Genomic DNA, 53,736 nt, shown 5'->3' on the forward strand with positions numbered 1-53,736 from the left:
GCAGATGCCATTTTAGATAGACTGGTTCACACCGCACATAGAATCAATATAAAGGGAGAATCAATGCGTAAAAAACAAATAAATAAATAGTAAATTTAACCACAATGGAATCGATTTTGAGCACTTAGTTTGCTATGCTCACTTTAATCCGTTTTTAGTGGTTCACTTTGACCGTCCTTTCCAATTGATTGAAAGTTACAGAAAATAAATATTTGTATATAAACAGATAAGATTTATTTCATGACCAAATCAGGCAAGGTATAAATTCAGTTATAGGTCCAACGGCCTAAGAGAATTTTAGCCAAACAATAGGCAAGGGGAGCGGCCATATTCTAGAGGGCTGGTTATAGGGTTTGTTGACCATCTCAATGTTTCAAATTGTTCAAAGCGGTCTTAAGAGTTAGAATGCTTTCTAGAATATAGCGACTGAGCCGTACATTGTTTCTAAAATTATCTGTAAGCCTTGATTTTTTTGTTTCTTTTTTTATCAAGAAAAAAAAGATAAAAGAAACGCTTACTGGTTACCATTTTGAAAGTCTATTTTACATAATGTTAGAAGTGCCTAAAGATAAGATTCAATCAGAGTGAGAGGTTAGCAAGTGCTCAGAAATTTATTTTTCTTAAATTTTGAGCTGTTGCGGCAAGCTGACGAGAATGCTGTAGAAAAAAATCTTGCAGACATTTCATCGAATATGATAATTTTAAATTAATCTAAAAGGTTAGCTTTTAAATGGCGTTGGCTATGCGGCTGGAGATTGTGTTTAAAATAAATTGCCAGAGCAATTTGATTTTAAAAAGCAATGAGCGCATAGGCAGCGGCTATTTTACATAACGACAAATTATGAGTACAGACGAAAGGTTCGTTGATAGGGTTGACGAATTTCGAAGTTTGGAATAAATTTTATTCTGTGTGGAAAATGTTCTCGTAGCGTAAATTAAACAGGTTGATGACCCCGTTGCTACTCCGAATAAAATCTACGAATTTGAGGGATATTTGACATAAAAGAATTATGACTTACAGAAGGTAAGTTACATTCCAGTAAAACGGCTTTTACATAATGGCTGACGATATGATTCGCTGACGCGAAGGTCATATCTGCAATTATGTAAAATGCAAGCATGCGCCGTTTTACACATTGAACGAATCTGTATCATAATTTATATTATGTAAAATAGAATATTTCCATATCAATAATTACAATGCTACCCCACCTTAATCCCATACCCCTTTCACCCATCATCAGGAATCTTTCGCTCGTACGTGGTTGCTGAAATTCCGGTGTATTATTCTGATTAATTTTTATCTGATTAATTTTTACATGACCATCAGGGTTCTTCAAATTTCATCGTGTATAAAATAATTGATTTACAAGATGATTTTCCAATTCTTACTCCTGTATTCATAAATTCCAAACAATTTATCGCGGCCTATATTTTAATAGTTTTACTATTAAAAAGTAATGTATATTTATTCCACCAATTACCAAACGATATGACATCCGACCCAATTAAACGATTCCTACTAGGCGTCGTATTGCTTTGTTGTGCTGCTGGCTTTTCACAAACCACACCAAAAAACCAACAATTTAGCCGTCCGTTTTACCAAGCGACCTTTTTTTGGAAACCGAGCCTGTCGTAGATGGTGAAATTCGCAATGAGGCCCTTTGGGAGTCGGTTCCCCTCGCCCCGGACCTTATCCAAATAAAACCCTCCTTTGGCGAGCCCGTGTCCGAGAAAACGGAAATTCGGGTTGCTTACAGCAATACCACTTTTTACGTGGCCGTGGTCTGCTACGATACCGAACCTAAGAAGATTGTGGTGTCCGACTCCCGCCGTGATGCCGATTTGAATGATGAGGATAGTTTTTTGTTCATCATCGATACCTATAACGACCAACAAAATGGTTTCCTCTTTGGCACCAACGCCCAAGGCATGGAGTATGACGCACAGATCAACAACGAAGGCAAGGGAAACAACAATGCCAATCGCCAACAAGGTGGCGTAATTGGCGGTACCAACCTAAACTGGGACGCCACCTGGTACGTAAAGACCCAATTGGGCAACTATGGCTGGAGTGCAGAGTTCGCCATTCCCCTACGTTCCCTACGCTTTGCTTCCGGGGAAGCAAAAACATGGGGCCTTAATTTTCAACGGAATATCAGCAAGAATACTGAAATCGCCTACTGGACCTCCCTCCCATTGGGTTTCGATCTCAAACGGCTGGCCTTGGCAGGTAAATTGACCGGACTCAATCTAAAAAATCCGGGGAACTTAAAGTTGATACCCTATGCCTTGGTACAGGGTATCAATGACCAGTCCGTCTCCCCCAGCGAACAGCAACTGGACGCGGAAGTGGGAATGGACGTCAAATACAGCATTACCCCCAGCGTGACCCTCGACCTTACCTATAACACGGATTTTGCCCAGGTGGAAGTGGACGATGAACAGGTAAACCTGGACCGATTCAACCTCTTCTTCCCCGAAAAAAGGGCCTTTTTCCTGGAAAATGCGGGTCAGTTTTCGGTCGGAAGTCCTGGGGAGGTGGATTTGTTCTTTAGTCGGCGTATAGGTTTGGGTCAGGATGGTAGTATCGTCCCCATTATTGGCGGTGCCCGGGTGTCCGGAAAAGTGGGTCAGACCAATGTGGGCTTGCTCAGCATGTTCACGGAGGATGTAGCATCGGCAGGTATAACGGAAAACAATTTCTCCGTGGCGCGTGTCAACCACAACTTTGGGAATTCCAGGAGTTCCTTGGGCGGTATTTTCGTAAACCGACAAGGCTTGGCAGGTTTGGACGATGATTTTAACCGGGTGTATGCGGTGGATGGGAAATGGGGCATTGGCAACAAGGCGGAAGTAAACGGTTTTTTTGCGAAGAGCGTTACCCCTAGTATCAACGGGCAGGACCATGCTTTTAAACTTTTGGCGAATTACGAATGGGACGGTTGGAACCTGAACGCGGGCTACACCGAGGTGGCCCCGGGATTCAATCCGGAAGTCGGCTTCCTACAGCGAACCGCCTTCAAAAAGCCTGAGTTATTGATCTTTAAGGCACATCGGATGAAAGGTAATGGAAGTTTCCTTGAAATGCGTCCGCACCTCTCCTACCGCGGGTATTGGAACTTTGATAACGAGCAGGTTACGGGTTTTTTACATGTGGACAACCATTGGGTATGGCGTAGCGGCTTTGAGATCCATACCGGTATCAATTTCACCCAGGAACGGGTATTTGCCCCGTTCAATATCTCCAATGTGACGGTTCCGGTAGGCGAATACAAAAATGAGGAATTGCAATTTGTGTTGATTTCTAACCCGAATAATGCTTTTTCCGCCAGCACCCGTACCTTTATCGGCGGTTATTTCAATGGAATGCGCTATTCCAACAGCGGTACGGCCAACTTTAGGGTCGGGAACAAATTTGTGTCCTCCCTGACCATGAGCCATAACGATATTCAGCTGGAAACCGGAAATACCACGGCTTTGGTGGGCGGACTACGGTTGGCCTATAGTTTTACCCCGCGTATCTTTTTGCAAAGTTTAATCCAGCGTAATAATGTATCCGAGATAACCTCTGTAAATGCCCGGTTTGGATGGCTTCAAAGTGCCAATACCGGACTCTTCGTCGTATTCAATATTGTGAAGGACGATAACCCTTTGGACTTTTTAGACAACCAGACCCTCACGATAAAATACACGCATCGGTTTGATGTATTGCAGTAGTTAAGGATACAGGTACATTCCAAACCAAACAACTGAGGCTTTTCATTAAAAATGAAAATATCCTTGAAGGATTACATGGGCAAAAAATACAAGCTTTAAATTCCAAATTCCAATGTTACTCTTGAATACATTGGGATTTTAGCCAAGCCGAAGATGTCATCAGTAAGGACCTAAAATTTTAGTGCAACTGGATTGAATGTATTTTTTTACCTATTCATATTAAAGCGACACTTATGGTTTAGGCCAATACAATTGGGGTAGCCCTTCCTGTTGTAACCTTGCATTTAATTGGGGTACTTCTTTTTGTTTGATGTCCGATAATTGTGCTTTCAATGCCGCCCATTGCTCTAGATAATCCTTGCTCACATCTCGCACCCCTGGTGTCATGGGCAAATTGCCCTTATCGATGCTATTGAGGAAATCCTTGAACTTAATAAGCAAACGCGCCTCGAACATATAGTTGCTCTGAAAGGTACGCATCTCCTTTTGTAGAATGGCTTCGATCCAGGTCTCGATGAGGGTGTCCAGCTCCTTCCCTTCCTGTTTCAACGTTTCATCCGTGGTCATTTTTAAAATTAGGTGCAGCTGCTCTTGTACCATGCGTACATCGCGCACCCCTTTGGCCATTTCGGTGGCTCCTTGGTAGATGGTTTTTGAAATGGCATCCCGTTCTTCATAGGCTTCCTCCACATTGGGAATGCTATTCTTCAATCTGGGGTCTATATCGATGTTAAAATCCTGACTGTGGACCTTGTCCCCTACGGTCAACCGTACCGTATAGGCTCCTGGCGGGGCATTATAGGCCGTGAGGTCCCTATTCGTGGTATAGAGTTCAGTAAGACAATCGAACCTGCCAATTTTCATGTTCCATTGGTATCGGTGGGTTCCCACCTGCTTTTTCAATTGGGGTTTAACAAGGGTATCACAGTCAACGGGTGTGGTATTGGTACTTTCCGAGTGGACCACTACTCCATCTTTGTCCATGATTTCCAAGGACATAGTCGTTTCCTTTGGTACTTCCTTGTTCAATAAATAATGGATTTGAAGACCTGGTGGCGGATTTTTACCATACCCACCATCCGTACTATAGGCAACGGATAATTCAGTATACACATCCCTAGGATCGTACAAATAGGAATCCGCTTGCGCTACCGACTCCGAAATTTGGTGCAACGGGGTCAAATCGTCCAAAATCCAGAGGGCGCGCCCCTGTGTGGCCACCACTAGATCCTTACGCTGTACCCTAAGATCTGTGATGGGTACTTCGGGCAAATTATTCTGTAGGGGCAACCAATTGCCACCATCATTAAAGGAGACAAAGACGCCCGTTTCGGTACCGGCATACAATAGACCCCTACGGTCTGGATCTTCACGTACGGTACGTGCAAAGGTATCCCCCGGTATTCCGGTAACGATTTTCTCCCAAGTGGCACCATAATCATTCGTCTTAAAGATATACGGGGTAAAATCATTTAGCTTGTATCCCGTTACGGCAATGTAGGCCGTAGCGGGATCATGTGGCGAAGGCTCTACCACGTTGATGATGCTTTCCTTTAAACCCTTTGGAGTTACATTGGTCCAGGTTTCCCCACCATCTCGGGTCAGGTGCACAAGCCCATCGTCCGAGCCTACCCAAATAACGCCTTCTACCAAAGGGGATTCCTCTATATTGAATAAATTATTGTAACTCTCTGCCGTTATCTGTTCGTTACTGATGGGCTCTCCTCCCTTTCCCTGATGTTCCTTGTCATTTCGGGTAAGGTCATCGCTCATGACTTTCCAGGTTACCCCACGATCGGTAGATTTCATAACGTATTGTGAACCATAGTAAATAACGGAAGGATCATGGGGCGATACGATAACTGGCCCGTTCCAATTGGCGCGATACTTTAAATTTTTTGGCTGTTCCCCTGTAACCCTAGTCGGGTATGGCATTATCATCCGTGTATTATCGATATCCCTGTCCCACTCTACGAAATTGCTTGCAAAATAGGTGGAGTATACATATCGAGGGTTATTGGGGTCCACCGCAACCGTGGAGGATTCCCCAGCGCGCATCACGTCCCAATGCATTTCCCCAATGCCATCATCCATGACCCTGCTATCAATGGCAATGGTGCTATTGTCCTGCTGCCCCGAGTAAACGCGGTAAGGATACCCATTATCCGTAATGACCCTATAAAACTGGCCGGTAGGCTGATTGTAAAGTGTAGACCATGTCTTTCCACCATTATAAGTCACAGATGCTCCCCCATCATTGGCATTGATCATAATTTCGCTATTATTAGGATTGATCCAAAGATCATGATGGTCCACATGACTCCAAGGATAACCTTCAAAAGTTTTCCCGCTATCAACGTACTTCATGGCAGAGCTGTTCATCACCCAAACTTCGTCTTCATCATTTGGATCGGCAATGATATGCATATAGTACCATGAACGGGCATATGTGCCGGCATCATTTGTGGTCTGTTTGAAGGATTCCCCTCCATCCTCTGAGCGGTAGACCCCGGCCTTATTACCCAATGCGTCTATGGCTATGTAAACAATATTGGGGTTTGCGGGTGAAATGGCTACGCCCATCTTTCCTTTTAGTTCAGGCAGTCCTTTCGTAATCTCTTTCCAGTTTTTGCCTCCATCCGTAGTTTTGTAAATTCGGCTACCTGGACCCCCACTGTGCACTATCCAAGGTTTGCGATGGAAATCCCAGGAAGCCACCATCATAATATCAGGGTTAGAGGCATCCACCGTCATATCCACAATTCCCGAATTCTCGTTCACAAAGAGTATTTTTTCCCAAGTGTTTCCTCCATTCTCGGACAGGTATACCCCTCTTTCTGGATTGGGACCCCAGGGATTACCCTGTGCGGCCACATATACTTTATTGGGATTGGTGGGATGGACATATACATCGCTAATGTGTCGTGTCTTTTCGAGTCCCATGTGTTTCCAGGTCTTTCCGGCGTCGGTCGACTTATATAGACCGTCCCCATGGGAAGTCTTGACGCCGCGTACGGGAGATTCGCCCGTACCCACGTAGATGATATTGGGGTCCGATGGAGCAACTGTAATGTCACCGATACCCGTAGTGTTAAAAAATCCATCCGAAATATTGTTCCAGGTCGTGCCCCCATCGGTGGTTTTCCAGACGCCACCCCCAGTGGCGCCCATGTAATACGTAAAAATATCATCCGGTATGCCCGTTACCGTAGTGGACCTGCCTCCCCGAAACGGACCAATGTTCCTGTATGCCATGGATTCGTACAAAACTTCTGAAATTTGGGGCGTAGTATTTTGTCGGCGTTGTGCATGGACGTTACCTAAAAGGGCTATAATAGCTAGAAAGGCATAGAATCATTTTTTCATTGGAACAAAGTGTAAGGTTATAGGTTATTTAGATTTTGACAATCTGGCGCATAGACTTTGAATCTTCTTGAGCTCCCGATGCCTATCAAATATAAAGGATATTTCTACAAAGCCCATAAACCACTGACTATAAACCATAAAAAAACCGCCCTCTTTAGGACGGTTCTTCAATTCCAATGATCAGAAAATATTACTTTATCTCTACCAGTTCCAATTCAAAGGTCAAGTCCTCTCCAGCTAACGGATGGTTGCCATCTACGATAATATCGTTTTCATTCACCTCTGCAACCCGCAGTTGTCGCTCCGTGCCATCGGCATTCGTCGCTACCAAGCCCATGTTTACTTCAGGTTCCATATCCTCCGGTAAATTTGATTTGGGCACACTTTGAAAAAGTTCCTGCCTCTTTTCACCATAGGCCTCTTCCTTAGGGATGACGATTGTTTTCTTTTCTTTGGGTTCCATGTCCATCAATCCTTTCTCAAAACCTGGAATCAAGCTGCCCTGTCCTAACTTCACCTCCAAAGGTTCCCTGTTCAAGGAGCTATCAAATACCTGTCCGTTTTCCAATTTACCCGTGTAATGTACGCGTACGACATCACCTTCTTTTACTTTGCTCATTTTAAGAGTTTCTATATTAGTATTTCAATGAACGGCAAAGGTAGGATTCTCAATAGTGAATGACGAAGATTTGGTAAAAACTAGGTTTATTTCACGCTATTTTAACGAAATAGCAGCAAAATCGTTTTAAATTCTCCCATTTTTAAACCTTTTATAGTCGGTTTTTATTCTTTTTGCCCAAGATGCGAATTCTGATTTAAGTAAACTACCTCGGGGTAAGCCAACGAGGCATTCGCAGGAAACAAATTTTTAATTTCGAGGCAAGCCTCGGAGTATTAAACCCTTTGGCGGTGCCAATAAAGCGATAATACGTATATTTAACGGGTATACTATCCTTTGATAGCCCTTAAACAGCGTTATGAAAACAGCTATCCTCCTACCTATTTTTATATTATTTTTCCAGTCCGGTAAAGTGTCGGCACAGAACATGGGTATTTTTGATGGTACTACCGCCATAGGCAATCCAAAAATAAAGGGAACGGCCACCTTCGATACAGAAAACCAAACCTATACACTTTCCGGTGCCGGGACCAATATGTGGTTCGGTCAGGATGAGTTCCAATACCTTTGGACGACCCTTCAGGGAGATTTTATCTTAAGGGCCACGGTCCATTTTATAGGTAAGGGTAAAGATCCCCACCGAAAAGCCGGTTGGATAGTCAGGAATAATTTGGACGCCAACTCCAAACATGTGAATGCAAGTACCCATGGAGATGGACTCACCTCACTGCAATATAGGGCTTCCCTCGGTGGACTTACAGAGGAAGTAAAATCTGCCAACACCTCGCCTACCATTATTCAATTGGAAAGGCGTGGTACCACTTATATCATGTCTACCGCAGTTGTTGGAGAGGAGTTCACCCAAGTAGAACTTACGGACATGGACATGGACAACGAGGTATATGTGGGACTCTATATATGTTCCCATAATCCATCGGTCCTAGAGAGTGCCACATTTAGCAATGTTCGTATTATCAAGCCGGTTGATCCGGAATTTACGCCGTATCGGGATTATATAGGCAGTAATCTGGAGGTTATGGATGTGGAAACGGGACATCGGGAAATACTGTACCAATCGGCACATTCCATTCAGGCCCCCAATTGGACCCCAGATGGGAAACGACTGATATACAACTCCAAAGGACATCTCTACAATTATGACTTGGCAACGCATGGCATTACACCCTTAAATACGGGTTTTGCCGTGAACAACAACAATGACCATGTCCTTACCTTTGATGGGTCCCTCTTAGGTATCAGTAATCACAATCAAGAGGACAATCGCACCTCTGCACTATATTACTTACCAAGTGAGGGCGATTCCCTTCCCAAAATGGTAACAAAGCCAGGGGTGGGTGCCTCCTACTTTCATGGATGGTCACCGGACAATAAGAAAATGCTCTTTACCGGAAACAGAAACGGGGCCTACAATATTTTTTCCGTTGATTTAAAAAGTGGGAAGGAAACACAGCTAACGGATTTGCCCACATTGGACGATGGACCGTAATATAGTCCGGATGGAAAGTACATCTTTTTTAACTCGGTGCGCACGGGAAATATGCAATTGTTCAGAATGAAGAAAAATGGAAAAGATCCGGAGCAATTGACCTTTGATGGATATAATAACTGGTTTCCCCATGTAAGCCCAGACCAAAAGTGGATTGTCTTTATTTCTTTTCCCAAAGATATCGACCCCAGTGATCATCCTTTTTACAAGCATTGCATGCTTCGCATTATGCCCTTTAAAGGTGGAAAACCAAAAGTGTTGGCCCATATATATGGAGGTCAAGGAAGCATTAATGTACCCAGTTGGTCGCCCGATAGTAAACGAATAGCCTTTGTAACCAATACAGGGAGCTATTAGGGCATTATCTTGAGTAACTTATGTTCTTGTTAGGATGATTTATCGGAATCTTCAATTTCCGTTATTTCCCCCAAATAACGTATGGGAAATCGTTGGGCACTATTAATGATAACCGTTGCCCTTTTATTAGGAAAGGCAGAGAGTGTAACACGATAGCTTTCCAAGTTTTCGGTAATGGTAAAGGTAATCCGCATTTCGTTTTTGGAGGCATCGTATTCCTCTTTATAGTGCGATGGGATACCCTTGAAGGAAATTCCTGTATTACTATCATACCCCCCTCCCATCTGGCGCTCCCCAAAATAGGGCAGATCGGCTGAAATACTATCCCCATGTACCTCAAGGTAATCGTTGTTGCCCTGAAGCATTATGTTTGAAACAGTACTGCCCGGGGGCCAAAGACCTGCGTTTGCTAGGGCGTTCATTCCATTGGTCATGGTGGGGTTTGCCGTTTCGGCTATAAACTTAAAGGATTTTTTATCGATCAAATCCCTAAAGGAAGCTATACCCTCTGGTGTATAGGCTACTTTTGAAGTACTCTTGCAACCTATTAGCAACAACAGGGTGATAATCCATAAAAAGTGGTACGGGATTTTCATAGCTAAACTATACACTTGTTTGTAACATACCCATGTATTCCTGTACCCTACCTTCCAGTTGGCGGGTTTCCACGAGATAGCTTTTTATCATTTCAACTTGCTTTCCCAGTAACGTTTTTTCGTTTAGGGCCAGCTTTGATAATTCCTTATATCTACGCACCAAGGCATCCAGTTTGTCAGACAATTGTTGTTTGATTTCAAACTGCCGAAGGGTTGTGGGCTCAAAGAGATAGGATTCCAGCGTTCGCTTCCATTGTAACAAATCCTTATAGCTCCTGTCCAACCAGACCAAACAAGAATTGCCATCCAGTACGCTCATAGGTGTTTTGGTGTTTTCCGTAGTCATATCGTTTCAATTTTAAGGATTTTTCATACAATAAGTTACGAAATTAATTCCAAGTCCTTATATGATAATCATCAGTATTTACGTTTTAACCTTTATTTAATTTAGCATTCATATTTAATTAAATACAGCACCGGAAACATCTGGGAATTTTGTAATTTGAACGAAACAATTAATTTGAAGCTTATGAACATCAATTTTGAGTACGACGACGTAAAGGCCAGCAACCGATTGGAGATAATGGCCGCCAAAAAACTGGAGAAACTGTTGGACAAATTTGATTTTATAGTACGGGCCGATGTCTTCTTTAAAAAAGAGAATACCAGCTCCCCGGATACCGGGAAAATATGCAATATACGTTTGAGCGCCCCCGGTCCCAGGCTGTTTGCCGATGCCAGCACCGGAAGCTTTGAAGCCTCGATTTCAAAATCCGTAGAAGAACTACAAAGACAATTGCAGAAGCGAAAGGATAAAATGCAAACGCATCACTGATTTTTGCTACTGATTCCTTTCAGTTTTAATGGCCGGATCCTCAAAGTGGGTTTCGGCCATTATTATTTTATCTATATGTTCAGAAAATGGACTACGCTTTAATTCCTTAAGCAATCTGCGCCGCTTCCGGTTGGAAATATCCAAGGTATCCAAAATTCTGCGGGTGTGATTTTGGTGGGCAATACGTTGCTGCTTCAATTCAAAGCGTTCAGAAACCGGCTTTACCAAATCGGGCTCAAATTGGTCCAAAATCGTATGCTTCTGTATCAAAATTGATAGTGTGTCCTTGTCTTGGGCGGAAACTATTAAAATACCGAACAGTGTGAATGCCAAGAGGCATTTTTTGTGTGATAGGAATTTCATTTTCATATAGTGTTCTAACCTAAAACTAAACACATTTGCCGGGATATTTTCCGACTATGCGTCCAGTTTCAATTATTATCGACCAAGGACCTTATCCTTTATTATTTCCAGCTTCCTTCAAAGGCAAAATCCTCTTGGGGTATTCTAGTTCTCTCGGCCTTCTCCTGCTCTTGTAAATCTTTTGGCAATTCATTCAAATCACCGCCATAATAACCAACCGCAATTGCCGTGGCTATGTGAAATCCTTCTGGAACATCAAATACCTTTTGTGCCTTTTTCCAGTCTACACCGGCCATATGGTGCAAACCTATCCCCATATATTCTGCTTGAACGGTCAGGTTACCCAAAGACAGTCCCAAATCGTGCAATGCGTGAAAATTTTCATCACCTTCAGGCGTATTTTTTTTGTAGGCCGCCAACATGAGAAACGGTGCATTCCTGGCCCATTTCTGGTTGAATTCACTCAAGCATTCCATGATACTAGTATACCCATCAGAACCTTTGTGCGCATAGATAAATCGCCAAGGTTGCCAATTATAACAACTTGCGGACCATCGTATGGACTCAAATAGACGGTTCACATCCTTTTCGGTTAGTTTTTGGGTACTGAATATCCTTGGACTATAACGTTGTTTTAGTAAAGGATAGATCTGATAATCGTTCTTTGCAATGTTGTCCAATTGTAATTGTTCTACTGTCGTCATATATTAATTTTAGGGTTTTATTACGTAAGTAAAGTACGTATGCCGTACCAAATCACTTTGTCCTTTTGCATTAAATGTTGACTTGTATCCATCCCCATTTATTATGGCCTCATATGACTTTAATCAATTGAGAAAACCGCATAATTTAGTATCTTCGACCGCTTTAAATATATCTATATGCTAGTCTGGATTATTTTTCTTGCCTGTATTCTTGTATTCCTGGCCTTAGATCTAGGCGTTTTCCATAAACACGATCACGTTATAAAATCAAAGGAAGCGGGTATATGGATCGCCATTTGGGTAACCATAGCCTTGGCCTTTAGTGGCGTGGTTTATTGGCTTTTCTCCAACGATATGATGGATAACCCCACCGGACTTACCGCGAACGAGGCCGTTTTAAAATATATTACCGGATATTTAATCGAACTGTCCTTGAGTGTGGACAATGTTTTTGTAATCGCTGTCATTTTTTCCTCGTTCAAGATTCCACCGGTCTTTCAGCATCGCGTACTTTTCTGGGGTATTTTGGGCGCGATTATTTTCAGGGCCCTTATGATTTTCTTTGGGGTGGCCCTCATTACGAAATTTGATTGGATCATCTACGTATTCGGCGTTTTTCTTCTATACACGGCTTTTAAGATGCTTCGGGGAGATGACGAGGATTTTCATCCGGAGAAATCCTTCGTATTTAGAAATCTCAAAAAACTGTACCCAATTACATCGGAGATTAAGGGTCACGACTTTTTTATAAAAAAAATGGGTGTGCGGGCCGCTACGCCCCTATTCGTCGCACTAATGGTCATTGAACTGACCGACATCCTTTTTGCCTTGGACAGCATACCTGCCATTTTAGCCATTACGGCCGATCCCTTTCTGGTCTTCAGTTCGAATATTCTGGCAATACTGGGATTGCGGTCCATGTACTTTTTGATATCCAGGATGTTGGAAAAATTCAGGTATATCAACTATAGTCTGGTGGTCATCCTTGCTTTTGTAGGCTTGAAAATGCTGTTTTCCCATTATGTTGATTTGCCAGAATGGGTGTCCCTGACGGTGATATCCGCTTCCCTAATCGGTGGAATTTTAGCTTCGCTCTACATCCCTGAAAAGGATTGATATTTGAAGTAATTGATATTAGGGTAAGCAATTGGGAAATTTTAAAATTTCAAAAACCAAATTCCAAATTCCTTTTTTGGAGCAAAGTGCTCTTTTGACTTGGTTGTTGGTTTGGATTTGAAATCACTACCTATTTTGGGAAGCTTTCGGAAATAGTCGGTCATAGATTTTTCTGACCAGCCAATTTCCTGCAGGAAAATAAAGGGCAAAGAACAGGGCCATCCCCAAGGCGAACGTGCGCCCACCGAAGAATTGATCTAAAAGATTGTTGGGAAAGGCATAGGATGTCTGCATGGCATATCCACCGAATTCCAAAAATCCCATCGCAATGAGCCCGTATGCGTATTGTTCATGAAAGGGACGATTACGTAACAATAGCGAAATGGGAACCATATAAAGGATATAGCAGGTTATTACTTGCCACCAATAAGTAAAACGCGCGATTTCCATTTAGGTACCGAACCAGTTCATGCCCATACCCCAAATTAAATAAACCAAACAGTATATCAAAATCAGCCTTTTGTCCACCTTGAATTTCACCTTTGCATATTCGATAAATCTGTCCATAGAATCAGCCGTTTAATTTGCTGTTGATGATGTGTAATGCATCGGCAACGGTCTGCATCTGGTTCATATCCTCATTTTCCAGACGAATGTCGAAGGCGTCCTCCACATCCAATATAATGTCCACCAAATTGGCAGAATTAATGTTCAATTCCGAAACGAAATTGCTTGATGGGCGTATCTCATCTACCGATACATCCTCTGGTAAGTAAACTTGAATGATGTTCTTCAATTTTTGGTATTTCTTAACTTCTTGCATAGTTACTATGGATTATAGGCGCTAAAAATAACACACGCATTGACATCCCCAAAACCGAAACTGGCCTTTGCGATAACTTTTGGTCGGTATGACATCGTTTTCAATGGAATTTTTGATCCCGAAATAATATCGGTTATCCCGGGGTGCAGGTCTTCACAATTGATATTCCCAAAAATGACGTCCTCTTCGAATTGAAGAACGCTTCCGACGCATTCAATACTTCCTGCGGCCGATATACAATGTCCTATCATCCCCTTAAAGGAATTGATAAATGGAAAACTTTCCCCTTTTAAACCCAATGCCTCGCTCCAATTGGAAATTTCCAAGGCATCTTTTGTCGTTGCCGTCAAATGACCGTTTATGGTATCAATGTCCTTGGGTTCAATACCTGCATTTTGAACGGCCCTCACTATACATCTTTGTACCGCCTCACTGTTGGGTGCGGTCATGGATCCCTCACCTATCTGTCCCCCACTATTTACTTCGCCACCCAAAACTTCCGCGTATATTTTGGCATCCCGTTTTTGGGCACTTTCCAAGGATTCCAAAACCAAGGCCCCTGCCCCACTACCGGGCACAAACCCCTGGGCCGATGCGCTCATGGGCCTGCTGGCGGCACTGGGGTTTTCGTTATAATCCCTGGGAAGGATGCGCATGGCATCGAAACCACCCCAAATATAGGGCCCGCTATCACTACAACTGCCACTTAAAATTACTTCCGCCTTTCCAGATGCTATGCGGTCGTAGGCCATAAGAATGCTTTCGGTACCTGTAGTACAGGCCGAAGAATTGGAGGTTACTTGATTTCCGCAGCCCAACATCCCTCCTAAATAAGCACTGATACCACTGGTCATGGTCTGTACAACGGTAGTACTGCCCAATCGCCGTACCTCCTTGTTGTCCACTTGGTAAATGGCATCCCTAAACTTGTCCGCCCCGGACATGCCAGTACCAAAAATAATACCATGGTCCCAGTTGGGACTCGCGCCCGCAGTGGGCTCAAGGCCGGCATCTGCCCAGGCGTCCCTACCTGCAATAATTCCATATACCAGTCCCGTAGCGTTGAGACCCCGTAATTGCAAGGGCGATAAATAACGTTCGAGAAGATTAGCCTTGATAAGGGGTTCGCCGGCAATCTGACAGCTAAATTCCAAGGCCTGTAATTTGGATTGAAAGCGTATGCCACTTTTTCCATCATGGAGGGCTTTGGTAAAATCGGCAAGACCTACGCCATTTGGGGCACAAACGCCCAAACCTGTGATAACGACCCTTCTACCCATATTTCGAAACTTTTAGCATTCCGGATAAGGTACCTTTGCAAACCAAATCCTTGTTGGAATTGTACATCTTGACCTCGCACTTTAATTTTTGAAATCGAAAGTATACTTTATGCGAAATCACGGTAACGGTTTCCCTTGGAAACACGGGTTGTAAGAACTCCATTTCAGAACTGCTCATACCAATCAGTACATTGGATGCTTCCAATTCCGCTGCCCCGACCAAAAAAATGCCCAAACAGACCAGCCCTATTTGCGCACAGCACTCGGTCAGTATGACTCCTGGGGTAACAGGATTCCCTTTGAAATGCCCCTTGTAAAAATCTAGTCCATCATGGAAGGTAAAGGAACCCTTGGCCCCATCTTCAGTTACTTCCTGGATTTCATCCACGAACAAAAAGGGTTTTTCGTACGGTAGTCGTGCCAGTATCTCTTTTTGTTTCATAAGCTATACCAAACTTTCACCGCCATCTACCTTTATAATCGTACCCGTAATCCATTTGGCCTCTTCCGTGGTCATTAGGAAAACCGCATTCGCCACATCTTCCGGGGTAGTTAAACGGCCTTGGGGATTGCGTTTTAAGGCATGTTTCACGAGCTTTTCATATCCGGGGATCATGGCGAGGGACTTGGTATGCGTAACCCCGGCCTGTATACAGTTCGCCTTGATGCCCACAGGCGCAAATTCCAGGGCAATATTTCGGGTTAAGGCCTCCAAGGCCACTTTCGCCACGGAAACCGCACCATAGCCGGGCATGACCCTTGTATTTCCTTCACTGGTAAAGGCAATGATCCTGGTATCCTCATGAAACAACTTTCTTTCGTGTAATTCCTTAGTCCAATCATAGAGGCTGAGGGCCATGGCCTCAAAAGTTATTTCAATATCTTGATGGGAGAGTACCGTTTGTCCTTCCGCATTCATCGGTTTTAGGTTTCCCTTGGCAATACTATGGACCAAAACCTTGATTTTGTGGCCTTCTGGAAGCAGGGTCTCTATATCCGTCAGCAATTCTTGACGCTTTTCAGCGTTGATAGCATCTTTATTAAATGCTTTGAACAGGACACCTTCGGCAGAAATTCCCTTGAATTCGGCTTCTATGGAACCCATGTCCGTTCTTCGGTCCCTATGCACGACCACAATATGTAAACCATGCTGGGCCAATTTTTTAGCGGTTGCCAGACCCAAACCGTTACTTCCTCCTAAAATAATTGCCCAATTTGTATCCATAGTATAATTTACAATATCCACTACCATCCTAAAAGTACCCGTTGTGCCGAAAAACCAGGGCCAAAGCTAAGTACCATACCCTGTTCCCCTTCGGATATATTTCTATCCATAAATCGTTTTAATACATACAAAACGGTTACACTGCTCATGTTCCCATATAAGCGCAATACCTCACGGGTATCGTCTATATTCTTTCCCAAACTACCAAAAAGTTCCTCAACGGTCTGGACAATTTTACGCCCCCCCGGATGAAAAATCAGATGGTTCACATTTTCGATTCCACTCCCATGCTTTTCAAGAAAGGGATGGACAATATCCGGAAAAAATGTTGCAATCGTTTCTGGCACGGCCGGGTCCAAAATCATTTTGAGTCCCGTATTTACAAGGTCGAACCCCATAAGGTGTGTCGCATTCCTAAAATGAAACATGGCTTCCCCTAGAATTGCCGGTCCCGGTGCTTCCGCTTCGGAGGAGAGCAGTACACAGGCGGCCCCGTCCCCAAAAATGGCCGCGCTCACCATATTGGCCATGGAGTAATCGTCCAGTTGAAATGTGGCCGTGGGGCATTCAACCGCGACCAATGCTATGCGCTTGTTGGGGTTGCTTTTTAAAAAGTTATGGGCATAGATCAATCCCGATACTCCGGCCGCACAACCCATTTCCGTTACAGGAAGTCGCACCACATCCTGACGCAATCCCAGCTCATTGATCAAATAGGCGTCCAAGGATGGTATCATGATGCCCGTACAGCTTACCGTAATGATGTAATCCAAGGAATCTGGGGACCAACCTGCGCTGTCCAAAGCCGATCTTAGGGCCTCGCTTCCCAATTTTTTGGAAGCTTGGGCATAGAGCCTATTTTTTTCCTCGAAGGATGTGCCCGTGAACACCTCTTGTACGGGCATGATACCGTAACGTCTATCCACGGCCGCACCCTCAAAGATTTTCACCACTTTTCGGCGAAACCGCTCATCTTGTTCTCGTAGCCACTCGTTAACAAAGGGAAGGATATCCTTGGTCTCGCTAGAAAATTCGGGCAAGGCTTTGGAAACGGTAACTATTTTGGTTCTATTCATATATTTTCCTCTCTTTTTCTAAGGATCCATCGGTACCTAAAAGCCCATTTCCACGAAATTTGATAGTCTACCCCAGGCACTTGGTCGGAAAAAGTTAGCAATTCTTTCTTTTTAAACCCCCTTAAAATTGATATTAGGCCATCATGTTTGGCAGTGGAGCTATGAATAAAAATAACACTAAACAACTTAAAAAGATAATAGGCCCATAGACTTCTATGCAAATCGTTAATAATAACACCGATTCGGGCCATTTTTACAAACTTTTCCAAGAAAAGTAGGATTTTGGTACTGTGAAAATGGTGTAGGGTCAAGATGGTGATTACAATGTCCACCTCCAATTTTTCCAAAAGAAATACATCCCTTTCCAAATACGATATTTCGGGAAATGAGCTGGATTTTTTCTTGGCGATTTCCAGGGCCTCCCCATTTAGGTCAAGTCCGATGAATTGGATGGTAATATTGGCCTTTCTGGCTCTCAGGGCCAGTTTTCGTAGGATATCCCCATCGGAACAGCCCACATCCAAAACCGTATACGATTCCTTTTTATTTTCTTGAATCAGCTTAAATACGGCGTTTGAGGTGATATGTACTCCCCCTAAAAGTCTGTTGACCCTATTGATATCTTCCAAGAGTACTTCCAGCTCCATTGGCGAACCTTGAAAATCATCCAAGAGCTCTATTTGACTACTTCTGACCGATATATCTCTCATGATGATACTATTTTGCCGTGTGTTTTTGTAATCATTTTTTGGAGCCATGTTTCTGATTGTGCCAGTGTTGCAATGCCCCAATGCAATAACTGTGGTTGCAACAACAATCTTTGAAAAATGCGTCCGTAGCGCAGCCTATCTTTGAAGTTTTGGTTCCAAGACTTCTTATAGGCTTCTTCAAGGTCAGGTCGCTTTTTATGCCGGCCATTAAAAAAATCGTGGACGCATTCTGAAACCAGTTTTCCAGAATGAATGGCCATTGCCATTCCGTTGCCGCATAATGGGTGTATCAATCCTGCCGTATCCCCACACATCAATATATGGTTTACCACGGGTTCCTTGGATTCAAAGGATATTTGGCCGATGCTTAGGGAATCTTCGAAAATGGGTTCGGCCTTCCTTAAAAAATCCCTCAAATGAGGGTTTTGGGACACAATCCGTTCATTGAACGCAGATACCTCCTTAAACTCCTTGAATACTTTGTATTGGGCCAAATAACAAAAATTGACATGACCGCTCTCCGTATTGGAAAGTCCCCCGTAACCCCCCTTAAAATTATGTAGTGCCACAAGGTCATCGGGGAATTCGGGATACGTATAATGTACTTTTAGGGCCAACCAATCGGTTTTTTTTTGAATAAAGGAGCGGTTTAAGGTCTTATCCAGCCCAGACCGTTTTCCGTAGGCGCCGATTACTATAGAAGCTCTGACCGATCTTTGGCGGCTAACCACCGTAAACCCTTTTCCATCAAACCGAATATCCGAAACCTTTTCAAAATAAAAGGTAACCTTACGTTGTTTGGCGGTTTGGTAGAGCAAATGATCGATGGCATACCTACTAATGCCCACACCACCCAGAGGCAATTGGCATTCCGCCTTTTTTCCTTGAATACTGCTAATTTCGAATCTGGTAATCGCCTTACCACCGGCGGCAAACAGATTTATGTCCAATGCATCTAGATACGGTAGGATTTCATTGGAGAGATACTCGCCACAGACTTTATGGTGCGGATATGGAACGGATTCAAAGACAGCGATATCATACCCATGGCGGGAAAGTGCCAAGGCCGCCGTAAGACCGGCCAAACCTCCCCCTACAATACCTATTTGATGTTCGTTCACTTGTTGAAGTTACGCAAACCAAAAAAAAATCCCTGCACGAGGCAGGGATTAAATTTTTTACGCTAAACAAAATCTAACCTTTTGTTTGTTGCACGGCTTCTTCCTTCAATTCTTCGCTCGCAATGATGGCCAGCTCTACCCTTCTGTTCTGGGTTTTACCTTCAACGGTATTGTTGTCGCCAACGGGTTGGTTTTCCCCATACCACTTGGTGGTAAACCTTGTAGGGTCAATGCCCTTGGATATCAAATAATTGGTAACCGAGGTCGCCCGTTGCTCGGAAAGCTTCATATTGTACTCGTCTGACCCGGCACTATCGGTATGGCCTTCCACCAATATATTGGATTTAGGATATTCCTTGAAAATACCGGCCAATTTATCCAAAGTACTTGCAGAAGTACCTTTTACATCGGACTTATTCGTATCAAAATAAACACCTGCGTCTTGATTGAAGGTAACGTTGATACCTTCGCCAACACGTTTTACCTCCGCTCCGGGGATTTCCTCTTCAATGCGTTCCCCCTGTCTGTCCATGCGGTTTCCAATATAACCACCGGCAGCTCCTCCTATGGCAGCCCCCAAGATGGCACCTAGGGCCGTATTGTTTCCGTTTCCTACGTTGTTTCCAATAACACCTCCAATAACTGCACCGCCAACAGCACCTATTGCGGCCCCTTTTTGTGTCTTATTGGCATTTTTTACCGTACTACAGCTCATGACCATAGCCAAGGTCAGAACATAACTTGTATTTCTTAATAATTTTGATTTCATTTTATTGTATTTATTTGTTGGGGATTTATTTCTTTGTAAAACTGTATACTACGGTCATAGGGGCACCATCCACCTGGACATTGGATTTTAAGGTCATCGTATTTTCCGTAAGATTTTCAATAGTGAGTCGGTAACCCAAACCTCCGGATATGTCCTTGTTTTTTTCGTCAATGAACTTAAACTGCAATTGACTGTTATAGTTTTCCGCTCGCCCCACAACGGACCAACGGATATACCTATCCCCACCGTTACAAAGGGTGGATGGAGAAATCGTATACCTTCCGGTGCTATTATTGTCCCTAAAGAACCACTCACTTCCTTCAAGGCAGATATCTTCGACATCGTTGAAAAGGACTGCCTTAAAATTACCGGTATTGTTTTCAAAAGAGACATCGTTCAAGGACCAGGTGCCACTAAGAAGGTTACGCTTTGATCGGGCATCCTTGGAAATGGAACAAGAGGCTAGCAAAATTGCAAAAACCCCTGTAAGAGCTATTACTTTCTTCATAAATTTCTTTGTTTTAGATTACCCTATATACGGTGCCAACCATACTTTTGGATGTATTACGGGTAATGGTGATTTTATTACTACAAAGATTGGGCAAAGCCAGAAATGAGGTTCGCCCGATTCAATTTATTGTTGACGGAAACACTAAAACGATAGCAAATCCAAAAGCGCTTGTTCGAATCTGGACCTGGATAGGTACTGTTGTTCCAAGCCGGTATTGAAAGGTATGGGAGTATCCAAGCTTGCCACCCTTTTGACGGGACCGTCCAAGTACCGGAAACAATTTTCCATAACCAAAGCGGAAATATCGCCGGAGATACCACCAAATAGGCTGTCCTCCTGTAAAATAATGAGTTTCCCCGTCTTTTTCACGGAAGCATAGATAGCGTCGGTATCCAAAGGTTGTAAGGTTCTCAGATCTAGAAGATCCGCACTGATATCCGCATGCTTGTCCAAGGTTTCCAAGGACCAGTGCACCCCGGCCCCGTAAGTAACAATGGTTATATCCTTACCGGATTTCAATAGGTTTGCTTTTCCAAAGGGTATCGAGAAAGGGTTGACGGGTACATCTTCATAGATACTGCGGTATAGCCCTTTGTGTTCAAAGTAAAGTACCGGATTGGGGTCCTCGATGGCGGTGGCCAAAAGCCCTTTTGCATCGGAGGGAAAAGCGGGATAAACGACTTTCAATCCTGGCGTTTTTGTGAACCAGGCTTCGTTGGTCTGTGAATGGAAGGGTCCGGCCCCCACCCCGGCCCCACAGGGCATTCTAATGACGACATCGGCCTTTTCGCCCCATCTATAGTGACTTTTCGCCAAATAATTGACGATAGGATTAAAACCGCTACTAACAAAATCAGCAAATTGCATCTCCACGACGGACTTCATTCCATTAATGGATAAGCCCATGGCCGTTGAGATGATGGCCGATTCACAAATAGGCGTATTTCTTACTCTTTCCTTTCCAAAGGCCTCCACAAAACCTTCCGTAATTTTAAACACCCCTCCGTATTCCGCTACATCCTGACCCATAATGACCAGGTTGTCATGTTTTTCCATAGCCGATTTCAAACCTTGTGAAATAGCATCTACAAAACGGATATTCCGTTTATGAATAAGTGGTATAACTTCCTTGTAATCAAATTCTTGATATACATCGTTTAATTCATTACTTACATTTCCTGCAATCGACGTCTCTTGAAACGCCTGTTGAAGGTTATCGTCAATTTCCTGGGTTATCTGCGCTCTATACGATGTATCCGTTTCTTCGCTCAGTAAACCGGTATCCATAAGATATTTGGCGTAGTTGTCTAGGGGATCCTTGGCCGCCCAGATTTCCATTAATTCTTCCGGAACATATTTGGTGCCACTCGCTTCTTCGTGTCCCCTCATTCTGAACGTTTTGAATTCCAACAATACGGGACGCGGATTCTCTCGAATATCGGTACAGAGTTCGTTTACCTTTGAGAACACTTCAAGAATATTGTTGCCATCGATTACGTGGGATTCCATGCCATAGCCTATACCCTTATCCGCAATATGCACGCAGCGGTATTGTTCGTTTGTAGGTGTGGATAGGCCGTAGCCATTATTTTCAACGCAGAAAATTACGGGCAAATCCCACACGGCGGCCACGTTCAATGCTTCGTGGAAATCACCCTCACTGGTCGCTCCTTCTCCCGTAAAGACGGCCGTCACGCTTTTTTCTTTACGTAATTTATGGGCTAGGGCTATACCGTCTGCCACACCCAGTTGCGGTCCTAGGTGTGATATCATTCCTATTATCTTGAATTCCTGGGTGCCAAAATGGAAACTACGGTCCCTGCCCTTGGTAAAACCGCCCATTTTACCCTGCCATTGGGAGAATAGTCGGTGCAGGGGAATGTTCCGGGTGGTGAAAACCCCAAGGTTGCGGTGCATGGGAAGGATATATTCATGGCTTTGCATGGTAGCGGCAACGCCTACCGAAATCGCTTCCTGCCCAATACCGCTGAACCATTTGGAAATCTTTCCCTGTCGCAATAGAATCAGCATCTTCTCCTCGATTATGCGAGGTTTCAGCATGGCGCGGTACAATTTCAATTTAACATCATCAGCTACCTCAAAACCTTTAAAATCCATAGTGGGAACATTAGTTTTAATTCGGGTTTAAATGTAACAAAAATCGAATCACCTTGTTGTGTTTATAACACGATGCGTGTACGCAAGAATTTGTAGCTTTGTAGTATATTTTAAAAATTTTCCAATGAGTTTAGTGCCAAGTGTTGATTTAAAGGACTTTTTGTCCGATGACCCAAAAAGAAAACAAAAGTTTGTGCAAGAAATTGGGGGAGCTTTTGAAAATATTGGATTTGTAGCACTAAGCGGGCATTTTTTGTCCGATGCCTTGGTGGAAGCGCTTTATTCCGAAATCAAAAAATTCTTCAACCTTCCCCAAGAAATAAAGGATACCTATGAAATTGAGGGTATTGGTGGCCAGCGCGGGTATACCTCTTTTGGAAAGGAACATGCCAAAGGGAAAAAGGAAGGCGATCTTAAGGAATTTTGGCATTTTGGACAGTATGTGGAGGATGATTCCAAGCTGAAGGAGGAGTATCCGGACAATGTTATGGTGGCGGAACTTCCAAAATTCAACGAGGTAGGCAAGGAAACCTATAAGATGCTTGAGAAGACGGCCAAGTTTGTATTAAGGGCTTTGGCGATACATTTGGATTTAACGGAGACCTATTTTGATGCATACATAAAAAACGGGAATTCTATTTTAAGGCCGATTCATTACCCACCTATCACCTCCGAACCTAAAAATGCGGTAAGGGCAGCCGCACATGGGGACATTAACCTAATTACTTTACTAATGGGCGCCCACGGGAAAGGGTTGCAGGTGCAAAACCATAAAGGCGAATGGGTTGATGCCATTGCCAGGCCTGATGAGCTTATGATCAATGTGGGCGATATGCTCTCCAGATTGTCCAACAACAAACTGAAATCCACGATACACCAAGTAGTAAACCCTCCACGGGAATTATGGGGCACTTCCCGATACTCTGTTCCGTTTTTTATGCACCCAATAAGTGAAATGCCATTGAATTGTCTAGAAAACTGTATAGATGAAGAACATCCTAAATTGTTCGAGGACATCACCGCCGGTGAATTTCTCCATGAACGCTTGATCGAGTTGGGACTGATTAAAAAGTAGTTATGGACCTCAAAGACCAACTTAAAAACCTATTCCCGGACCATGAACCTGAGGAATCCCCAGAAAAGGAGGAAAAAAGCGACCTTTGGGTTCAGGATAGTCCCATGATATGTAAGTACGAGAAGCGCAAGGGGAAACCTATCACCATCATCGAAGGATATACCGGGGCGGATACCGACTTTAAAAAACTGGCCAAGGAACTAAAAACAAGGCTTAGCGTTGGCGGAAGCTTTAAAAATGACCAAATAATTATACAAGGGGATTATAGGGACAAAATTATGGAAATCCTCAAGGAAAAGGGCTTTAACGTTAAAAGAGTTGGAGGTTAAAACCTTATAGAATGCGTCCATACCAAATAGGTTGCGTCTTTTTCTGTTAAAATCTTTTGTTTTTTTACATTAAACCGTACTTTTAACTGTTCAACCTAAACCACTATCAGAAAATGAGTTCCCTTCTACACATCACCAATGGAGACGCATTTACGGAGCGTCTTAAGAAGTTGAATCTAAAAGGCGACATCATCACGTGGCGTGAGATGCTTTGCGAAGGTAAGACGCTTACAACCGTTGGAAGCGAATCCTTTTGGAAGACCAGGTTTGAATTTTTGCATAAAAACTATAAGGTTTCCAAATCCTGGTTTATAGAAAAAACCCTTAAGGAATATCGGTCCCTCTGCAATCATAAGCAGCAGGACCAGATTGTACTTTGGTTTGAGTATGATTTGTTTTGTCAGGTCAATATGCTTGCGGTCATTAGCTGGTTATTGGCCAACAGAAGGTACGCCCAAATTTCCTTGGTTTGTAGTGGTAAGGAGGACGATACTGATAAATTATTCTCGCTTAATGAACTTTCGGACGAACAGCTATTGGATTTATACGAGAAAAAAGTAGTGCTGAACCAGGATGATGTGGAATACGCAGATTATGTATGGCAGCTTTATTGCAGCAACAACCCAATCCGCCTGGAAAACCTTACGGATTTCAATGATTACAACTTTGACTATCTTGGCGATGCAGTTAGAACACATCTAAAACGTTTCCCGAGCATTGCCAATGGCCTAAACGACATGGAGAATAATATTTTGCAATTGGCCATTGATAAAAAGCCAAAGTCAAAAAGTGAGTTTTTGGGCACTATTTTGCAAAATCAAGGGAACTTGGGTTTTGGGGATACCCAATATGAAAGGGCCTTACAAAGATTAAAACCATTGTTTTCTTCCTTAAACCCTGTGCGGTTGACCAAAAAAGGAAAGGAAATCCTCGATGGACAGACCAGTTATTATTCCTGCATACAAGATAATGATGTGTATCTGGGCGGCGCCTTGAAATACGATTTCCTATATAATACCGATTCCAACAGGATCTTAAAACTCTAGAATGCGCTTAAGCCCATCTGAGCTTATCCTTAATGCCGATGGTAGCATTTACCATCTCAATCTAATACCAACGGACATTGCGACAACCATCATCACGGTAGGAGATCCCGATCGTGTTGCGGAAGTATCCGATTATTTCGATTCCATTGAGATTAAAAAGGGAAAACGCGAGTTCCTCACCCATACGGGCCACTTAAACGGTAAACGTATCAGTGTTATCTCCACAGGCATAGGAACTGACAATATCGATATTGTCCTAAACGAATTGGACGCCTTGGTAAATATCGATTTTCAGACAAGGAAGGTCAAAAAAAATCGTATACGATTAAAATTTATCCGAATTGGCACCTCTGGTGCAATCCAGGCAGAAATACCGATAGATTCTTGGATACTTACTGAGTTGGCAATCGGTTTTGACGGACTCTTGCATTTTTACAAAAATGAACTTTCGGATTTTATGGAAATGGAGAATGCATTTATCCTTCAGACCGGTTGGTCACCCAAAAAATCGAGGCCCTATATCGTGGAATTCGATAGGGATTTGGCCAATAAATTTGAATCAAATCGTATACGATTGGGAATAACCACCACCAATACAGGATTTTATGGGCCTCAAGGACGAACTTTACGACTTGAGCCAAGTACGGACGGTTTTATTGAATCGATTTCCAATTTCAGGTGTCGGGACAAGCAGATTACCAATCTGGAAATGGAAACTTCGGGCATTTACGCGCTCTCAAAATTGCTGGGGCACCAAGCCGTCTCCCTAAATTGCATCCTTGCCAACAGGGTTACCGGGGAATTTTCCAAAAATCCGGAAGCATCCGTACGAGAACTGATTACCTTTGCACTTCAAAAAATAACATCGGATTGAAGACTGTCAAAATTGTAGGCGTACCGGAACATTTCAACCTTCCTTGGCATTTGGCCATTGAGGAAGGTGCCTTTGAGGACCGTGGAATCGATTTGCAATGGGAAGACATCCCCGAAGGAACTGGTAGAATGTGCAAGTTATTGGCCGATGGGCAGACGGATATGGCCATTATACTGACGGAAGGTATCGTCAAAAGTATTACGGAGGGAAATCAGGTCAAAATCATTCAGGAATTCATTGCCTCCCCCCTGCTCTGGGGTGTCCATGTTTCCGCAAATAGTGATTTCAAGAAATTAGGCGATTTAAGGGACACTAAGGCAGCAATCAGTAGATATGGCAGCGGTAGCCATTTAATGGCCTTTGTGCAGGCCCAAAATGAGGGATGGGACCCGAATATCTTACAGTTTGAGGTCATCAACAACCTGGACGGTGCCATTAAAGGTTTGAGCGAGGGCACGGCCGATTATTTTATGTGGGAACATTTCACTACCAAACCCATCGTGGATGCAGGTGTTTTCAGAAGACTGGGGGATTGCCCTACACCTTGGCCGTGTTTTATGTTGGTTGGTACCTCAGGATTTATACAAGAAAACCCGTCCATCGTAGACCATATTAAAGAAGTTATTAATCTTTATACAACAGAGTTTAAGGAAATTCCCAGTATTGACAGAACCTTGGCAAATAAATATGGCCAAAAACTGGAAGATATTCAAGAATGGTTGGCATTGACCTATTGGAGCCAAAAAAAACTTCCTAAAGATGTTTTGGGAAACGTTTTGGATACGCTCCTAGAACTTAAATTGATCGATAAAAAACTACCAATGGATAGTTATTTAGCAAACGGTTAGACAGCCTCCTTTACATTGAAATGTTTTTCAAGAAGTTTTTTAAAGGTACTATCTGACAATGGTTTTTGGGCATAACCCAAAATATAGGGGTTTGCCTCCGCCCTATCCCTGTCCTCCTGATTGTCGCTGATGGTCACCAAAATTATCGCCAACTGTTCTTTCAATTCTTGGGGCACTTGTTCCTCGTACATTCGCATGAAATCCCAGCCGTCCTTTACCGGCATTCTAAGATCCAGCATAACCATACAAGGCAAGGAAAGCTTCTCAAGTCCCCTGTTCATAATGAAATCCAAGCCTTCCTGACCATTAAGGGCCGTATTTATCTCTATATCAAGGCCTAGTTTATTTATGAATATGGAATGAAGAAAATTGCTAGACTCGTCGTCGTCAATCAGCAAAATGGAGTTAAGTTGCTCAAATTTTTTCATCGTCATTCGTTTTAATACTTGAATATAGGAAATTTCTTATTTAAATTAAAATATTAACCTACCATTCTATGGTTTTATTGCCCAAATCCGATAAAATTTTATTGCATTTCGAAAAATGTCGGTTTCCAAACCAATAACCCCTGTTGGCACTTAGGGGAGAAGGATGACCTGAAGTTAGTATCCGATGCCTTTTACCATCGATCAGGCTCGCTTTTTTCTTAGCATAGCCTCCCCACAATAAAAAGACGATGTTTTCTTTCTGCTCGGACAAGGTCCTGATAACGGCATCCGTAAATGTTTCCCAACCCTTTCCCTGGTGACTTCCCGCTTCATGCGCACGCACCGTAAGGCTTGCATTCAACAGGAGTACCCCTTGGTCCGCCCATCGTTCCAAATTACCGCTTTTGGGATACGGTTTTTGTACGTCCGTCTCAATTTCCTTGAAAATATTGACCAAGGAAGGAGGATGCGGAATTCCCTCCGCTACCGAAAAACAGAGCCCGTTTGCCTGTCCCGGTCCGTGGTAGGGGTCCTGCCCCAGGATGACGACCTTGGTAGTTTCAAATGGGCAATGGCCAAATGCGGCAAATATGTCAGAACCCTTTGGATAACAGGTATTTTGCGCATATTCCCTTTTTACAAATTCCGTCAGGGCCTTAAAATAGGTTTTTTCAAATTCAGGTTGCAGTTGCGATTTCCAACCCGATTCCATCTGTACGTCCATAGGTGCGTTTATCTACTTTTTACAAAGCTAGGCGTATATTCCTTGAAGGGCAAGTCAAGGGTGTTTGATTGCGATAAAATCATTGGATTTCAAGACTTCCACTTGACAAAAAACAATGTAGTTATTAAATTTGTAACTCATTAATATCTTGTTTGTTATGAAGAAAAACTTTGTAGTGAAGACGGTATTAAGCACAGTAATTGCCGTTTTCTTCTCTTTTCATGTTTCGGGCCAAACCCTATATGCGCTTAAAATCAACGGTAAAATCCGTTCAGAGGCCGTAGATATTACAGCAAAGTATCAGCCCCGTCTGGTCATGGGTATGGATCAAGCCCTTGAATTCCAAGGAACCGTCGCTAAATTCCTGGTTAAGAGGAAGGCCATTGAGGAAGATGACACCCTTTCTCCCAAGGCCAAATACGAGCTGTTAAAGCAACTCTCGAGCAAGGAGACCATGGCCATGGCCGATGTGCTGGAATCCTATCGCTTTCAGGAATACGTGCGGATCAAGCCCCAAATTCAGCCTATTTTGGAACCTTCGAGGGAACAAGAGGACATTTGGGCCGCCACTTCCGAGGCGAACTAATTCTCCGAATCAATTTTTGTCTTTTGGGGAAGTTTTGGATTGTATCGGTATGACTTATTCCAATAAGCCCACTTCTTGGAATTGTTGTTGGACCAAAACGTTTTTGGTTTGACGTCTTAGGAGGCTTTTAAGATAATCGGTATTAAAGGCTTTGCTCTTAAGGTCGATGGATTTTTCGGCCCAATGTATCGCCATATCCAGATTTCCCTGATACTCGTTCAAGACGGCCAAATTGTAACTTGCCTTGCTTCCTAAAGCGTTATCCCCACTAGAAACCAGGTCCGATAATTTTTGCTTGGCCAAATCAATTTTACCAGCTTGTATAAGCTGATCTGTTTTGATAAGCTGGGAATTTCCTTTGGCAAAATAGCTCCTTTTAAGAATACGGTCCGAGGGCAACAAGCGCTGCCCGTAGGCCACCCCTGTATTTTTGGAAAACTTTAGGGCTTCCAGTCTTCGGCCATCCATGTTTTCTATCGCATCGATAACATCGTTCCCAAGGGAAGAAGTGACAAGTTCATTGTTTGTGACGATTTCGTCCAATAAAATTCTTTTATTGGGGTCAAAGATGCGCCATCCGTTCCCAATTAGTGTTTCCATGGTGATTTCCTTTCCCAATGTTTCGCTGTGCATCCGTAGGAGGTCGGTTTCGGTACGTTTCGTTTTTTTGACCTTCAGTTTCGTGTCCACTTCAAAATGTGCCAGGGCAAAGATGGCATCCACACCAATTTCATTGCATAAATAGGTAATTTCCTGCCATGTATTGGCGGTCAAGTTTTCATCGCTCAGGCTTTGTGCAATATTCACATTTTGTATCAATACCACCTTCTCAAACCTTTGGTCCTTTAAAAGCGCATCGAAAAGTCCTTCCATACTCGCTTCGGTTCCATGGATGCTCAACCATTTTTCATCCTGCACCACCACATTTGCGATACCATCCTTCTTCTTCCGTTTTTGTAAGGAAGGCTTGGTGGCATCGAGGATACCAATCGTTTTTATTTCATTGGTAATGGTTACCGGTGAAGGTTCCTGGACCACGATGGACAGTTCCCTGGTAGCTGAACAGGCTATGGTCATACTACCGATCACCGAAATCAAAAAAGTGCGTGTAAAATGATGCATATGTTTAAACTTAAATTGACTCAACTCTTTGCTAATTGGCTGAAAATGTTCTCTCTATAACAAAAAAACGACCAGTTTATTGTAATGCACACCCGCAGCTTCTGAAATCATTGCCATTGACGGCTTTTTCTATATCGGGACCAATAGCTACCTTTACCGCCAGCTAATTTGACATATGGCCAATATTCATCCAAAAACTTTACAGGACCTTGAGTTTCCCAAAGTTTTGCAACAGGTATCCGCCCGATGCAATACCGCTATAGGAAAGGAATGGGCGTTGGAAATAACGCCAATTAGTGATGCTGGGCAGATGGAGCACTCCTTGGGGATGACCTCCGAGTATCTTTCATCCCTAATAAGCGAAAACAGCATTCCAAACCATGGCTTTGACAGCATAAACGGCGAACTTCGTCTTCTGAAAATTGAAAACACCACCTTTGAACTGCAGGGGTTCAAACGCATCGCAAGTATTTGTGACACCGTTCTCGCCCATCAAAAATTTTTCAAAAAATTTCAGGAGTACTATCCCCTATTGCATGATCTTGCCCTTGAATTGGAACCCAATAAAGAAATCCCCGATCTTGTCAATAATGTCATAGACCGATTTGGCGAGGTAAAGGACAATGCCTCGGAAAACCTATTGCGCATCCGAAGGCAGATGAACCATGTGCGCGGTAAAATAAGCCAGAGTTTCGGATCGGCCTTGGCTACGTATCAAACATCGGACTATTTGGATGAGATTCGAGAGTCTGTCGTTGAAAATCGTAGGGTACTTACCGTTAAGGCCATGTACCGAAGAAAGGTCAAAGGGACGGTAATGGGTAATTCCAAAACAGGAAGTATCGTGTACATAGAGCCAGAGGCCGCGTTAAGGTACAGTCGTGAGTTGAACAATTTAGAGTTTGAAGAAAAGGAGGAGATACAACATATTTTAAACCAACTAACCAATCAACTAAGACCGTTTAGAGCGCTTTTAAGCGATTATCAGGACTATTTGGGGCAGATAGACGTTACTGCGGCAAAAGCAAAGCACGCGCAAGATATCAATGCTTTAATGCCGAAAATAAACAGCGGCAACCGGCTCTATCTGCGAGATGCATACCATCCGCTCTTGTTTTTGAACAATAAGCTAAAGAACGAAAAGACCTATCCGCAAACGATAGAGCTGCACGATGAAAATAGAGTTATTGTTATTTCTGGACCCAACGCTGGAGGTAAAAGTATCACGCTAAAGACCATAGGTTTACTGCAGGTAATGTTGCAAAGTGGCATGCTCATCCCGGTACATGAACGTAGCGAGGTCTGCTTTTTCGATAAGATACTTACGGATATTGGAGACAACCAATCTATTGAAAATCATTTAAGTACATACAGTTACCGCTTAAAGAACATGAACCAATTTCTAAAGCGTTGTAACAACCGAACTTTATTTTTGATAGATGAATTTGGAACGGGAAGTGACCCAGAACTGGGTGGTGCATTGGCAGAAGCATTTTTGGAAGTCTTTTATGAACGGGAGTCTTATGGTGTCATAACAACCCACTATGCGAATTTAAAAGCCTTAGCTAACGAACTGCCGCACATGAGCAATGCCAATATGCTGTTCGATGGCAGAACCTTGGAACCTACCTTTCAGCTTGTGTTAGGACAGGCAGGTAGTTCTTTTACCTTTGAGGTAGCACAAAAGAACGGTATCCCCTACTCCTTGATCAACAAGGCCAAGAAGAAGATAGAGCGCGGAAAAGTCCGTTTTGATGCAACGATAGCCAAACTGCAGAAAGAGCGCAGTAAAATGGCACAAACCGGGTCTCGATTACAAGAAGAAGAAACCAAAGCAAGGGAAGAAGCAGCCAGATTGGAAAAATTGAATGCCAAGGTAAAGTCCAAACTGGAAAACTATCAAGAGCTTTACGACCACGATCAGCGAATGATTCAGCTTGGAAACAAGGTGAATGTTGCGGCGGACAAGTATTTTCAGGATAATAAGAAGAGGCCATTGGTATCCGAGTTGTTGCGTCTGGTAGAAACGGAGAATAGCAAGCGTAAGAAAAAAACGGCCAATCAAGCAAAGGCGGAACGCTCCAAAAAGGCGAAAGTGGCCCAAGAAGTACAGAAAGAGGTTAAGGTTATCCGAGAGAAAAAGCAAGTAGCAAAGAAAAAGGATGTTCAAAAAGAAAAGAACACCCCAAGACCCGTTTTTAAAATCGATGATTGCGTTCGCATGACCGATGGTAAGGCCGTAGGAAGCATTGATAAGCTGGAGAAAGGCAAAGCGGTCGTCAATTATGGTATGTTTACGACCAATGTCAGTGTTGACCAGTTGGAATTGGTAGAACGTAAAAAGAACTAGGTTATGAAACGAATAGGATATGTAATCTGCTGCATAGCTTTTCTCAACTGGCTTAATTCCTGCGGTAGCGACGATGCCGTTGTCACCCCAATAACAATTGAGGAACTTAGTATACGGGCTGAAGTTGATGAAAATCCCGTTTCAGGGAGTGCGGTAGCAACGGTAGCTTCAAAATTGCCAGGTACGTTAACCTATACCTTGAGTTCAATATCTGTTGATAACGCTGTTGAAATTAATTCAGCAACTGGCGTTTTAAGCGTTAGTAGTTCGTTAGCCTTTGATTACGAACGGAGAACAGCAATAACGGGAATTGTAGTGGCATCAAATGGTAGCGAAAGTGAAGCCTGGGATTTACAAATCGGCATTCGAAATATTGACGATATCGAGTATTGGCTTAGCGATTCAAAAGCGGTATATCAAGCAGAAAACTCTGGGAATTGGGTACTTATCACCGAACAGGAATATGAAGAACTAACCACACAGCTGAACAGCATCAGTAAATCGGGCACCACGGATCTCCTGTATAGCCAAGGCTCAAACTCAGAACTGTTTGAAACCTACGCTGGTTTTACCGTATCCAACGATCTCTCCAGTATACCAGAAAATAGTTATGTGTTTGCTTTTAAATATCTCGCTCAGGCTGATTCCTTGGCAGAAAACCAAGTAAAGGTATCTGATGGTATTGTCACGGAGGGTTATGCGAATTTAGGAAACACATTGCCGATTCACAATCAAGGCCAACGGTATTTTGTTTTGAAAGGAGCACGACAATCCACCACTACCAGTAGAGGGTTTTTAGGTATCTATTCCCAAAACGGGGTTTCTTATGATAGCCAAGGGAATGCAGCGGGTACACATCTTTTTGGAGCAGGTGATATCAACGAATTCTCGAGTACTAATGTGCTGGATCGTGTTTGTATCTATCAAGGGCTAAGTACACCAGTACAACAATGGGATTAATGCTGTTTACATAAGAAACAAAACAGCCGACACCAAGTTGTTGAATCTACAACTTTAGATGCCGACTGCTGCTTCACTTAATTACATGTCCTTGAATTTCGGAAAACCCTAAGTAAAAAATCATTTGTGATTTCAAAACATTTTTGACTTGAGATATAATTATAAGAGATGGGGTCGCCCAAGGCCCGCCAAACAAAGGCATCTTGAAATTGAAATTCTACCTCTACATCATGTGCGCCATTTGGTGGACTTTGGACTTCTCGCTTACCGTTATTTACGGTGATATAACCTCCTGTAACTGAATTATTGGTGCCTTCTCGCTTATAAATGAATCGAAAACGAACATCAAATATGGAATTATTATCCACATCCACGTTTTCATGGTCATAGCTAGTCTTATCACAGGTTTCTACGCTATAGTCTGTCGTGTAACCCATTTTTGCCAACGAGTTATCTTTTAAATACCTAATGGTATAGGCAATGGGTACGCCTGGATTGTTGCGAGTATATATAGCATTCTCTCCTGTTAATACACTATTAAGGGCCCCAAAACCAGAATCAATGTTGGCCAGGCTAATAGCTTCGGAGGCTGCTTCCGCATTGCCGCCTATCGTAACCACAGTAATACTGGAATTTTTTAGGACTTCGTCATATTTAGACTCTAACTCCAAGGAACCTGCATTTCGTTTGCCTCCAGCATACTCCAAAACAGCGTCCAATTCAATAGAGGTATCTTGTATTGTAGACTCCATACGGACCATAAGTAAACGGCCATAGGAAACAGAACTTACGTAAGCAGGTGGAGTATCAGAACCAAATGCAGCTTCCGCCTGTTCTTTAGTAACTGATGGAGCAAAAACAGCGGCTGGAGTAGCCGGTGTATTCATTGTGACGGTATAGAACACCTGACGAAACACTATAGCCGCTACTTTTCTCTCTGTATTGGTCTCAAAATTAAATTGTGAAGCCAGAGAGCCTGTGGCCCATTCCAAGTTTAATCCAACATCTAAACTAAATTGCTTTGATGCGTAAGAAGTGGTGGCCTGATATGACGAATTTGCTGCGTTTACGTAGCCATCTTGGTAAGCATTGGCATTCCACCATTCCAATGCATTATCAAGGCCGGTGCCAAAGCTAGCATTATTTGGCTGGTCCACAACAATGGTGCCTTGTTCCCCGATACCGGGCAAGTCTAATCTTAATGTCATGGGACTTCTATCCAATGTTAAAGGATTCGGAGCACCATCCAACATACCTTCATCTCCAATGACCAAAGCGCCAGGAAATACAATTCCGTTGGTAGGCCTCATTATGGCAACATCGTCAAAATTGGTTTCCAAATCGAAGTCTTTTAGACTACAGATGGTTTTCTCACCCTGTACCCAACTGGAACTATTACTAGTTTCATTGGTAATTGTCCGTTCTGAAGCCGCACCGCCGGTTTCTTGGACATTAAGAAGGGAATTTGGATCATAGTTTAAATTGGTAATTACTGTATTTATATCCTCTTGATTGCTGTTTTCATTACCACTATTCCCTCCATCGGGATTTTCACCATTATTAGACCCGTTCTCTATGGGATCTGTTACACTTTCATCTTTACTACAAGACTGTGAAAATAAAAGTCCCACTGTTAATAATAAAAGAATGGAAGGAATTCGAAATTGTTTTAAGATTGTTTTCATAATTTTTAGGTTTTAAGGATTCAACACCTCAAAACTATCTTTCAATCAATAGCTTACCTAATTTTGTCCATGGACAAAGTATGGACAGGTTAAGACATATTGGCATAAATTGGGTATGGACATAATAAAAATAGAAATGGATATTATTTATTTAAATATTTGATAATCAATATTTTAAACATATTTATAATTTTATTTTGACTTCAAATTCATAGACAAGGTATGGACAAGACTGATTTTGAAGTATTTAAGTTTTAACTTGTAATTTCTAACCGATATATCTCTGACATACTATGAAATGCACTAAAAAATTACTGTTTTTCTTGATATTGCTTAGTTCACAAGTGTTTCCGCAACATCCTTCTGTGAAATTGGATAGCCTAGGTGAATTACTAAGTCTAAGTAAAAATTATAAGGATAGTGTGGATATATTGGCTCAAATGGTAGAATATCAAATGTATAATGACTCAAGGGAATCCATTGCTCTTGCCAATTTAATATTAAGTATTAGTAAAAATAATAATTATGGAATTGGACTTTCTGACGGACATTTTCTTAAGGCAAATGCTTATGGAGCATTGCAAATAATGGACAGTGCCATGCTGAACTATCAACAAGCCATTAGGTACTCCAAAGATTTTGGCTCCGATAGAAATTTGGCCAGTGCCATGGCCAATATAAGTGTTATAGAAGGACAAAATGGCAATTATCTAAAAGCTATAATGCTTATGGATACTGTCGCAAAAATGAACCTTGCAGAAAAGGATTATCTCAATTATGGCGTTACGCTCAATAACAGGGCCTACCATTTTTACGAACAAGGAGATTACGTAAACGCCATGATAGGTTTTAAGGCGGCATTGAATGTACTTGATACTATACCGAGGGATATTTTTCGTCAAGGTGATGTTTATAGAAATATCGCCAAACTCAATTATCAGGAAAAGGATTTTGAAGACGCACTTTCTTATTTACATAAAGCCAATGATATTTATGAAAAAGTAGATGATTACCTTTTTCAATCCTATGTTTGGTCAGATATTGGGAATGTGTACTTGGCACTGAAACAGTATGACAATGCTATTGAAAGTTATAAAAAAGGACTTACCATTTGCGAAGATTACGGTTTTAAGGAATCTAGATCTTTATCTTTAGGCAACTTGGCCATTGCACTACGGGATCAGGGAAAACTTGAGGAGGCCCTGAATAATTTTTATAAATCGACTGAAAACACTGAACATGATGAAAGTATGGCCAACAGAATTGTCCATGAATATCATGTGGGCTATACCCATGCCCTTCTTAACAATAAGGATTCTGCTTTATTTTATCTTAACAGGGCGATTTCTTGGTCAGACTCTTTAGGCCAAGCCAATGAGCTTAAAAATGCGTTGGAATTTAGATCAAAATCCTATGCGCTTTGGGGTATGGAAAAAAATGCCTTAGAAGATTTACTAAAAATGAATGTTCTAAAGGATAGTATCTTCAATACCCGTAAATCATTGCAGATAGAACAACTCCAAACCATCTACGAAACCGAAAAAAAAGAGGCTGCCATTGCCCTTCAACAAGAGGAAATCAATACCCTGAACGAAAAGGCCAAGGTGGACCAGCTCACCAAAGGCTTGTATGCCGGGGGCATGTTCACTTTTGTGACCGTTTCAGGTTTGTTGTTCTTCGGATTCCGGCAACGTATGAAGAAAAACCGTATCGCCAGAGAAAAGCAAGAGGCCATCTACCAACAGGAAATTGAGCACAAGCAAAAGGAACTGGCCAGCCAGACCCTTCATTTGGTACAAAAGAACACCTTTATCCAAGAACTCATGGAAAATCTGGAGAACATTAAAAACTCCCCGGAGAAATTCAAGGTGGAGTTTAGGCGTATCGTCATGCTACTTAAAAAGGAAAATGCTTCGGACAAGGACTGGGAGGTCTTCAAAAGCTATTTTGCCGATGTCCACAACGATTTCGACCAAAAACTCAAGACCATTTATCCGGATATTTCCGAGAAGGAAATCCGCTTGGCGGCCTTCCTTCGTATGAACCTTACCACCAAGGAAATTGCGGCAACCCTCAATGTTTTACCGGACAGTATCCTTAAATCTAAATACCGACTCAAAAAGAAGCTGGGATTGGAAAAGGAGACCGATTTAAACCAATTTTTAAATGCCTTATGAGAACTCTGCTAACCATAATTGTATCCATAGGTCTTATGATTACCCAGATGCTGGACGCCCAAGAATACAAGAATGTGGACAGTTTGATTACTGTTTATAAGAAACAACCAATTGATACAACCAAGATTTATTTGGGTTCCCTCATCTTTCAAAACTTAAGCTTTACAAATCCTGAAGAAGCTTATATATATGCACAGGAGTCCGTCAAAATTTCAGAACACCTAAATGATAGTAAAGGCTTAGGGCAGGCCTATAATAATCTTAGTTTTTATTTTTTGAACAAAGACCAACTCGATTCATCTCTTTATTATAAAAAAGCAGCATTGGATATCGCTGAAAGATTACAAAATATAAGAGGCATTCTTACGGTCAACATGGGATTAGCTGTCTTGTACAATAAAAGAAATGATTTTAAGAAGGCCAAAGAGTATTTGTATACCAATATTAAAATTTTCAGGAATAAGGATACCGTTGAAAATGCCAATGAAACCGACTTTAAATACATTGGGTCAACCTATCATGCCTTGGGCGATATTAATGTAAGGGAAGGTCAATATAATCTTGCTTTAAAGAACCAATTACTAGCCTTGGAATTATACAAGACTAGAGCAAAGGATTCACTTTTTGTTGCCGATGCCTACAACGCATTGGGCCAAACTGAAATGAAATTGGGAAATTTAATTTCAAGTCTGGAATACTTCAAGCTAGCCCTTGGCGTATACAGTGAGTTTAAAGATTTGCTTTGGGAAAGTGATGTCTTAAAATTAATAGGGGAAAACCTGGTGTTACAAAAAATGCCTGAGGATGCTATAACCTATTTAAAACGTTGCATTGAAATAGCAAAAGCGAATCAGTTTCAGCTGACAGAGGCAGGAGCTTACAATATTCTTGGAAAGGCATATGAACAATTAAATTTGGATAGTGAGGCTTTGTCATACTATAAGCAAGCCCTTGTTATTTGCTCTAACATGGAAAATCCTACTGAACTAAATGAAATCTATATCAATTTAGGAGCATATTATAACAATGTTCAAAAACCTGAAATAGCAAAGACCTATTTTGATAAGTCTATTGCAATTTCCGATAGTATTGGCTCTTTGGCCGAAGCAGCAAGTGCATACTTAAACCGCGCCAAATCACTAAAGGCCCTAAAAAAATATCAGGAATCCATTGAAGATCTCGAAGACTATAACGAGTTAAAGGACAGTATCTTTTCCATTACGAAATCCCAGCAGATTGAAGAGATGCGGACCCTTTTTGAATTAGAAAAACGGGAATCTGAAATTGCCCTGCAACAAGAAGAAATCAAGAATCTAAACCAAACAGTAGAAATTGGGAATCTAAGAAAGGGATTATATGCAGGTGGTATGTTCACTTTTTTAGCGGTCTCCGGTCTTTTATTTTTTGGATTCAGGCAGCGCATGAAGAAAAACAAGATCGAAAGAGAAAAGCAAGAAGCTATCTACCAACAGGAAATTGCCCACAAGCAAAAGGAACTGGCCAGCCAGACACTGCACTTGGTCCAAAAGAACACCTTTATCCAGGAACTTATGGAAAACTTGGAAAACATTAAAAACTCCCCGGAAAAGTTCAAAATGGAGTTTAGACGCATCGTTATGTTGTTGAAGAAGGAAAATGCTTCGGATAAGGATTGGGAGGTCTTCAAAAGCTATTTTGCCGATGTCCATAACGACTTCGACCAAAAACTAAAGACCATTTATCCGGATATTTCCGAAAAGGAAATCCGCCTGGCCGCCTTTCTTCGCATGAACCTCACCACGAAGGAAATTGCCGCGACCTTGAACGTTTTACCCGATAGTATACTGAAATCCAAATATCGCCTCAAAAAGAAACTGGGCCTGGACAAGGAGACCGATTTGGGAACTTTCCTAAATAGCTTGTAGTAAGCGGAATGCATTGGCTATCTTTATAGTGTGAAAGAACCAAAAAAAATAATACTTTTCGACGGCGTTTGCAATGTTTGCAATGGCTTTGTCCAATTTGTAATTAAAAGGGACAAAGAAGACCTGTTTCGCTATGCTTCCCTGCAAAGTGATATTGCCCAAAAACTACTTTCGGAAAGAAAAATCGATACGCAGCGAATAGATTCAGTGGTTTTGATAGAGCCCGGTGTGGCCTACTATATAAAATCTGATGCAGCGTTGGAAATTGGCAAAGGTTTAAAAGGTTATCGTACCCTTTCAAAAATACTTGGATTGATTCCCAGTTCGATACGAAATATCGTATACGATTTAATAGCTCGAAATCGGTATTCTTGGTTCGGTAAAAAGGATGAGTGCATGGTTCCCACCCCAGAAATAAGCGCCAAATTTCTCTAGTTAGTTCGATTGGATTAACAACCATAGCTTACAGATTACTTTTTCTAAAAAGAAATGTGGAAACTTGTAAACATGGATGATAAAATTATAAAGACGGCACGCGCAGGTTTTGTTGCAAAAGGAATAGTTTATTTGATTACGGGTGTATTGGCCTTTTTGGCAGCCTTTAATCTTGGTGGTCAAAAAGCGGGTAAATTAGAGGTCATTGAATTTTTGGAAAAGCAACCTTTTGGGAAATTTGTTTTAGTGGCACTTGGACTAGGGCTTTGTTGCTATGCGTTGTGGCGTTTTATTCAAAGTATCCAAGACCCTGAAAACATAGGGGATGATGGAAAAGGCACTATTAAACGCATAAGTTTCTTCATTAGCGGACTAATTTACATGGGGCTTGGATTTTTATCTTTGATAAACGCATTCTCACAAACCGGAAATAATTGGGGAAGTAAATCTTCCTTGATACCACCGGAATATCAGCAGTCCTTTTTTCTTATAGTAGGCCTTTGTTTGGCAGGAAAAAGTGTGTATCAGTTTGTAAAGGCTTACAAGGGAACTTTTATTTCAAAATTCAATCTAAAAGCCATATCGGAAACGACTAAAAGAAAATTCATCAAAAATATGGGCTACGCCGGACTTACGGCACGAGGTATTTTAGTTGGTATCATAGCTTATTTCTTTATAACAGCTGGCTTTTCGGCAGGTAATGGTCCTAGTGGAATGAAGGGAACGGAAAGTGCTTTTTCTTTTTTACAGCAAAATTCTTCTGGACCATGGTTGATGGGCATTGTTGCGGCTGGACTTGCCTGTTATGGCATCTATATGTTTACAATGGCCCGATATCGCTCCTTTAAATAAATCAATTCTCGATTAGATATTTAAACTGAGCTGCGGTTAATCCTTTACGGTTTAGTGCCCATCATTTAAGATTGTTCAATATAAAATCCAAGGTTTTATTTTCATTCTTATTTGTTTGAAAGGCAAAATTGTCATAGCTATTAGGAACGGCTAAACCTATCTTTAAGGAATGTTCAATCAGTTCTTCCCAATCCAAGGAAACCTTACCGGATAACAATATGTCCATGGATTTTTGTTGCTGATATCGCTTATATATCTTGCGTAGTCCGCTTAGGTACAATCGGTCCTTAGTAAATCCTCCTCCCCTATGGGCCCTCAGCGTAATGGAAAACGCCGCATCCCGGTCCAGTTTATATTGGGAATGAATCATATCAAAGGTATCGGCAAAAGTGTATCCCTTAATCAAACTATCGGAAGCCAACACCCTATGCGCCAATTCCTTCAAGCGCCTTAGCGTCAAGGCCCCGCTCATATACTCACTGAAAACGGCAAGTCCTTCCTGTGTCTCCACGTTTTTGGGAAATCCATTGGAAAATATTTTAAGGGGTTGGCTCTGTGCATTGAAGGTGGTCACCATGTGTACGCCAATTTCATGATTGGCCAAGGTCAGTAGCTGATTTTTGCTGAATTTGGTGTTTTTCTTAATCAACAATGTCTTGGTGGCATTGCTTACCATGGCATCGGCGGCAATGCTGGTGGAATATTTTATTTTCAGGGGGAAGTCATACCTACTTGCAAATTCCTCAAAATACTCTTTCGCATCGGTAGGGGTATATATCTTTTCCATCTCGGGCCCATGGGCCTCATCCGTAAAATGTAATATATATTTGGCATTCTCAACGTCCTTTTCCGTAGGGGAACCGTACACCCGGAGCGAGTTGTAATGAAATCTGTTCTTATGGCCAATGGTTTGGATGCATTGTACCATGTTTGAATAGTAATAGATAATCTCCTGATAGGCCGTTCTCAATTTCTCGTCCTTAATACGTTCCAAACGTTGTGAAAAGAACAAGCGGTGCAATTTATAAGGGTCGAACTTTAATTTGGGATAGCGAAACTCAGGATTTTGGGTATATTTTGAAGCAAAAAAAGCGTGCTTTTCCTTTTCAATGTTCAAGGGATTCACATAGCTTAGGAGTTCAATGCTCTTTATCAACCGGTCAAGGTTTCCATCAATTTCGAATACGTATGGATACTCTTTAACGAGCTTTTCCAATAGTGGTTGTTCGTTCATTTGCGCCTACTGTTGATTGATGGTTGCTCCCTTCGTTTACGCCTTTCTACGGTCAGGCTGGCCTAGGGCAAGCGTTGCTCTTAGTTTGTTAATTACTTACTGACCACTGTTCATTGATAACTGGCCCCTCTTAACCTTATTCATCTTGAACTTGAAACATGAAACTTGTTGCTTGAACTTGAACTCCCCTCCTTATTTCACCTTATCGTAATTATCGTCCCAATTCTTCACTTTTGGTTTTCCGAGTTTTCCAACGGATTTAGCAACCATCATTGCCACGGTAGCATCGCCTGTAACGTTTACGACGGTCCTGCACATATCCAAGGGCCTATCCACCGCAAAAATCAAGGCCAAACCGATTGCCAATTTATCCTGTGGAAAGCCTATTGACTCCAAAACAATGACCAACATCACCATTCCTGCCCCCGGTACCGCTGCGGAGCCTATGGAAGCTAGCAAAGCCGTTAAAACAATAGTCAACTGATTCGCCAAGGTAAGGTCAAAGGCCAAGGCCTGGGCAATAAATACAGCTGCTACGCCCTGGTATAAACTGGTACCATCCATATTTATGGTTGCACCAACCGGCAATACGAAACTGGAAACTTCCTTATCCACACCAATATGTTCCTCCACCCTTTCCATGGTCACGGGTAAGGTAGCGGCACTGGAACTTGTAGAAAATGCCAACAGTTGTGCCGGACTCATTTTACTTAAAAAGGTCAAGGGGTTGTATCTCGTAAAGGTAGATACCACTATGGAATAGAATACAATCATCAAGGCGAGTCCCAATACCACGACACCGGCATATTTCAACAAGGCCAACAGCAGTTCCGGATTACTGGAGGAAACAACTACCCCTGCCAATAAGGCAAATACGGCGTACGGCGCGGAAAGCATGATCAAGTCCACCATTTTAAGAACGACATCGTTTAGGGAGTCAAAAAACTTTTTGAGAGGCTTGGCATCCTTTTCACCGATTAACAGCATGGAAATACCTAAAAATATGGCAAAGAAGATAACCTGTAGCATCAAGCTGTTGTCAGTCATGGCGGCAAGGGCGTTATCTGGAACCATATCCTCTAAAAATTTTAAAGGTCCGGCACCCTTTTGCCTGGAGGCCTCTTCCATTTTGGAAGTGACACCACTATCGCTCGCATAGGTGTCCGTCAATTTGGTAATGGTTTCTTCGGATATTCCCTCCCCAGGTTTTATAATGTTTACCAAAACCAAGCCAATAGTAATGGCAACAACTGTTGTTGCTATGTATATAATAATGGTGCGTACACCAATGTTTCGAAATTTGGAAATATCCTTTAAATCGGAAATGCCTTTGATCAAGGAGGCTAGGATAAGGGGTATCGCTATTAATTTTAAAAGTTTCACGAAGATTGTGCCAAAGGGCTGTATCCAATCCCCAACAAAATCCTTTCCCCAAGTTACTTGGGTCATCAAGAAACCAAAAAGAATGCCCAAGAGCATTCCTATCAATATTTGCCAGTGCAATTCCAGTTTACGCATTTGTTATTCTTTTGGCTCAAGATACCAAATAGAAAGCAGACACGCTATACCCCTAAAGATTAAATTTTATTTGTTCTGGAAAGTAGCATATAATCCGCCAAGACCAATGCGGTCATGGCTTCAACAATAGGAACGGCCCTGGGTACTACGCAGGGATCGTGCCTTCCTTTCCCCTGAGTTTTCACTATATTTCCATCCTTGTCAATGGTCTCGTACCCCTGTATGACCGTGGCAACAGGCTTAAAGGCAACATTAAAATAGATGTCCATACCATTACTGATGCCTCCTTGGACGCCCCCACTATGGTTGGACTTCGTAGAACCATCAGTGTTAAAGGGGTCATTGTGCTCGCTACCTTTCATGGTTACCCCTTCAAACCCACTCCCATATTCAAAACCTTTTACAGCATTTATGGATAACATGGCCTTTCCCATTTCTGCATGAAGTTTATCAAAAACAGGCTCTCCCAAGCCAACCGGTACATTCTTGGCCACACAGGTAATTACCCCGCCTATGGTATCCCCCTCTTTTTTTATCTTTTTTATATAATCCTCCATTTTTGAGGCCATTTCTTGATCAGGACATCTAACCATATTATCTTCTGCAGCATGTAAATCCAACCCCACATAACTCTTTTCCATCCTTAACTCCCCTACTTGTGATACAAAGGCGTTGATTTCGATTCCCTTTAAAAACTGTTTGGCAATGGCCCCGGCTACCACCCTACTGGCGGTTTCACGGGCAGAACTCCTACCACCGCCCCTGTAATCCCTAAACCCATACTTCTGATCGTAGACATAGTCTGCATGTGAGGGCCTGTAAGAATCCTTGATATGGCCATAGTCCTGAGATTTCTGGTTGGTATTATGAATGGCGAAACCTATGGGAGTACCCGTTGTCCTTCCTTCGAAAACCCCGGAGTAAATCTCAACTTCGTCCGGTTCCTTGCGTTGCGTAACTATGGCGGACTGTCCCGGTTTACGCCTGTCCAAGTCTTTTTGTATTAATTCCATATCTATTGGGATGCCTGCCGGACACCCATCCAAAACCCCGCCGATGGCCCTGCCATGCGATTCGCCAAAAGTCGTTACCCTAAATATATTTCCAAAGGAATTACCCGCCATAATCGTTTTTAATAATAGATACCTACAAATGTAAACTTTAAAAGCCTTATGGAAAATTTTACCGTTCCCTTAAACTTAAATTAACCTATTCAATTGGACGGTAATGATAATTTAACGGTATCCTTATCAATTGATGATATGGCAGTTAACCGTTGCATATACCATTAGGTTTAATTTTGTGGAAATTTTAGGGATGAACCCACATAGAGGGTTTTCTTATAGAGACATAATACCTTATTAAAAGGAAATAGTTAACTATTTGATGTTAGCGCTAAGTTTTAGTTTGTGAAAAAAAGAAAATTGGAAATTGCCGTTATTTCCGATGTCCATTTAGGCACGTATGACACGTACGCGGATGAACTTCTGGCGTACTTATGCAGTATTCAGCCTAAAATCCTCATTCTTAATGGTGATATTGTGGACATTTGGCAGTTTAAGAAAAGTTATTTTCCCACTTCCCATTTAAACGTCATCAAAAAAATCGTTTCCATGGCCTCAAAGGGCACTGAAGTACACTATATCATGGGAAACCACGATGAGGCACCCAAAACCTTGGCTAATATTTCCTTGGGAAACATTCAATTTTCGCGTAAATTGGTTTTGACCTTACATGGAAAGAAAATGTGGTTTTTTCATGGCGATGTTTTTGATATCCCCTGGATAAATGGCAGATGGGTGGCCCAATTTGGTAGCCTTGGTTTCGGTTTTTTGATTACTGTCAACAAATTGAACAACTGGTTTCTAAAAAGACTTCGTAAGGAAAAGTACTCCCTGTCTAAAAAAATCAAAAAGGACGAAAAAAAATCCGAAAGGTATATTTCCAATTTTGAGGAGACCATAATCGACGTAGCCATACAAAACCGATACGATTATGTCATCTGCGGTCATATCCATAAACCCAAAAAGGAACATATTGAAAAACGTGGGGGCAGGGTCACTTATCTAAACTCCGGGGATTGGGTAGAAAACCTTACTGCCTTGGAATACTCTTTAAAGCGCTGGAAAATGTACCATTACAAAAACGATAAGTTGTCGCCTTTTTTTATGGACGAAGCTTTAAAAGAGATGAACCTCGATCAACTTATTGCTTCCATTGAACTAAAGGAAGCGCAAAAAAAGATTTCCCCACCACAGGCCTGATTATTTTAGGGCCTTCGCCAGTATGCTTACAGGGTGTTGGGCCATTCTTTTTGTACCATCGAATATTTGATGCCTGCAACTGGTACCGTTCGCCGCGATAATGGTGTCCGGTGCCGAATTCTTCACGGCAGGGAAAAGTTTCAATCCACCTACTTTCATACTGGTCTCGTAATGCTCCTCCGCGTAACCAAAGGAACCTGCCAAACCACAGCAACCAGAAGGTATTATGGTAACCTTGTAATTTTTTGGCAGATTGAGGATGTCAAAAGTCACTTTTTGATTGCTCAACGCCTTTTGATGACAATGGTTATGGATTTTGACATCGGCGGAATCCTTTGTAAACATAGATGCATCTAAGTTTCCTTCTTGAATCTCCTTGGCCAAAAATTCCTCTATTAAAAAACAATTGTTTGCAATGCTTTCCGATACTTCCTGATTTTTGCTGAGACGTTTGTACTCATCCCTAAACGACAAAATAGCCGACGGTTCCAAACCAAGCACGGGCCATCCTTGCGAAGCAAAGTAAAACAACTTTTCGGAATTCTTTTCCGCCAATTTTTTGGCCTGTTTCAAAAAACCCTTGGATAGGAAGGTCCGGCCACTTTCTGCATAAAAGAGTTCCACCTCATATCCTAAACCGACCAATAGTGAAATGGCGTCCTTCCCGACTTCAATATCCAGATAATTCGTGAATTCATCAATATATAGAACAACTTTCGATTTTTTTATATCTTTTTGATTATTAATATTTTGAAGGTATTTATCGAAATTAAAACTATACACTTTTGGCAACTGTCTTTCCTGGGCAACCCCTGATACTTTTTTAAGGATTCCACCCAAAAATTTTGAATTATATACTGCATTGGTCAATCCGGGAACCTTACTGCCCAATTGATTGAAACGGGTATTATAGGCAAACAGTTTTCCACGTAAAGGGTATCCGTTCGTTTCTTGATACTGATACAAAAACTCCGCTTTTAAGGTAGCGACGTCTACATTGCTGGGGCACTCGCTGGCACAGGCCTTACAACTTAGGCACAAATCGAACACTTCTTTGAGCTCTTTGCTGTCAAAAGCGTTTGCTTTTTTAGGGTTCGTTAAAAATTCACGCAGGGCGTTGGCCCTCCCCCTTGTCGTGTCCTTTTCGTTTTTTGTAACATGATAACTTGGGCACATGGCACCATTCATTACATGTGTTTTTCTACAATCCCCGCTACCATTGCATTTTTCGGCCGCTTTTAATATGCCCTCACTATCCGAAAAATCCATCAAGGTCTTGATTTCCGGTTCTGGCCTGTCAATCTCATACCGAAAGGATTCATCCATAGGAAAGGCATCCACAATCTTCCCCGGGTTGAAAATGTTATGCGGGTCAAAATAGGATTTGATGCGTTTGAGCAGTTCATAATTCTTCTCCCCGATCATTAAGGGTAAAAATTCCGCGCGCACAATGCCATCACCATGTTCCCCGCTGAAGGATCCCTTGTATTTCTTTGTGAGTTTGGCAACATCGGTCGTGATTGCCCTAAAAAGGGATACATCGGGCGACTTTTTCAAGTTAAGAATCGGTCTTAAGTGCAATTCCCCCGCTCCAGCATGGGCGTAATACACGGCATTTTGGCCGTATCCCTTCATAATTTGGGTGAATTCTCCAATAAAATCCTTCAAATCCTCTACGGCAACTGCAGTGTCCTCAATACAGGCTACCGCCTTCATATCTCCCACAATATTCCCCAAAAGACCCAAACCGGCTTTGCGAAGTTCTATGGCTTTGTTGATATTCTCCCCAAACAACAGAGGATTGGCGTAACTTAAGCCCGATTTTTCAATGGTTGCCATTAAACGTTTCACCTCAATGTCCATGGCCTTCTCATCATCCGCGCTTACCTGCAACATCAACAAAGCGGCCGGATCTCCCTCTACAAAGAATCTATTGGCCAATTGTGACCTGTTGTTTTTGGTACAATCCAAAATCACTTTGTCCATCATCTCACAGAGTTGTAGTGAGTGTCCCATTACTGGCACAACGTCCATAAGACAATCCTCCAAAGTATGGTAGTGGGTTACCACCATGGCGGATAACTTGGGAGGCAAATCATCCAATTGCAGGGTAATTTCCGTAGTGAATGCCAAAGTACCCTCGCTGCCGCAAAGTAATTCCCCTAGGTTCAGCGTTGGTTTTTTTCCACCGTATATTTCCGATTTCAAAAGTTCATCAACCGCGTATCCCGTGTTTCTTCTATGGATGGAAGGCTTGGGAAATTCCTGAATAATTTCATTTTTTATTTCACTATTAAACAGCTCTTTGGATATATTTTTATAAATAAAAGATTCAAGAGTATTCAAGGTTTCCAATTGTGCTATTTCAGCAGTGGTATACGCTTTGAATTCGGCTTCACTCCCATCTGAAAGTATGGTTTTTAAAGATACGATCTTGTCCCGAGTGACCCCATATTGTATGGAAGTGGTACCCGAAGAATTATTGCCCACCATCCCGCCTATCATACATCGGTTTGAGGTGGAGGTATTGGGGCCAAAAAAAAGACCGAACGGTTTTAAATAAAGGTTCAGTTCGTCACGGATTACCCCAGGTTGCACGGTTACCTGCTTTTTCGCCTTATCCAAATGAATAATTTCGGTAAAATACCTTGATACGTCCACTACAATGCCATCGCCTACACATTGTCCGGCGAGCGATGTGCCGGCGGTTCTGGGAATAAGCCCAATTTTATGCTCCGTGGCAAACCTGATCAATTTTTTGATATCGTCCTTGGACCGGGGAAATGCTACGGCCAATGGAATTTTACGATAGACGGAGGCATCCGTGGCGTAGAGTGATTTGTACAGATCATCTATTTGAAGTTCCCCCTGTAATTCCTGTTTTAAATGAGATAATAATAAATTCAAGGTAGCACAATTTTGACCGCTAAATTAAGTTTTATTGTGTGAGCAGCATGCACAAGAATGTTGCTTTTTGTTTTATTAATCAAAAATTTAGAATACATGAAAATCTTAAAACTTTTATCCTTTTTCTTTTTAGTGGGAACAATTTCTGTGAACGCCCAGGAAATTGCCGATCATGCCCTTGGACTACGTTTGGGTGATAGTGATGGTTTTGGTGCAGAAATATCCTATCAGAAATCGATAGGAAGATACAACAGGGCCGAGTTTGATCTTGGTTGGAGAGATAGTAGAAACTACGATGCCTTTAAGTTGGCCGGTATCTACCAGTGGGTGCGCCCTATTGAAGGTGGATTCAACTGGTACTACGGTGTTGGTGGTGGTTTGGGAAGTGTGGACTTTCCCAATATCCCCGGCTTTGATGATGAAGGCGGACTCTTCGTTTTTGCAGCTGGTGATATAGGCGTGGAGTATAAATTTGATATTCCCTTGTTGTTATCATTGGATTTTAGGCCGGAAATTGGCGTAATTGGTTACGATGGTTTCTCCGATAATTTTGATTTCGATATTGGGCTTGGTGTTCGCTACACCTTTTAAAGGCAAAACTTCGAATAATTTAAAAAGGCCCTTCAATAAATTTTGAAGGGCCTTTTTATATCGTAAGGGATAATACTACCTTTGTTTTATATTAAAAATAGGATATGAGAAATTCAGTATTGATTTTATTGGTTGCAATTGTATTGTTCAGTTGTACCCAATCAAAGGATGGTTACACCATAAATGGCTCCCTACGGGGAGATTTGGAAGACGGGACACAGGTTTTCCTAAAAACGATTGGTGAAGGAAATCAACCCATAGAAGTGGATACCACGACGGTTACCCGAGGTAAATTTGAATTTACCGGAGTATCCGATAAACCGGAACTTCATTATATTTTTGTGGACAAGGCCAAAGGATATACTGCCGTAATATTGGAAAATGGGGAAATTGATTTTGAAGCTTCCATCGATAGCCTTGGCTTCGCTGACATTGGAGGAACGCCGCAAAACGACTTTTTTTCCAACTACATGGAAGCATCCAGAAAAATATCGCTTCAAGCGAAATCGATACAAGAGGATTTGCAACGTGCGACTACCTCCGGAGGTTCGCCTGAAACTATAGCTGCCCTGCGTGATGAGATGCAGGAACTGACGGAAGAATACCAGGGGTTCGAAACCAAGTTCGTAAAAGAAAATCCCAATGCCCTAATTTCAGCGTTGCTTTTGGAGCGGTCCATAAGTACAAAAACACTGGATTCCTCAGAAGCTCAAAACCTCTATGAAGCCCTTACCCCAGAAATCAAAGAGTCCAAACCCGGACAAAGAATTATGGATTTGTTGGAACGACTTAAAATTTCGGAGGAATCTGAAAAAAATACTTCCATAGGTGCCACGGCACCCAATTTTTCCGGGCCAAATCCAAACGGGGAAACCTTGGAACTGAAAAATTTATTAGGAAAGGCAACCTTGGTAGATTTTTGGGCCGCTTGGTGCAGACCGTGTAGGGCCGAAAATCCAAATATCGTTTCGGTCTACAAAAAATACCATGATAAGGGATTGAACATTGTAGGTGTTTCTTTGGATAGAACAGCCGATGCATGGAAAAAGGCCATTGAAGACGACGGATTGGAATGGAACCATATCTCGAATATTGCCTATTTTGACGATGAGATTGCCAAAATGTACAATGTTGACGCAATACCTGCCGCGTTTTTGTTGGATGAAAATGGGGTCATTGTGGCGAAAAATTTAAGAGGTCCCGCTTTGGAACAAAAGGTGGCTGAACTACTGAACTAAAGAATTTTTTATACAAATAAGAAAGGCCAAACAATGATGTTTGGCCTTTTTTTATTTTCTGGTTTTGTTTTTAAAACTTGTCCTTGACATCCAAAAACGTGCCGGTTACGGTTGTTTCACCAGTTCTGTTTACGGAACCAAAGATGTTCACTGCGTTATTTTCACCGATGAATTCGATAGATGCTCCATCTTCCAAGTTCAAATCCCCATAAATGGTAAGGTTTCCTTCTATCCTCAAGGTAGCACCTGATTTCACTGTTACGTCACCTCTTCTAGAGTTTCTGGCCACGGCAAAATTCCCGTTCATTTCAAATAGCGCATTCTCGTGGACAGTTACCTCGTTCCTAACCGTCCAAGAACCGCAAAGCAACAGGGAACCACGAACATCAAAATCAAAGAAGCGCTTGGAACCCCTATAACTCTCATTGGAACTAACTGGAACATTAAGATTGGAACTACCGGAATATCCGCTTAAATTTGAACAACGAGCTACCAAACTTTCATCGGGTCTGTTCAATTTTATGATTTGTAAACCTTCCAAGCCCGATGCCGCAAAAATATAATCGTCTTTGGAGGCCACAAAGTTTATGGATCCTTCCAATTGAATGATCCCCACTATACTGGTATCAGCATTGTCCTTGTCCTCGGATAGACTGAGTCCGGCACCACCATTTGCCATTAATAGTACATTGTCATTGGTTGCTACCGCGTTGGTCACCACATCTGCATCGTCCACGGTTTCAGGGTCTAATAGTATAGGTATATATTCAACGAAGTCACCAGTACTTCCATTATATATTCCAGCCCCTTTAGAACCTTCCGAAACAATGATATTCTCTCCATAATAATCAAGAGTTCTTTTGGTGTTTATGCCAAAATCGGAATCTATGGAAATGTCCTTGATAGTATTAAGACTTTGATCCAAAATAGATACCCCTGCACTGGCGTCCAAAACAGCAATATTGGTTTCGTTTGCCGCTAGGGCCCTTAAATCTGAATAGGGCGCTTCCACTACCGTGGATAAATCGGATTTATTATAAACGCGTACAAAGCCATTTTGGCCACTGGTAACGATAATCTTATCGGATATTACTTCTATATCCGTAGCATTGTAGCCATCTTGAAATCCATACGTTATGCCTGCATCCAAATCAAAACGACCATCCGGTGCGTAGATTTTGGCCACAAAGGAATTGGCTGTAGCCGTAACCGATTGCTCGGAATCCACTCCACCTGCCAAATACACATAACCATTGTCATAATCTATGGCATTTATATCGGCATTTGTATAATATAATCTTGAGGTAACCCTTGGATTTCTTGGGTTTTTTACATTGATGATATCAACGGCCCCTACAAAACCGGCATCAACCGTATTATAGGAAACATAGGCGTAATCACCTGCTACAACTACATGGGAGGCGGTTAGATTCTCCCCTCCTTGAAAGGAAGGAACGTCTACTTGAGCTACCAAGGTTAACGGGTAATCGCCAGCGGGCTGGGCTTTGGCACTGGAAGCATATTTGCCAGTTATGGTATTTTCATCCAATATATCCAATACACCGGATTTATCGTACAAAACACTATTTTCCAAAAGTGTTTCATTGGATTCCAGTCGTAGGTTGTCATTGTTATTAGGATCTTCGTAGACAGTTGTTTCATCACTGCAAGAGAAAATCAAAGTTGTCATGGAAGCGATTAAAAAGTAAACTTTTCTTATCATTGGTAAAAGATTTGGTTTTTATTCAGTCCCTTAACAACGAGCTGACACCTTTTTCCTTATGATTTCCTACTCATTTTCGATAAAATGCAAGAAAAAAACTATAATGAGTATAAATTTGTAAGAATAGTATTACCTAATTGAGTTTTCCCATTTTTGCCAATACAAAAAGAAGTATGATTGGAATCGCCAATAGGATGACCATAAGTGTATCCGTTCCCAAAAGACTTGGCATAAATAGAAGTGTGGTTGCATAACCACCTACCGCACCGCCAAAGTGAGCCGTATGGCCAATATTGCCCAATCTGCTTTTCATACCATAGATGGAATACAACAAATACCCAATGCCCAACACATACGCCGGAATAGGTATGGGAATGAACATAAGGTAAAGACTATCGTTTGGTTGCAGCAATATAGCCGAGTAAAGTATTCCCGTTACGGCACCACTGGCTCCAACGGCACTGTAATATGGTTCGTCCTTATGGAAGAACAAGGCCAAAAGGCTTCCGGCCAACAGACTTATGAAGTAAATTACTATGAATTTGCCCTGACCGAACCAACTTATAACCACATCGGCAAAAAAATACATGGTGAACATATTGAAAAAAAGATGTGCAATGTCCACATGCAAAAAGCCGGAGGTCACCATACGTTCCTTTTGACCACTTTTTATGGCCCCGATGCTGAATTTATATCGGTCGAAGAAATACGAATCATTGAAGCCCTTTAGGGAAACCATAATGTTCGCCGCAATAACGGCTATGGTGGCGATGTCCAGGTTGTACATATAAATTCATTATTTATGCTTTCAAATATAGCTATATTTGCCCAGTATAAAAGAAGGCATGCAACTACTGGTTTTTATTTTGACCTATCCCATTTTATGGATAATCTCCGTATTGCCACACCGATTTTTTTATGGTTTTTCAGACTTTGTGTTCTTTCTTGTCTACAAGGTCATAGGATACAGGCGCAAGGTCGTTCAAGAGAACCTCAATTTGGTTTTCCCTGATAAAAGTCCAGAGGAAATCCATAGGATAGAAAAGGAATTCTACCGACATATGTGTGATATGTTCTTGGAAATGATAAAAACCATGAACTTGACCAAAGCACAGATCAAAAAAAAATACAATGTTCTCAATATTGATGTTATAAATGAAATTGAGAAAAAGCAAAGCATCTTGGTAGTCTGCTCACATTATGCCAATTGGGAATGGAACGTAAGCATGAACAATTACGTCCAGGCCAAAGGATATGCCGTGTATCAAAAGATTGGCAATATCTATTTTGACCGATTTATCAAAAAGGTACGGGGCCGCTGGAATACTACTTTGATTACCCAGCAACAAACGGTTAAAACAGTGGTCAAGGATAAGCGAGATGGCATTATAGGAATTTTTGGTATGGTCAGTGATCAATCCCCTCAGGCCCACAGGGCACAATATTGGTCGGAATTTATGGGTATTAAAGTCCCTATTTTCAACGGAGCCGAAACGATGGCAAGAAAATTAGGTTTGGCCGTTGTTTTTCTGAAGGTCAGTAAAGTGAAACGGGGCTACTACCAGGCAGAATTTATCCCCATTACCGAGAATGGGAAAGATACCGAAGAAAATGAAATTACCGAAGCCTTTTTAAGATTGACGGAACAACAAATAAAGGAAAGGCCGGAGCATTATTTATGGACGCACAAAAGATGGAAACACAGGGATAAAAATCCCGCGCCCTTTGCCAAGGTACTTTAATTGACATTTCCTGTCTCAATGGGGATAGTTTGATTTTCAGTGTTTTGTAATCTGATTGTCCGTAAGCACTCATAATTTAAAACTACTTATTATTTTTGTAAAAAAGGGAATTATGAACCTATTCAATTTTACGGCACATTTTGGGAGCGAAGAGGCCTGTAGGCAGCATTTCAAGGAAGAGCGGGACAAGATCGGGGTGGAATGTAAATGCGGTGGCAAGGAACATTTTTGGATACAGAGCAGGTGGAGCTATGAGTGCAAGAAATGCAGGAGCCGGATCTCTTTGCGCAGCGGGACCATAATGCAAA

General features: G+C 42.1%; 49 protein-coding genes and 1 pseudogene. 23 read left to right on the plus strand and 27 right to left on the minus strand.

Annotation, left to right across the window (positions count from 1 at the left end; translation table 11 throughout):
• Nucleotides 1-90 (plus strand): ATP-binding protein (locus tag BFP75_RS22195; protein WP_240531765.1); only part of this gene is annotated, 90 nt, incomplete at its 5' end.
• 1,527 nt (nucleotides 91-1,617) lie between these two features.
• A complete protein-coding gene (locus BFP75_RS19050) occupies nucleotides 1,618-3,720 on the plus strand; it encodes a carbohydrate binding family 9 domain-containing protein (RefSeq protein ID WP_240531840.1) in 2,103 nt (700 codons plus the stop codon).
• 231 nt (nucleotides 3,721-3,951) lie between these two features.
• Here BFP75_RS19050 and BFP75_RS19055 read toward each other — a convergent pair whose 3' ends face one another.
• Both BFP75_RS19055 and BFP75_RS19060 read right to left on the minus strand, forming a co-directional pair.
• The gene (locus tag BFP75_RS19055) at nucleotides 3,952-6,987 is read right to left on the minus strand and encodes a WD40/YVTN/BNR-like repeat-containing protein (protein ID WP_123803508.1); all 3,036 of its coding nucleotides are present in this window, start codon (nucleotides 6,985-6,987) and stop codon (nucleotides 3,952-3,954) included.
• A gap of 289 nt (nucleotides 6,988-7,276) precedes the next feature.
• Complete coding sequence (locus BFP75_RS19060; protein ID WP_099546925.1) at nucleotides 7,277-7,705, minus strand: peptidylprolyl isomerase; 429 nt, start codon at nucleotides 7,703-7,705, stop codon at nucleotides 7,277-7,279.
• Nucleotides 7,706-8,063: 358 nt separating this feature from the next.
• Between BFP75_RS19060 and BFP75_RS19065 the strand changes: the two genes are divergently transcribed.
• Together BFP75_RS19065 and BFP75_RS22480 are read left to right on the plus strand one after the other, a co-directional pair.
• Nucleotides 8,064-9,212, plus strand: a complete 1,149-nt coding sequence (locus BFP75_RS19065; protein ID WP_240531841.1) for a biopolymer transporter TolR — start codon at nucleotides 8,064-8,066, stop codon at nucleotides 9,210-9,212.
• Nucleotides 9,213-9,278: 66 nt separating this feature from the next.
• Complete coding sequence (locus BFP75_RS22480) at nucleotides 9,279-9,569, plus strand: TolB family protein (RefSeq protein WP_240531842.1); 291 nt, start codon at nucleotides 9,279-9,281, stop codon at nucleotides 9,567-9,569.
• A gap of 29 nt (nucleotides 9,570-9,598) precedes the next feature.
• On the opposite strand, the gene BFP75_RS19070 is transcribed toward BFP75_RS22480, so the two are convergent.
• Together BFP75_RS19070 and BFP75_RS19075 are read right to left on the minus strand one after the other, a co-directional pair.
• Nucleotides 9,599-10,165, minus strand: coding sequence for a DUF4251 domain-containing protein (locus tag BFP75_RS19070; RefSeq protein ID WP_099546926.1), 567 nt, complete (start codon nucleotides 10,163-10,165; stop codon nucleotides 9,599-9,601).
• 7 nt (nucleotides 10,166-10,172) lie between these two features.
• Nucleotides 10,173-10,511 (minus strand): hypothetical protein, encoded by a 339-nt coding sequence (locus BFP75_RS19075; protein ID WP_099546927.1) that lies wholly within the window; start codon nucleotides 10,509-10,511, stop codon nucleotides 10,173-10,175.
• A gap of 183 nt (nucleotides 10,512-10,694) precedes the next feature.
• Between BFP75_RS19075 and hpf the strand changes: the two genes are divergently transcribed.
• On the plus strand, nucleotides 10,695-11,000 hold the full coding sequence (hpf, locus tag BFP75_RS19080; protein ID WP_099546928.1) for a ribosome hibernation-promoting factor, HPF/YfiA family: 306 nt from the start codon (nucleotides 10,695-10,697) through the stop codon (nucleotides 10,998-11,000).
• Nucleotides 11,001-11,006: 6 nt separating this feature from the next.
• Here hpf and BFP75_RS19085 read toward each other — a convergent pair whose 3' ends face one another.
• Both BFP75_RS19085 and BFP75_RS19090 read right to left on the minus strand, forming a co-directional pair.
• Complete coding sequence (locus BFP75_RS19085) at nucleotides 11,007-11,333, minus strand: hypothetical protein (protein ID WP_123803509.1); 327 nt, start codon at nucleotides 11,331-11,333, stop codon at nucleotides 11,007-11,009.
• Nucleotides 11,334-11,464: 131 nt separating this feature from the next.
• A complete protein-coding gene (locus BFP75_RS19090) occupies nucleotides 11,465-12,067 on the minus strand; it encodes a nitroreductase family protein (protein WP_099546930.1) in 603 nt (200 codons plus the stop codon).
• Between the two features lie 177 nt (nucleotides 12,068-12,244).
• Here BFP75_RS19090 and BFP75_RS19095 point away from each other — a divergent pair, with 177 nt between their 5' ends.
• The gene (locus BFP75_RS19095) at nucleotides 12,245-13,183 is read left to right on the plus strand and encodes a TerC family protein (protein WP_099546931.1); all 939 of its coding nucleotides are present in this window, start codon (nucleotides 12,245-12,247) and stop codon (nucleotides 13,181-13,183) included.
• Nucleotides 13,184-13,309: 126 nt separating this feature from the next.
• On the opposite strand, the gene BFP75_RS22485 is transcribed toward BFP75_RS19095, so the two are convergent.
• From BFP75_RS22485 to BFP75_RS19150, 11 genes are all read right to left on the minus strand, one after another.
• A complete protein-coding gene (locus BFP75_RS22485) occupies nucleotides 13,310-13,576 on the minus strand; it encodes a hypothetical protein (RefSeq protein ID WP_240531843.1) in 267 nt (88 codons plus the stop codon).
• Nucleotides 13,577-13,754: 178 nt separating this feature from the next.
• Nucleotides 13,755-14,006, minus strand: coding sequence for an acyl carrier protein (locus tag BFP75_RS19105; protein ID WP_099546932.1), 252 nt, complete (start codon nucleotides 14,004-14,006; stop codon nucleotides 13,755-13,757).
• A gap of 5 nt (nucleotides 14,007-14,011) precedes the next feature.
• A complete protein-coding gene (locus BFP75_RS19110) occupies nucleotides 14,012-15,286 on the minus strand; it encodes a beta-ketoacyl-[acyl-carrier-protein] synthase family protein (RefSeq protein WP_099546933.1) in 1,275 nt (424 codons plus the stop codon).
• Nucleotides 15,279-15,728: a 3-hydroxyacyl-ACP dehydratase FabZ family protein gene (locus BFP75_RS19115; protein ID WP_099546934.1), complete on the minus strand. Its 450-nt coding sequence runs from the start codon at nucleotides 15,726-15,728 to the stop codon at nucleotides 15,279-15,281. Before BFP75_RS19115 ends, BFP75_RS19110 begins: the two co-directional genes overlap by 8 nt.
• 3 nt (nucleotides 15,729-15,731) lie before the next feature.
• On the minus strand, nucleotides 15,732-16,511 hold the full coding sequence (locus BFP75_RS19120) for an enoyl-ACP reductase (RefSeq protein ID WP_099546962.1): 780 nt from the start codon (nucleotides 16,509-16,511) through the stop codon (nucleotides 15,732-15,734).
• A gap of 20 nt (nucleotides 16,512-16,531) precedes the next feature.
• Complete coding sequence (locus BFP75_RS19125) at nucleotides 16,532-17,587, minus strand: type III polyketide synthase (RefSeq protein ID WP_099546935.1); 1,056 nt, start codon at nucleotides 17,585-17,587, stop codon at nucleotides 16,532-16,534.
• Nucleotides 17,584-18,297: a methyltransferase domain-containing protein gene (locus BFP75_RS19130; protein WP_240531844.1), complete on the minus strand. Its 714-nt coding sequence runs from the start codon at nucleotides 18,295-18,297 to the stop codon at nucleotides 17,584-17,586. The genes BFP75_RS19125 and BFP75_RS19130 overlap by 4 nt, the downstream gene beginning before the upstream one ends.
• Nucleotides 18,294-19,418, minus strand: coding sequence for an NAD(P)/FAD-dependent oxidoreductase (locus BFP75_RS19135; RefSeq protein ID WP_099546936.1), 1,125 nt, complete (start codon nucleotides 19,416-19,418; stop codon nucleotides 18,294-18,296). Before BFP75_RS19135 ends, BFP75_RS19130 begins: the two co-directional genes overlap by 4 nt.
• A 73-nt stretch (nucleotides 19,419-19,491) precedes the next feature.
• On the minus strand, nucleotides 19,492-20,187 hold the full coding sequence (locus tag BFP75_RS19140) for an OmpA family protein (protein WP_099546937.1): 696 nt from the start codon (nucleotides 20,185-20,187) through the stop codon (nucleotides 19,492-19,494).
• Nucleotides 20,188-20,212: 25 nt separating this feature from the next.
• The gene (locus BFP75_RS19145) at nucleotides 20,213-20,695 is read right to left on the minus strand and encodes a lipocalin family protein (protein ID WP_099546938.1); all 483 of its coding nucleotides are present in this window, start codon (nucleotides 20,693-20,695) and stop codon (nucleotides 20,213-20,215) included.
• Between the two features lie 144 nt (nucleotides 20,696-20,839).
• The gene (locus BFP75_RS19150) at nucleotides 20,840-22,816 is read right to left on the minus strand and encodes a thiamine pyrophosphate-dependent enzyme (protein ID WP_240531845.1); all 1,977 of its coding nucleotides are present in this window, start codon (nucleotides 22,814-22,816) and stop codon (nucleotides 20,840-20,842) included.
• A 124-nt stretch (nucleotides 22,817-22,940) separates the two neighbouring features.
• Here BFP75_RS19150 and BFP75_RS19155 point away from each other — a divergent pair, with 124 nt between their 5' ends.
• The 5 genes from BFP75_RS19155 (at nucleotide 22,941) to BFP75_RS19175 (ending at nucleotide 26,988) form a co-directional block, all read left to right on the plus strand.
• Nucleotides 22,941-23,891, plus strand: coding sequence for an isopenicillin N synthase family dioxygenase (locus tag BFP75_RS19155; RefSeq protein ID WP_099546939.1), 951 nt, complete (start codon nucleotides 22,941-22,943; stop codon nucleotides 23,889-23,891).
• 2 nt (nucleotides 23,892-23,893) lie between these two features.
• Nucleotides 23,894-24,220 (plus strand): translation initiation factor, encoded by a 327-nt coding sequence (locus BFP75_RS19160; RefSeq protein WP_099546940.1) that lies wholly within the window; start codon nucleotides 23,894-23,896, stop codon nucleotides 24,218-24,220.
• 113 nt (nucleotides 24,221-24,333) lie between these two features.
• Nucleotides 24,334-25,266, plus strand: coding sequence for a DUF1835 domain-containing protein (locus BFP75_RS19165; protein WP_099546941.1), 933 nt, complete (start codon nucleotides 24,334-24,336; stop codon nucleotides 25,264-25,266).
• A gap of 1 nt (nucleotide 25,267) precedes the next feature.
• Nucleotides 25,268-26,140, plus strand: coding sequence for a nucleoside phosphorylase (locus BFP75_RS19170; RefSeq protein ID WP_099546942.1), 873 nt, complete (start codon nucleotides 25,268-25,270; stop codon nucleotides 26,138-26,140).
• Nucleotides 26,137-26,988: a substrate-binding domain-containing protein gene (locus BFP75_RS19175; protein WP_099546943.1), complete on the plus strand. Its 852-nt coding sequence runs from the start codon at nucleotides 26,137-26,139 to the stop codon at nucleotides 26,986-26,988. The genes BFP75_RS19170 and BFP75_RS19175 overlap by 4 nt, the downstream gene beginning before the upstream one ends.
• Here BFP75_RS19175 and BFP75_RS19180 read toward each other — a convergent pair.
• Nucleotides 26,985-27,416, minus strand: a complete 432-nt coding sequence (locus tag BFP75_RS19180) for a response regulator (protein ID WP_165776641.1) — start codon at nucleotides 27,414-27,416, stop codon at nucleotides 26,985-26,987. The two genes, BFP75_RS19175 and BFP75_RS19180, sit on opposite strands and share 4 nt — an antisense overlap.
• A 58-nt stretch (nucleotides 27,417-27,474) precedes the next feature.
• Nucleotides 27,475-28,140, minus strand: a complete 666-nt coding sequence (locus BFP75_RS19185; protein WP_099546945.1) for a uracil-DNA glycosylase — start codon at nucleotides 28,138-28,140, stop codon at nucleotides 27,475-27,477.
• Between the two features lie 157 nt (nucleotides 28,141-28,297).
• Between BFP75_RS19185 and BFP75_RS19190 the strand changes: the two genes are divergently transcribed.
• Entirely contained in the window at nucleotides 28,298-28,726 is a 429-nt protein-coding gene (locus tag BFP75_RS19190; protein ID WP_099546946.1) for a hypothetical protein, read from the plus strand.
• 54 nt (nucleotides 28,727-28,780) lie between these two features.
• Here BFP75_RS19190 and BFP75_RS19195 read toward each other — a convergent pair whose 3' ends face one another.
• Nucleotides 28,781-29,848: a DUF6340 family protein gene (locus BFP75_RS19195; RefSeq protein WP_123803510.1), complete on the minus strand. Its 1,068-nt coding sequence runs from the start codon at nucleotides 29,846-29,848 to the stop codon at nucleotides 28,781-28,783.
• A gap of 175 nt (nucleotides 29,849-30,023) precedes the next feature.
• On the opposite strand from BFP75_RS19195, the gene BFP75_RS19200 reads away from it, so the two are divergent.
• Both BFP75_RS19200 and BFP75_RS19205 read left to right on the plus strand, forming a co-directional pair.
• The gene (locus BFP75_RS19200) at nucleotides 30,024-32,198 is read left to right on the plus strand and encodes an endonuclease MutS2 (RefSeq protein WP_099546948.1); all 2,175 of its coding nucleotides are present in this window, start codon (nucleotides 30,024-30,026) and stop codon (nucleotides 32,196-32,198) included.
• 3 nt (nucleotides 32,199-32,201) lie between these two features.
• Complete coding sequence (locus BFP75_RS19205) at nucleotides 32,202-33,158, plus strand: cadherin repeat domain-containing protein (protein ID WP_099546949.1); 957 nt, start codon at nucleotides 32,202-32,204, stop codon at nucleotides 33,156-33,158.
• A 77-nt stretch (nucleotides 33,159-33,235) separates the two neighbouring features.
• Here the strand turns inward: BFP75_RS19205 and BFP75_RS19210 are convergent, their stop codons facing one another.
• Complete coding sequence (locus BFP75_RS19210) at nucleotides 33,236-34,843, minus strand: thiol-activated cytolysin family protein (protein WP_099546950.1); 1,608 nt, start codon at nucleotides 34,841-34,843, stop codon at nucleotides 33,236-33,238.
• Nucleotides 34,844-35,136: 293 nt separating this feature from the next.
• Here BFP75_RS19210 and BFP75_RS19215 point away from each other — a divergent pair, with 293 nt between their 5' ends.
• The 4 genes from BFP75_RS19215 (at nucleotide 35,137) to BFP75_RS19230 (ending at nucleotide 40,211) form a co-directional block, all read left to right on the plus strand.
• Nucleotides 35,137-37,020, plus strand: a complete 1,884-nt coding sequence (locus BFP75_RS19215; RefSeq protein WP_099546951.1) for a tetratricopeptide repeat protein — start codon at nucleotides 35,137-35,139, stop codon at nucleotides 37,018-37,020.
• Nucleotides 37,017-38,924: a tetratricopeptide repeat protein gene (locus BFP75_RS19220; RefSeq protein ID WP_099546952.1), complete on the plus strand. Its 1,908-nt coding sequence runs from the start codon at nucleotides 37,017-37,019 to the stop codon at nucleotides 38,922-38,924. Before BFP75_RS19215 ends, BFP75_RS19220 begins: the two co-directional genes overlap by 4 nt.
• 30 nt (nucleotides 38,925-38,954) lie before the next feature.
• On the plus strand, nucleotides 38,955-39,359 hold the full coding sequence (locus BFP75_RS19225; RefSeq protein ID WP_099546953.1) for a thiol-disulfide oxidoreductase DCC family protein: 405 nt from the start codon (nucleotides 38,955-38,957) through the stop codon (nucleotides 39,357-39,359).
• Between the two features lie 72 nt (nucleotides 39,360-39,431).
• Complete coding sequence (locus BFP75_RS19230; protein ID WP_099546965.1) at nucleotides 39,432-40,211, plus strand: DUF1206 domain-containing protein; 780 nt, start codon at nucleotides 39,432-39,434, stop codon at nucleotides 40,209-40,211.
• A 61-nt stretch (nucleotides 40,212-40,272) separates the two neighbouring features.
• Here BFP75_RS19230 and BFP75_RS19235 read toward each other — a convergent pair whose 3' ends face one another.
• The 3 genes from BFP75_RS19235 to aroC form a co-directional block, all read right to left on the minus strand.
• Nucleotides 40,273-41,445 (minus strand): flavohemoglobin expression-modulating QEGLA motif protein, encoded by a 1,173-nt coding sequence (locus BFP75_RS19235; RefSeq protein ID WP_099546954.1) that lies wholly within the window; start codon nucleotides 41,443-41,445, stop codon nucleotides 40,273-40,275.
• A gap of 192 nt (nucleotides 41,446-41,637) precedes the next feature.
• Nucleotides 41,638-42,963, minus strand: coding sequence for a dicarboxylate/amino acid:cation symporter (locus BFP75_RS19240; protein WP_099546955.1), 1,326 nt, complete (start codon nucleotides 42,961-42,963; stop codon nucleotides 41,638-41,640).
• A gap of 59 nt (nucleotides 42,964-43,022) precedes the next feature.
• A complete protein-coding gene (gene aroC / locus BFP75_RS19245; RefSeq protein WP_099546956.1) occupies nucleotides 43,023-44,087 on the minus strand; it encodes a chorismate synthase in 1,065 nt (354 codons plus the stop codon).
• Between the two features lie 285 nt (nucleotides 44,088-44,372).
• On the opposite strand from aroC, the gene BFP75_RS19250 reads away from it, so the two are divergent.
• Entirely contained in the window at nucleotides 44,373-45,227 is an 855-nt protein-coding gene (locus BFP75_RS19250; protein ID WP_099546957.1) for a UDP-2,3-diacylglucosamine diphosphatase, read from the plus strand.
• Here the strand turns inward: BFP75_RS19250 and BFP75_RS19255 are convergent, their stop codons facing one another.
• On the minus strand, nucleotides 45,228-48,134 hold the full coding sequence (locus BFP75_RS19255; RefSeq protein ID WP_099546958.1) for an FAD-binding and (Fe-S)-binding domain-containing protein: 2,907 nt from the start codon (nucleotides 48,132-48,134) through the stop codon (nucleotides 45,228-45,230).
• A gap of 96 nt (nucleotides 48,135-48,230) precedes the next feature.
• Between BFP75_RS19255 and BFP75_RS19260 the strand changes: the two genes are divergently transcribed.
• Together BFP75_RS19260 and BFP75_RS19265 are read left to right on the plus strand one after the other, a co-directional pair.
• The gene (locus BFP75_RS19260) at nucleotides 48,231-48,725 is read left to right on the plus strand and encodes a hypothetical protein (protein WP_099546966.1); all 495 of its coding nucleotides are present in this window, start codon (nucleotides 48,231-48,233) and stop codon (nucleotides 48,723-48,725) included.
• A gap of 104 nt (nucleotides 48,726-48,829) precedes the next feature.
• The gene (locus BFP75_RS19265; RefSeq protein ID WP_099546959.1) at nucleotides 48,830-49,963 is read left to right on the plus strand and encodes a TlpA disulfide reductase family protein; all 1,134 of its coding nucleotides are present in this window, start codon (nucleotides 48,830-48,832) and stop codon (nucleotides 49,961-49,963) included.
• 70 nt (nucleotides 49,964-50,033) lie between these two features.
• Here BFP75_RS19265 and BFP75_RS19270 read toward each other — a convergent pair whose 3' ends face one another.
• Both BFP75_RS19270 and BFP75_RS19275 read right to left on the minus strand, forming a co-directional pair.
• Nucleotides 50,034-51,686: a hypothetical protein gene (locus BFP75_RS19270; protein ID WP_240531846.1), complete on the minus strand. Its 1,653-nt coding sequence runs from the start codon at nucleotides 51,684-51,686 to the stop codon at nucleotides 50,034-50,036.
• Nucleotides 51,687-51,819: 133 nt separating this feature from the next.
• Nucleotides 51,820-52,473, minus strand: coding sequence for a rhomboid family intramembrane serine protease (locus BFP75_RS19275; RefSeq protein WP_099546960.1), 654 nt, complete (start codon nucleotides 52,471-52,473; stop codon nucleotides 51,820-51,822).
• Nucleotides 52,474-52,510: 37 nt separating this feature from the next.
• Here BFP75_RS19275 and BFP75_RS19280 point away from each other — a divergent pair, with 37 nt between their 5' ends.
• Together BFP75_RS19280 and BFP75_RS19285 are read left to right on the plus strand one after the other, a co-directional pair.
• Nucleotides 52,511-53,428: a lysophospholipid acyltransferase family protein gene (locus BFP75_RS19280; protein ID WP_317044546.1), complete on the plus strand. Its 918-nt coding sequence runs from the start codon at nucleotides 52,511-52,513 to the stop codon at nucleotides 53,426-53,428.
• A 112-nt stretch (nucleotides 53,429-53,540) separates the two neighbouring features.
• Nucleotides 53,541-53,736 (plus strand): annotated as a pseudogene (locus BFP75_RS19285) (IS1595 family transposase); the annotation flags it as partial.

The organism is Maribacter sp. 4G9, assembly GCF_002742265.1.
Classification (GTDB): Bacteria; Bacteroidota; Bacteroidia; order Flavobacteriales; family Flavobacteriaceae; genus Maribacter.

Excerpts from the sequence above, each read along its gene's own strand:
- BFP75_RS19060 (WP_099546925.1), bottom strand. The coding sequence starts at position 7,705 with ATGAGCAAAGTAAAAGAAGGTGATGTCGTACGCGTACATTACACGGGT.
- BFP75_RS19065 (WP_240531841.1), top strand. The coding sequence starts at position 8,064 with ATGAAAACAGCTATCCTCCTACCTATTTTTATATTATTTTTCCAGTCC.
- BFP75_RS22480 (WP_240531842.1), top strand. The coding sequence starts at position 9,279 with ATGAAGAAAAATGGAAAAGATCCGGAGCAATTGACCTTTGATGGATAT.
- BFP75_RS19070 (WP_099546926.1), bottom strand. The coding sequence starts at position 10,165 with ATGAAAATCCCGTACCACTTTTTATGGATTATCACCCTGTTGTTGCTA.
- BFP75_RS19075 (WP_099546927.1), bottom strand. The coding sequence starts at position 10,511 with ATGACTACGGAAAACACCAAAACACCTATGAGCGTACTGGATGGCAAT.
- hpf (WP_099546928.1), top strand. The coding sequence starts at position 10,695 with ATGAACATCAATTTTGAGTACGACGACGTAAAGGCCAGCAACCGATTG.
- BFP75_RS19090 (WP_099546930.1), bottom strand. The coding sequence starts at position 12,067 with ATGACGACAGTAGAACAATTACAATTGGACAACATTGCAAAGAACGAT.
- BFP75_RS19095 (WP_099546931.1), top strand. The coding sequence starts at position 12,245 with ATGCTAGTCTGGATTATTTTTCTTGCCTGTATTCTTGTATTCCTGGCC.
- BFP75_RS22485 (WP_240531843.1), bottom strand. The coding sequence starts at position 13,576 with ATGGTTCCCATTTCGCTATTGTTACGTAATCGTCCCTTTCATGAACAA.
- BFP75_RS19105 (WP_099546932.1), bottom strand. The coding sequence starts at position 14,006 with ATGCAAGAAGTTAAGAAATACCAAAAATTGAAGAACATCATTCAAGTT.
- BFP75_RS19110 (WP_099546933.1), bottom strand. The coding sequence starts at position 15,286 with ATGGGTAGAAGGGTCGTTATCACAGGTTTGGGCGTTTGTGCCCCAAAT.
- BFP75_RS19115 (WP_099546934.1), bottom strand. The coding sequence starts at position 15,728 with ATGAAACAAAAAGAGATACTGGCACGACTACCGTACGAAAAACCCTTT.
- BFP75_RS19120 (WP_099546962.1), bottom strand. The coding sequence starts at position 16,511 with ATGGATACAAATTGGGCAATTATTTTAGGAGGAAGTAACGGTTTGGGT.
- BFP75_RS19125 (WP_099546935.1), bottom strand. The coding sequence starts at position 17,587 with ATGAATAGAACCAAAATAGTTACCGTTTCCAAAGCCTTGCCCGAATTT.
- BFP75_RS19130 (WP_240531844.1), bottom strand. The coding sequence starts at position 18,297 with ATGAGAGATATATCGGTCAGAAGTAGTCAAATAGAGCTCTTGGATGAT.
- BFP75_RS19140 (WP_099546937.1), bottom strand. The coding sequence starts at position 20,187 with ATGAAATCAAAATTATTAAGAAATACAAGTTATGTTCTGACCTTGGCT.
- BFP75_RS19145 (WP_099546938.1), bottom strand. The coding sequence starts at position 20,695 with ATGAAGAAAGTAATAGCTCTTACAGGGGTTTTTGCAATTTTGCTAGCC.
- BFP75_RS19150 (WP_240531845.1), bottom strand. The coding sequence starts at position 22,816 with ATGGATTTTAAAGGTTTTGAGGTAGCTGATGATGTTAAATTGAAATTG.
- BFP75_RS19155 (WP_099546939.1), top strand. The coding sequence starts at position 22,941 with ATGAGTTTAGTGCCAAGTGTTGATTTAAAGGACTTTTTGTCCGATGAC.
- BFP75_RS19160 (WP_099546940.1), top strand. The coding sequence starts at position 23,894 with ATGGACCTCAAAGACCAACTTAAAAACCTATTCCCGGACCATGAACCT.
- BFP75_RS19165 (WP_099546941.1), top strand. The coding sequence starts at position 24,334 with ATGAGTTCCCTTCTACACATCACCAATGGAGACGCATTTACGGAGCGT.
- BFP75_RS19170 (WP_099546942.1), top strand. The coding sequence starts at position 25,268 with ATGCGCTTAAGCCCATCTGAGCTTATCCTTAATGCCGATGGTAGCATT.
- BFP75_RS19180 (WP_165776641.1), bottom strand. The coding sequence starts at position 27,416 with ATGAAAAAATTTGAGCAACTTAACTCCATTTTGCTGATTGACGACGAC.
- BFP75_RS19185 (WP_099546945.1), bottom strand. The coding sequence starts at position 28,140 with ATGGACGTACAGATGGAATCGGGTTGGAAATCGCAACTGCAACCTGAA.
- BFP75_RS19190 (WP_099546946.1), top strand. The coding sequence starts at position 28,298 with ATGAAGAAAAACTTTGTAGTGAAGACGGTATTAAGCACAGTAATTGCC.
- BFP75_RS19195 (WP_123803510.1), bottom strand. The coding sequence starts at position 29,848 with ATGCATCATTTTACACGCACTTTTTTGATTTCGGTGATCGGTAGTATG.
- BFP75_RS19200 (WP_099546948.1), top strand. The coding sequence starts at position 30,024 with ATGGCCAATATTCATCCAAAAACTTTACAGGACCTTGAGTTTCCCAAA.
- BFP75_RS19205 (WP_099546949.1), top strand. The coding sequence starts at position 32,202 with ATGAAACGAATAGGATATGTAATCTGCTGCATAGCTTTTCTCAACTGG.
- BFP75_RS19210 (WP_099546950.1), bottom strand. The coding sequence starts at position 34,843 with ATGAAAACAATCTTAAAACAATTTCGAATTCCTTCCATTCTTTTATTA.
- BFP75_RS19215 (WP_099546951.1), top strand. The coding sequence starts at position 35,137 with ATGAAATGCACTAAAAAATTACTGTTTTTCTTGATATTGCTTAGTTCA.
- BFP75_RS19220 (WP_099546952.1), top strand. The coding sequence starts at position 37,017 with ATGAGAACTCTGCTAACCATAATTGTATCCATAGGTCTTATGATTACC.
- BFP75_RS19230 (WP_099546965.1), top strand. The coding sequence starts at position 39,432 with ATGGATGATAAAATTATAAAGACGGCACGCGCAGGTTTTGTTGCAAAA.
- BFP75_RS19235 (WP_099546954.1), bottom strand. The coding sequence starts at position 41,445 with ATGAACGAACAACCACTATTGGAAAAGCTCGTTAAAGAGTATCCATAC.
- BFP75_RS19240 (WP_099546955.1), bottom strand. The coding sequence starts at position 42,963 with ATGCGTAAACTGGAATTGCACTGGCAAATATTGATAGGAATGCTCTTG.
- aroC (WP_099546956.1), bottom strand. The coding sequence starts at position 44,087 with ATGGCGGGTAATTCCTTTGGAAATATATTTAGGGTAACGACTTTTGGC.
- BFP75_RS19260 (WP_099546966.1), top strand. The coding sequence starts at position 48,231 with ATGAAAATCTTAAAACTTTTATCCTTTTTCTTTTTAGTGGGAACAATT.
- BFP75_RS19265 (WP_099546959.1), top strand. The coding sequence starts at position 48,830 with ATGAGAAATTCAGTATTGATTTTATTGGTTGCAATTGTATTGTTCAGT.
- BFP75_RS19270 (WP_240531846.1), bottom strand. The coding sequence starts at position 51,686 with ATGATAAGAAAAGTTTACTTTTTAATCGCTTCCATGACAACTTTGATT.
- BFP75_RS19275 (WP_099546960.1), bottom strand. The coding sequence starts at position 52,473 with ATGTACAACCTGGACATCGCCACCATAGCCGTTATTGCGGCGAACATT.